Source organism: Amycolatopsis sp. SID8362, assembly GCF_010550475.1.
GTDB classification, from domain to species: Bacteria; Actinomycetota; Actinomycetes; order Mycobacteriales; family Pseudonocardiaceae; genus Amycolatopsis; species Amycolatopsis eburnea.
In genome coordinates this window covers 1-57,671 of record NZ_JAAGNB010000530.1, presented here as the reverse complement: position 1 = coordinate 57,671, position 57,671 = coordinate 1, and the positions used below count along the sequence as shown (strand labels likewise).

The following is a 57,671-nucleotide window of genomic DNA, read 5'->3' as shown; positions in this document are numbered from 1 at the left end:
CACCGTACGGCCACGACTCGTTCCTCATCGAGTCCGGTCAGATCGCGTCCCTGGTGAAGGCACTGCTGGGGTAGTCACGCGTTCTCCCAGGCGCACCAACGTGTCCGCGACCCGCCGGGACGTCTGGGCCGCGTAGTCGCCGAGCCGTTCCGCGGCGCGGTCGGACAGCTTCGCCACCCGCCAGGCGACGTCGTCCGCGCGGTCGCCTGCCTCGTCGCCCGCGGTGGCGATGCGGTCGGCGAGCCTGCCGGTGCCGGCGGCGAGCAAGTCCTTGAGCGCCATGGCTTTCCCTTCGTCTAGAGCATCCCGGCGCGGCGCCACAGCACCGCGCTCGGGCCGCCGATCAGGTCGTTCTCCTTGAGGAACCGGACGAGCTTCCGGGCCCCGAAGGCCAGCGTTTCCCGCCGGTGCGGGCTCGTCCGCGCGGCGGGCACCGCGACGCCGGGGTCGATCCCCGCGCGCAGGTACTGCCGCGGGCGCGACAGCAGCCGTGACATCAGCAGCGCGCCGATCGCGACCACCACCCGGGCGAACTCCTTGCGCCACCAGGGTGCCGCGGCCAGCGAGCGGACCAGGTCGTCCCGCGCGTACCGGACGTGCCGGGCCTCTTCCGTCACGTGGATCCGCATCACCGCGCGCACCACCGGCTGCACCGTTTCGTCGTCGAGGTGCTCGCGCTGCAGCGCGTCGAAGATCTCTTCCCCGATCAGCGTCGCCACCCACATCGCGGGCCCGTGCAGGATCGACGGCAGCGCCTGCGCGGACCGCTGCAGCCAGCGGTTGTTGCGGTACGGCCGCCCGTCGACGTGCTCGATCAGCCGGGCGAACATCGTGGAGTGCCGGCATTCGTCGGCGACCTCGGTCAGCGCGTAGTGCACGTGCCGGGTCGTCGGGTCCTGGTGGTAGGACGCGCGCAGCAGCATCTGCATGAGGATCAGCTCGAACCAGATCCCGACGCTGACGGTGTTCACCAGTTCCTGGCGCGACAGCTCGATCCGCTGCTCGCGGCTCAGCGTGTCCCAGACCGGCGTGCCGTACAGCGAGACGAGCTTTTCGGGGATGAAGAACCGGTCTTCGTCGAGCGGCGCGTCCCAGTGGACGTCGACGTCCGGGTCGTAGGAGAGCCGGGCGCTCGAGCGGAGCAGCCGTTCGGCGGTGGCTTCGCGGTCACCCATGCTGGCCTCCCTGTGTCGTGTAACACTAGAACGCATGAAACAATCTCCGTCAAGATGTAAAGTCGGGGCATGCGCGACCTCCTGAAGCACGCGCTCGAAGCCGACCTCCCCGGCGACGAGACCTCCGAACGGATCATGGGCGCGGCGCTCACCCAGGCCGAGGACTTCGGGCTGCGCCGGTTCACCGTCGACGACGTCGCGCGCCGCGTGGGGCTGTCGCGGGTGACGATCTACCGGTACTTCCCGAAGAAGGACCAGCTGCTCAACGCGCTGATCCTGCGGGAGATGAAGCGGTTCCTGACGAAGGTCGACGCCGTCGTCGAGGCGCAGGCCACCCCGGAGGAGAAGCTCATCGAGGGGTTGAGCTTCTCCCTGGGGTACCTGCGCGGCCACCGGCTGCTGAACCGCCTGCTGCGCACCGAGCCGGAGCTGATCCTGCCGCAGCTGACGGTCCAGGCCGGCGGCCTGTTCGCGGCCGCGCGCGCCCGGATCGCGGCGCACTTCCACGCGGAGATCGCCGCCGGGCGGCTCAGCCTGCCCGCCGAGGACATCGACGGGATGGCCGAGCTGCTGATCCGCATCGTGGTGTCGCTGGTGCTGACGCCGGACACGGTTCTGCCGGTCGACGACGACGTGCAGCGCCGCCGGCTCGCCGAGCTGTACCTCGCCCCGATCGTGCGGTCGCTGCGCCCGGCGTAGGGGCCCCTAGTCCGACACCGCTTCCGAGATCCAGGGCGCCACCGGCAGGTCGCGGTCCAGGCACTCCACCGACAGCCGGATCGTCCAGCGCAGCGCCTGCAGCACCAGGCTGTCGACCTCGTCCGGCGCCGCGTTGGCCAGTGCGATCTCCACCTGCTCCTGCGCCGCCTCGGTGTTGCCGTGCACCTCCGCGAGCAGCGTCCGCACGGCCGTCCGGACCGGCGGGTCGGCCTGGTCGATCGAGACCTCTTCGCCGTCCTCGTCGAAGACCTGGACCTTGACCGGCGCGCTGCCGCCGTCGCCGAGGGTGGCGACCATCGTGCTGCACTCGCCGAACAGCAGCAGCATCAGCGCCTTGGTCTCGTCCGCGCGGGCCTGCGGCTCGGCGGCCGTCGGCGCGACCTCGACGAGGGCTTCCGCGTCGTCGCCGAGGCTCAGCGCGGTCAGTGCGCGCTGTGCCTTCTCGACGAGCTTTTGCTCGTTCCAGTCCGCTTCCACGTGCCCCATCAAACACCAGCCGCGCCGGTTGTGGGGATACCTTGATCCGGGACTGTCATCCCACCGCACGAAGGGCACCCAGCGCGAGCCGCGCGAGCAGTTCGGCGAGTTCGCTGTCACCGAGATGGCGGTTGTACGGGGTCGAGTTGATCAAGCCGAACACGGCGTGTGCCGCCGAGCGCGCCTGTCGTTCTCCCAGCGCAGGCATGGCTTCCCGGATCGCGCGGACCCACACCTCGACGTACTGGCGCTGCAGCGCGCGCACCTGCTTGCGGTCGGCGTCGGTGAGGTTCGCGAGGTTGCGCTCCTGCACGGTGATCAGCGCCGGGTGCGTGAGCGCGAAACCGACGTGGAACGCCACGAGCCCGGCCAGCGTGTCGTCCGGCGTGCCAGGCCGGGCCGCCCACTTCGTGCCGCCGTCGAGCAGGTAGCGGCTGATCGAGTGCAGCATCTCGCCGAGGATCGCGTCCTTGCTGCGGAAGTGCCGGTAGAGCGCCGGGCCGGAGATGCCGACCGCGGCCCCGATGTCGTCGATGCCCACGCCGTGGAAGCCGTGGTGGGCGAACAGCTCGGCGGCCGCGGACATGATCTGTTCGCGCCTGTTCGCCTTTTCGCCGTTCACGAGCGGAGTGGAGTTGGCCGGCATCTGGCCATATTAAGGCCCGAGGTTAGCGACCGCTAACACCCGTTCCATCCTTCCGACGTGGGCCGAGTGGGTTACCTACGGGTAACTAGGGGTTCCTTGTGGGGCCTCCACCTGCTGTCCTATTCGGGCTGGCCCTGTCACAAAGGAGTGACCCATGGCTGTTCCCACCCGTAAGTTACGGCGATCCCTTCTACGGTTGAGCACGGCCCTGGGGGCCGTTGTCCTTGCTTCTCTCGGCGTGACGGGCCTCGCCCAGGCCGCCGGGACCGTGTACGCCGCGGTCGGCGACTCCTACTCCTCGGGAGTCGGAGCCGGCAGCTACGGCACTTCCGGGAGCTGTTACCGCAGCTCGAAGGCGTACCCGCAGCTGTGGGCCAACGCCCACAGCGGCACCTCGTTCACGTTCCTGGCCTGCTCCGGCGCCAAGACCGGCGACGTGATCAACCAGGCGAACTCCATCCCGTCCAACGCGACCCTGGTCACCGTCACCGTCGGCGGCAACGACGCCGGCTTCAGCGACGTGATCCAGACCTGCACGCTCGGCAGCGACTCGGACTGCACGAACCGCGTCAACACAGCGAAGACGTACGTCAACAACACGCTGCCGGCGTTGCTGACCAACACCTACAACGCGATCAAGGCCAAGGCGCCGGGTGCCAAGCTCGTCGTCCTGTCCTACCCGCGCTTCTACACCGTGCCCGGCTCCTGCTGGGTCGGGCTGAGCGACACCAAGCGCACGGCGATCAACTCCGGCGCCGACACGCTGGCGTCGGTCATCCAGTCGCGCGCGTCCTCGGCGGGGGCGACCTTCGTCGACGTCCGGCCGTCGTTCGTCGGGCACAACATCTGCTCGTCGGCCGACGACTACCTGCACAGCCTGACCTGGCCGGTGATCGAGTCGTACCACCCGACCGTCGCCGGGCAGTCCGGCGGCTACTACACGCCGCTGCGCGCCGCGATCGGCTGATCTCACCGCGAGTTCGTGAAGGCCATCTTGCGGAAGCACAACTTCCGCAAGGTGGCCTTCACGGCATTCCGGCGACTGGACACCCACGTTAGCGGTCGCTAACATCGGAGCGGAGGTTAACGCCTGCTAACTTCGAGGGAGCCCATGGACACGCCGGCACTGGGGACGTCTGCTGCCCCGGACAGCGAGGCCTACGCCCGCAACGCGACATCGCACGCGGAGCTGGTCGAGGACCTCCGCAAACGTTTGGGGAGCGCCCGGCTGGGCGGTCCGGAGAAGGCGCGCACCCGGCACGTCGAGCGCGGCAAGCTGCTGCCCCGCGACCGCGTCGACACGCTGCTCGACCCGGGATCGCCGTTCCTCGAACTGTCGCCGCTGGCGGCGAACGGACTGTACGACGACGAAGCGCCGTCCGCCGGGATCATCACCGGGGTCGGGCGCGTCTCGGGGCGCGAGTGCGTGGTCGTCGCCAACGACGCCACCGTCAAGGGCGGCACGTACTACCCGATGACGGTCAAGAAGCACCTGCGCGCCCAGGAGGTCGCCCTCCACAACAACCTGCCGTGCGTCTACCTGGTGGACTCCGGCGGCGCGTTCCTGCCGAGGCAGGACGAGGTCTTCCCGGATCGTGAGCACTTCGGCCGGATCTTCTACAACCAGGCGACGATGTCCGCGCGCGGCATCCCGCAGATCGCCGCGGTGCTCGGCTCGTGCACCGCGGGCGGCGCGTACGTCCCGGCGATGAGCGACGAGGCCGTGATCGTCCGGAACCAGGGCACGATCTTCCTCGGCGGCCCGCCGCTGGTGAAGGCCGCGACCGGCGAGGTCGTCACGGCCGAGGAGCTCGGCGGCGGCGACGTCCACTCCCGCCAGTCCGGCGTCACCGACCACCTGGCCGACGACGACGCGCACGCGCTGCGGATCGTCCGGTCCATCGTGTCGACGCTCGGGCCGCGCGCGCCGCGGCCGTGGGACGTCCTGCCGACCGAAGAGCCGGCGGTCGACCCGGCCGAGCTGTACGGCGTGGTCCCGACCGACCCGCGCACCCCTTACGACGTAAGGGAGGTGATCGCGCGGATCGTCGACGGCAGCCGGTTCGGCGAGTTCAAGAAGGAGTACGGGGCCACCCTGGTCACCGGGTTCGCCCGGATCCACGGCCACCCGGTCGGGATCGTCGCGAACAACGGCGTGCTGTTCGCCGAGTCCGCGATGAAGGGCGCGCACTTCATCGAGCTGTGCGACAAGCGCTCGATCCCGCTGCTGTTCCTGCAGAACATCACCGGCTTCATGGTCGGGCGCGCGTACGAGGCCGGCGGCATCGCCAAGCACGGCGCGAAGATGGTCACCGCGGTGGCCTGCGCGCGGGTGCCGAAGTTAACGGTCGTTATCGGCGGGTCGTTCGGCGCCGGGAACTACTCGATGTGCGGCCGGGCGTACTCGCCGCGGTTCCTGTGGATGTGGCCGAACGCACGGATCTCGGTGATGGGCGGCGAGCAGGCGGCGTCGGTGCTCTCGACGGTCCGCCGCGACTCGATCGAGGCGCGCGGTGGTGAGTGGTCCGCCGAGGACGAAGAAGCGTTCAAGGACCCGATCCGCGAGCAGTACGAAGCACAGGGCAGCCCGTACTACTCCACCGCGCGGCTGTGGGACGACGGCGTCATCGACCCGGCGGACACCCGCACGGTGCTCGGGCTCGCGCTCTCGACCGCGGCCAACGCACCCCTTTCCGATGTCAACTACGGCGTCTTCCGGATGTGATGATGTTCGACTCAGTACTGGTCGCGAACCGGGGCGAGATCGCGGTCCGCGTCATCCGCACGCTGCGGGACCTCGGCATCCGCGCGGTCGCGGTGTACAGCGACGCGGACGCCGAGGCCCGGCACGTCCGCGAGGCGCACACCGCGGTCCGCATCGGGCCCGCCGAAGCGTCGAAGAGCTACCTGTCCATCCCGGCCATCGTGGCCGCCGCCGTGTCGTCGGGCGCGCAGGCCGTGCACCCGGGGTACGGCTTCCTGGCGGAGAACGCCGAGTTCGCGCGTGCCTGCGAGGCGGCCGGGCTGGTGTTCATCGGACCGCCGGTCGAGGCGATCGACGCCATGGGCGACAAGATCCGCGCCAAGGCGACGGTGTCGAAGGCCGGCGTACCGGTCGTGCCCGGCGCGTCCGATGTGGACATCCCCGAGGGCGGGTTCGCGGAAGCCGCGGCTCGCGTCGGCTACCCGTTGCTGCTCAAGCCGTCGGCCGGTGGTGGCGGCAAGGGGATGCGGCTGGTGCACGCGCCCGAGGAGCTGGACGCGGCGATCGAGTCCGCGCGGCGCGAGGCCAAGGGTTCGTTCGGCGACGACACCCTGCTGATGGAGCGGTTCGTCACCACGCCGCGGCACATCGAGATCCAGGTCATGGCCGACCGGCACGGCAACGTCATCCACCTCGGCGAGCGCGAGTGCAGCCTGCAGCGGCGGCACCAGAAGATCATCGAGGAAGCGCCGTCGGTGCTGCTCGACGAGGCCACCCGCGAGAAGATGGGCTCGGCCGCGGCCGAGGCCGCGCGGTCGGTCGGGTACGTCGGGGCCGGCACGGTCGAGTTCATCATGTCGGCGCACAACCCGGACGAGTTCTTCTTCATGGAGATGAACACCCGGCTGCAGGTGGAGCACCCGGTGACCGAGCTGGTCACCGGCCTCGACCTGGTCGAGTGGCAGGTCCGGGTCGCGGCGGGGGAACACCTGACCGTCAAGCAGGAAGACGTCGTCCTCAATGGACACGCCGTCGAAGCGCGGGTGTACGCCGAGGACCCGGCGCGCGGGTTCATCCCGACCGGCGGAACGGTGCTGGCGGTGCACGAACCGGCCGGCGACGGCGTCCGCGTCGACTCGTGGATGACGCGCGGCGCGGTGATCGGCTCGAACTACGACCCGATGCTGGCCAAGGTCATCGCGTGGGGCCCGGACCGCGCGGCGGCGCTGCACCGGCTCGACCTGGCGCTGGCGGACACGGCGCTGCTGGGCGTCGGCACGAACACGGCGTTCCTGCGCGGGCTGCTGGCGGACGCCGACGTCCGCGCGGGCAAGCTCGACACCGAGCTCGTCGACCGTCGGCTGTCCACTTTGGTCTCTTCGGACGTGCCGGCGGAGTTCTTCGTCGCGGCCGCCTTGGACCGGTTCCTGGAACTGCAGCCCAGCGGGTCCATCGTGGACCCGTGGGACGTGCCGGACGGCTGGCGGATGGGCGGCTCCGGCGGGGTGACGTTCCGGCTGAAGTCCGGCGCCGCCCGCGCGGTGGTCCGCGTGCAGGGCACGCCGGCCGCGGCGACGGTGTTCGTCGACGACGCGGCGCCGGTCGAGGTCTCGGCCCGGCGCGACGGCGACGTGCTGGAGATCCGGCACGACGGCGGGTTCCACCGCTACCGCCAGGCCTGCGCCCCCGACCGGACCGTCTGGCTGGCCCGCGACGGCCTGAGCTTTCCCTTCGGGGAACAGGAGTTCGTGCTGTCGTCGCGCGGCGAAGCGGCCGGCGCGGGGCCGGTCACCAGCCCGATGCCGGGCACCGTGCTCGTCGTGAAGGTCGCCGCGGGCGACGTCGTGAAGGCCGGGACGCCGTTGCTGGTGGTCGAAGCCATGAAGATGGAGCACACGGTCACCGCGCCGGTCGACGGCGTGGTCAGCGAGCTCCCCGTCCGGGCCGGCCAACAGGTCGCGCTGGACGAAACCCTTGCCGTAGTGACGCCCCAAGAGGAGCAGCAGTGATCGACTTCCGCCTGGACGAGGAGTACGAAGCCCTCCGCAAGACGGTGGAGGACTTCGCGCACGCCGAAGTCGCGCCGGTCATCGGTGAGCTGTACGAGAAGGAAGAGTTCCCGTACGCGATCGTCGCGAAGATGGCCGAGATGGGCCTGTTCGGCCTGCCGTTCCCCGAGGAGTTCGGCGGCATGGGCGGGGACTACTTCGCGCTGTGCCTGGCTTTGGAGGAGCTGGCGAGGGTCGACTCGTCGGTCGCGATCACCCTGGAGGCCGGGGTGTCGCTCGGCGCGATGCCGATCTTCCGGTTCGGTACCCAGGAGCAGAAGGAGAAGTGGCTCCCCGACCTCTGCGCCGGCACGGCGCTGGGCGGCTTCGGCCTGACCGAGCCGGGCGGCGGTTCGGACGCGGGCGCGACCCGCACCCGCGCCACCGCGGACGGCGACGAGTGGGTCATCAACGGCAGCAAGGCGTTCATCACGAACTCGGGCACGGACATCACGCGGCTGGTGACGGTCACGGCGGTCACGGACGTGATGGAGAACGGCCGCAAGGAGATCTCGGCGATCATCGTCCCGTCGGGCACGCCGGGCTTCGAGGTGGCGCCGAAGTATTCGAAGGTCGGCTGGAACTGCTCCGACACGCACGAACTGTCCTTTTCGGACGTCCGGGTGCCGGTCGAGAACCTGGTCGGCACGCGGGGCCGCGGGTACGCGCAGTTCCTGTCCATCTTGGACGAAGGCCGCGTCGCGATCGCCGCGCTGTCCGTCGGTCTGGCGCAGGGCTGCGTCGACGAGTGCCTGAAGTACGTGAAGGACCGCGTCGCGTTCGGCAAGCGGATCGGGGAGTACCAGGCGATCCAGTTCAAGATCGCGGACATGGAGGTCCGCACGCACACCGCGCGCCTGGCGTACTACCAGGCGGCGTCGAAGATGCTGCGCGGCGAGCCGTTCAAGAAGGAGGCGTCGATCGCGAAGCTGGTCGCGTCGAACGCGGCGATGGACAACGCGCGCGACGCGACCCAGATCTTCGGTGGCTACGGCTTCATGAACGAGTTCCCGGTCAGCCGCTTCTACCGCGACGCCAAGATCCTCGAGATCGGCGAGGGGACCAGCGAGGTGCAGAAGATGCTGATCTCCCGGCACCTCGGCGTCGCCTGACGTAACGCCCGGGCCGTCGCCGGCGAAGTCCCCCACGGGAGCGAGGGGGTCCGGTGAAACGATTCGCGGTGATCGCGGCGGTGCTGTGCCTGGCGGCGGGGTGCTCGCCCGCCGCTCCGGTCGACGACGGCTCGGAGTTCGACGAGCCGTCGCCACCGGTCAGCACGGTCACCGTGCCCACGCCCAGTCCCACACCGACGACGTTCCCGGCCGGCTACCCGAAGGTCGTGGCCGTGGCGTCGCTCCCGCCGCGGCTGCGGGTCAAGTACCGGGCCGGCGGCGCCACCGAAGCCGTCCAGGTCGCGCCCGGTGTGTGGACGCCGGTGCAGGCCGCCGCGGCGTTCGTCGAACCCCGGGTGCTCGACGGCTACTGCGCGTCGGTCAAGGCGTTCGAACAGCGGTACCGGGGCGGCCGCGAGTACCCCGGCACCTGCTGGTGACCGCTACTGCTGCGGCTGTTGTTGCTGCTGCTTCTTGTCTTCCTCGGCCCACGCGGCTTCCGCCTGCATCTGGATGTCGGTGAGGCCGCGGTCGACCTGGACGATGTCCTTACCCGCCCAGCCGACGAAGTTCTTCGAGCTCTTGGCGTCGGAGAGGGCTTTCAGCATCGGGTAGTAGTCCGGGTGCTTGGCCTTCAGCCAGTCGTCGACGAACTTCATCTTCTGGTAGCTGTCACCGAACTTGGTCTTCAGCCAGTCCTCGTGCTTCTTGATGGTCGAGATGTCGTGGTCGCTCAGGTGCGACTTCGGCGGCGTCGGCTTCGGCGGCTCGGGCGGCTTCGGCAGCGGCCGTGAGAAGTTCGGCGTGGTGCCGTCGCCGGGCGGCCGCGTGCTCGGGGTGGCGCCGCCGCCGGGACCGTCGTGCGTGACCGCCGTGCCCGGCGGGGGCAGCGGCCGCGAGAAGTTGGGGGTCGTGCCGTCGCCCGGCGGCCGCGTGCTGGGGGTGGCGCCGCCACCCGGACGGTCGTGGGTGATCGCGGTGCCCGGCGGCGGCACCGGCGTCAGCTCGTGGCCCGCGCTCGAGGAGGAGCCCGGCTTCCCCTTGACCAGCTTCGACAGCCCGGTGAGCCGGGCCAGCGTGCGGCCGGCGTAGGCGACGACCTTGGCGAGCTTCGCCATCATCGCCGCCACCTGCACCGAGACCGTCGCGACGCACTTGGTCACGCCGACGGCGATCGACGCGCCGAAGGTGGGGATCGCGAGCGCGAGCGCGATCAGCATCGTGGAGATGATGTCGCCGAGGATCGTCGTGATGATGTCGCGCAGCAGCGCGCGGACCGCGCCGATCAGCGCCCCGGTGGTCTCGACCATGTAGCCGGCGACGTCGGCGGCCTTGGCGTTGGCGTCGATCCAGCCCTTCCGGTCGTTGATCGACTTGAGGAAGCTGTCGTAGCCCTTGCCCGACCACTGGGTGATCGTCGACTTGAGCGTCTCGTCCAGTTCGGTGCCGGTGTTGCGCAGCGATTCGCCGATCTTGTGCAGCTCGTTGGCGACCTTCGTGACCTCGGACGGGTTGCCCGCGACCTGGTCGAGCGGCCACTTCAGGAACGAGACGTGCTCGATCAGCCAGCCGAGCCCCGCGGCGATCAGCTTGGCCAGCGGGTCCATCGCGAAGGCGACGGTGTCGAGCACGGCGCTGATGACGTTGATGCCCAGTTCGACGCTGACCGCCGCGAGGTCGCCGCCGTGCTCGGTCTGGACCTTGCCGATCGAGTCGCCGACCTGCTTCCAGCTGTCGAAGACACCGGCGCCCGTGGTGGAGTTCGCGGACGTGATGGGGACGGTCACTTGCCCAGCTCCGTTTCGAAGGTGCTCAAGCCCTGAGCCGTGTTCGTGTCGTGGGTCGCGTACGTCTCGGCGGCCTTCTTGACGTCGGCCGCGGACTTGCCGATGTCACCCACGAGGTTGTTGATCTCGCCGGTGATCACCGCCATCGTGACCCGCGACGGCACGGCGAGGACCTGGGCGAGCAGGATGCCGAACGCGGCGTTGTCGAACCCGTTGGCGGCCTGCATCCGGTTCGCGGCGTCCTGCACCGCCGGCTGCGTGGTGCCCGACAGGAACTGGCTGAACTTCTGCAGCTCGGCCGGGTCGACCGAGAAACCTTCTCCGGTAACCACCGGTTCTCCTCCGTACTACCAGGGGTTGCTTTCGCCGTCGTCCTCGTCCGGCGCGGGCCGGGGACGGCGCCGCGGCGGGCCTTGCTGGGGCGGCGGTGGCGGTGGCGGGCGGTGCGGGGGCCGCGCCGGGCGGTCGTCGGCCTCCTGCTCCGGCATGAACACGTCGCTCTTGTCCGGGCCGGGTCCCGCGTCCGGCTCGGGGGCGGGCAGGAACTCGTCCAGCAGTTCGCGGGCGGCCGAGCTCTCGCCGACCATGCCCTCGAACGCGCCGGCGACCTGCGCCGAGACCTTCTGCTGCGCCTTGCCGATCAGCTGCAGCACCAGGCCGGACAGGGCTTGCGGGGGCCGTTCGTACGCGCGGGGCCCGAACCGGAGGTCCTGCAGCACGCCGCTGGGGCCGACGGTCACCGAGACGGCGCCGTCCGGCGACTGCACGCTGGCGGTGGCGGACCGGAGCGTTTCCTGCGCGGCCGCGGCTTTTGCCCGGATTTCTTCGAGTTCGACGGTGAACGCGGCCAACGGATCGCCCGGGGGCACTGACTGAGTCAATTCGTCCTCGTCGCGGGAGAGGTGGGGAACGGCGAAAGTCAATCAGCGCTCTTTGAAGCTCGGATGACGCGAACCGAGCCACCGGCTTAACGAGGTGTGGATCGCCGAAGTCGGCCCGTGCGTACCCGGTGTGCGGTAAACAGGGGCATGGACAACACCGTCATCCGATCGGGCGATTCCGGGGACGCCGACATCCTCCTGGGCTTCTTCGACGAGGCCGTCGAATGGCTGGTCGCGCGAGGCAGCTCGAAGCAGTGGGGGACCGAGCCGTGGAGCCGCGTCCCGAAGCGCGTCGAACGCGTCAAGGGCATGGCCGCGGACCCGGGCCTGCGCATCGCGATGGTCGACGGCGAAGCGGCCGGCGCGCTGATCGTTTCCGAGGAGCACGACCCGCACGTGCCGCCGGTTGACGAGCGTGAACTTTACGTCCGGCTGCTGATCACGTCGCGGCGGTTCACCGGGCGGCGCGTCGGCGGGCGGCTCATCGAGTACGCGCTCGACGAGGCGCGGCGGCGCGGCATCGACCTCGTGCGCGTCGACTGCTGGGCCGGCGGCGACGGCGACCTGCAGCGCTACTACGAGAGCCAGGGCTTCAAGCCGACCGTGCGGTTCCACGTCGACGACTGGGTCGGGCAGGTCCTGGAGCAGCGCGTGGGGTAGCGCGATCGCGGGCCAGGGGTGACACTGTTGACACGGTGCCAACAGACGAAGGAGTCGCCATGGCCGAGGAGCTCGCGGGCAAGGTCGTCGTCATCACCGGCGGCGGGCAGGGGATCGGCGCGGCGACCGCGTCGGCGCTGTCCCGGCTGGGCGCGAAGGTCGTGATCGGCGACCTCGACCAGGTCAGGGCTGAGAAGACGGCAGGCGAGCTGGACGCCGAGGCGCTCCCGCTGGACGTCACCGACATCCGCGGCTTCACCGAGTTCCTCGACGAGGTCGAACGCCGCCACGGGCGCATCGACGTGCTGGTCAACAACGCCGGGATCATGCCGCTGGCCCGCCTGGAAGAGGAGAGCGACGCGACGACCCGGCGGCAGCTCGAGATCAACCTGCACGCGGTCATCCACGGCACGCGCGAAGCGGTGAAGCGGATGCGGCCGCGGCGGTCCGGGCACATCGTCAACGTCGCCTCCTTCGCGGGCAAGGCGGGTTTCCCGGGCGCGGCGACGTACTGCGCGACGAAGCACGCCGTCGTCGGGCTGTCCGAGGCGGTGCACCTGGAGCTGCACGGGTCCGGCGTGCATGTGTCGTGCGTGCTGCCCGCGATCGTGCGGACGGAACTCGCGAGCGGCCTCGGCGAGGCGAAGCTGTTCAAGTCCTCGCGGCCGGAAGATGTGGCCGACGCCATCGTATCCACGCTGCGCAAGCCTCGTTTCGAGGTCTTCGTACCCCGGTCCGTGGGAACTATGGGCAAGCTCACCCGGCTGCTTCCGCGGCGGGCCGGCGAAGCGCTGGCGCGTGTTCTCAAGGCGGACCAGCTTTTGGCTTCAGCGGCCCATTCCCCGGCCCGCGCGGAGTACGAGGCGCGCGCCGCCGAGAGCGCGCCCGGAGCGTCCCAGGAGTAACTCGGACGGCCTAGCGACTGTCCGATTTGGACGTGGGCGGTGTTGAGTCCACCGGCCTGACCCGGCAAGATTGGCCGGAAGTGCCCGGGGGACGTCGCAGGAGGCTTTCGAAATGGTTTCACCGCCCGCACGACTGGCCGCCGCCGCGTCGAACGTGGTCGGCAAGGTGCTGCACGGCGGTGTCGCCGACCTGCGCCCGATGCCGCGGGTGCTGGTCGACCAGGGCCCCAACCGCTCGCTGTACCGGATGACGCACAGCAGCCGCCCGGTGTCCGGGCCGCCGGTCCTGCTGGTGCCGCCGCTGGCCGCGCCGGCGATCTGCTTCGACCTGCGCCGCGGCTGCAGCCTGATCGAGCACCTGGTCGAGCGCGGCCGCAACGCCTACCTCGTCGACTACGGCATGGTGGCGTTTTCGGACCGCCGGCTGGGCATCGAGCACTGGATCGACGAGGTGCTGCCGCGCGCGATCCGGAAGGTGAGCCAGGATTCGGGCGGTCAGGACGTCCACCTGGTGTCGTGGTCGCTCGGCGGCATCTTCTCGCTGCTGGTGAACGCCGACCAGCCGGACCTCCCGATCGCGTCGATCACCGCGATCGGCTCCCCGGTGGACTTCACGGCGATCCCGATCGTGGCGCCGTTCCGCCCGCTGGTCGACCTGACGAACGGCCACCTGCTGACCCCGATCTACCGCGCGTTCGGCGGCGCACCGTCCTATTTGGTCAGCCGCGTGTTCCGCGCGACGGGCATCAGCAAGGAGATCACGAAGCCGATCGCGATCCTGAAGAACCTCGACGACCGCGACTACCTCGCGCAGATCGAGGCGGTCGACCACTTCATGAGCAACATGTACGCCTACCCCGGGCGCACGTTCGGCCAGCTGTACCACCGGCTGTTCCGCACCAACGACCTGGCCGAGGGCAAGGTCGACCTCAACGGGCGCATCATCTCGCTGTCGTCGGTGCGCGTCCCGACGCTGGTGGTGGCGGGCGAGAACGACACGATCGCGCCGCGCCCGTCGGTGGAGCGGGTGGTGGAGCTGCTGGACAACGCCCCGGAGGTCCGCTTCAAGACCGCGCCGGGCGGCCACCTGGGCGTCCTGACCGGCCGCAAGGCGCGCGGCACGACGTGGCGCTACCTGGACGAGTTCCTCGACGACCAGGCCTCAGCCGACTAGGTCGATCTCGAACGGCTCGGCCGCGCTGTACCGGACGTCCGCCCACACCGCGCCGGGCACGCCGTAGCGCCGGTGCGAGGTCAGCTTCGGGTCGTAGCCCGGCAGCTGCCGCGGGTTGTGGCCGACGCCCGTCCGGTCGGAGCCCCACGCGAAGATGTCGGGCACCCACAAGGGTTTCGCGGAACCGTCGCCCGCCAGCCGCGGCCGGACGACGATCGCCGCGCCCGCGCTGCCGGACAGGAAGACGCGCACGGTGTGCTCGCCGTCGTCGGGCGGGCTGACGGTGATGCGTTCGAGGATCTCGACTTCCGCGCCGAGCGGCCCGGCGCCGGCGGGGTCGGCGGCGCGCTCGCGCAGCCACTCGCTGTCGATGCCGACGGGATCGATCTTGCGCCCGGCGGGCAGGCAGACGTCCTTGTGCCCGGCGTACCGCTCGACCCCGCGCGACATGTACCGCAACAGCGCGGCGACGAGCTTCGGGTAGGCGTCCCGCTGCGCGTCCGTCCAGCCACCGGCACCGGCGGACTCCGCTTCGATGCCGAGGAATTCGTCGTTGACGTCGAGGAACCCGAGCCACCGCGACGCCCCGGCGTGGTAAGCGCACCCGGCGGCGACGACGTAGACCGTCCCGCCGCGCCCGAGCCCGAGGTTGCAGAGCGGCCCGGCGAGATCGGCGCGCCCGTTGGTGACGAGGTCGAGCGAGGGGTAGTCCCCGGGCGCGGAATCGGCGGTGGCGGTGTGGTGCCCGACGACGCCTTCGACGACGCGCATGCCACCGTGCCCCCGCGTCTGCCACCCGGGCACCTCGACCACGGGATACCCGGTGCTGCGAGCGGCGTCGACGAGCCAGGGAACGTACACGGCTCAGCCCTCCGCGACGTCGTCGTAGGCCCCGGACTCCGCTTCGGTGTCGGGCGCGCGCGGATCGGCGATCCGTTCGGCGAGCGCGGTCCGGGCTTCGCCGAGGTCCTTGGGTCCCCGCCGATCGGCGTCCCAGCCTTCGGCATCCCATTCCCGGGGCGACTTGATCGGGCTGTCATCCCCGGGCCCGTGCACGACGGCGCCGGCGAGGAGCGTGGTCTCGATGTGTTCGGTCACGATCGGCCTCCGGCACCCGAGGGTACCGGAGACCGACCGCGTCACGACCTACTTCAGCTCTGCTGACGACTTCCCGAGGATCCGGCGAGCCACGATCAACTGCTGGATCTGTTGCGTACCCTCGAAAATGTCCAGGATTTTGGCGTCCCGGGCCCACTTTTCGAGCAAAGACTCTTCGTCGTACGCACCGGTCAGCTCGACGCACTTCAGCGCGATCTCCACCACCGAACGCCCGGCTTTCGCCTTCGCCATCGAGGCCTGCAGCGAATTCGGCTTCCGGTTGTCCGCCATCCACGCGGATTCCAGCGTCAAGAGGTACGCGGACTCGTAATCCGCTTCCAGGCGGAGGAATTCCGCCGCCGCGGCGTGCTGGGTGTTCGCCGGGCGGTCGTAGTCGATCGGAACGCCGGCGGCGGTGAGGATCTCGCGCGTCTCGTCCAGGGCCGCGCGGGCCACCCCGATCGCCATCGCCGCGACCAGGGGGCGGGTGTTGTCGAACGTCTGCATGACGCCCGCGAAGCCTTTGGCCGTGTCGATTTCCGGAGTGCCCAGCAGGTTTTCCGCCGGGACGCGGCAGTTCTCGAAGCGCAGCACCGCGGTGTCGGACGCGCGGATGCCGAGCTTGTGCTCGACGCGCACCACCTCGAAGCCCGGCGTGCCCTTCTCCACCACGAACGACTTGATCGCCCCGCGGCCCTTGGACTTGTCGAGCGTCGCCCACACGACCACGGCGTCCGCGCGCTCGCCCGACGTCACGAAGATCTTCTCGCCGTTGAGGACGTAGTGGTCGCCGTCGAGGCGGGCCGTCGTGCTGACCGCCGCGGAGTCCGAGCCGAACGCCGGCTCGGTGATCGCCATCGCCGCCCACATGCCGGAGAAGCGCTCCAGCTGCTCGTCCGTCGCGACCGAGCCGATCGCCGCGTTGCCGAGGCCCTGGCGGGGCATCGACAGCAGCAGGCCGACGTCGCCCCAGCACATCTCGATCGTGCCGAGGACCACGTTCAGGTTGGCGCCGTTGCGGTTGCCCTTCTCCTCCTTGTCGGAGCCGGAACGGCGGACGCCCGCCGCGCCCGCGCCGCCTTCGCCTGAGGAGTTGAGACCGTCCAGCAGCGCCGCGAACATGTCCAGCTCGGCCGGGTAGGTGTGCTCCGCGCGGTCGTACTTGCGCGAGATCGGCCGGAAAACCTCGGCCGCGGCCTGGTACGCCTGGTTGATCAGGGCGCCGGCCTTCTTGGGAGCTTCCAAGTTGATCATGAGTCAAAGCCCTTTCTAAAGAAGGACGGCGCCTTCCATGACGCCGATGGCACGCAGGTCGCGGTACCAGCGCTCGACCGGGTGCTCCTTGACGAAGCCGTGCCCGCCGAGCAGCTGCACGCCCGCGTTGCCGATCTGCATGCCCTTGTCCACCGCCAGCTTCCGGGCCAGCGCGACCTCCCGCGCGTACGGCTTGCCCTGTTCGGCGCGGGCGGCGGCGCGCAGCGTCACCAGGCGCAGGCCCTCCAGCTCGATCGCGATGTCGGCGACCGAGAACGCCACCGCCTGCCGGTGGCTGATCGGCTCGCCGAACGCCACCCGCTCGTTGACGTAGGGGACGACGTAGTCGAGGACGGCCTTCGAGGTGCCTGCCGCCAGCGCTGCCCAGCCCAGCCGCGAAAGCCGGACGAGGTCGGTGAAGACGTCGAGCTTGCCGCCGCCGAGCAGCGCGCCCGCCGGGAGGGACACCTTCTCCAGGTGCAGCTTGCCGGTCGCGGCGCCGCGCAGGCCCATCGCCGGCTCGGCCTCGATGGTGACCCCGGCGCTCGACGACTCGACCAGGAACAGCGCCGGGCCGCGGCCTTCGAGGTCGGCCGACACGATGAACAGCTCCGCCTGCGCCGCGCGCGGGACCAGCGACTTCACGCCGTCGAGCTGGTAGCCCTTCGGTGTGCGGCGCGCCTTCGTCGCGGGCTTGAACGGGTCGTAGAGCGCTTTCTGCTCCTGCAGCGCCAACGCCGCGGCGGGGACGTTCTCGCCGACGAACGCGGGCAGGTAGTCGGCCTGCTGCTGCTCGTCGCCCCAGCTGACGAGTGCGGTGCTGACGGCGGACGGCGCGAGCACGGCCACGGCCAGGCCGAGGTCGCCGTGCGCCAGCGCCTCCGCGACGAGCGCGTTGGTGACGACCGAGCGTTCGGTGCCGACGCCGCCGAGCTCCTCGGGGATGCCGACCAGGCTGATGCCCAGCTCGGCGGCCCGGCTCAGCAAGCCTTCCGGCGCCTCGAGCTTCGCGTCGGCGTCCGCGGCGGCCGGCCGCAGCTGCTCGGCGGCGAACTCCGTCACCGTTTCGACGATGAGCTGCTGGTCCTCACTCGGCGTGAGGTCGAACAGCCCCGTGTCGGCGGACGGCGCGAGCCGGGCGGGCTTGCCCAGCTTCTGCACCGACTTGAACGACCGGGTCGCCGCGCCGGCGACGCGGAAGCCGTTGCGGGTTCCCGCGGTGACCAGGTCCTCGAGGGGCTTGCGCAGCCCCGCTCGGTCGACGACCTTGCTCCCGGCCAGCCGGGTCAGCGCGGACAGGCCCCAGCCCATCGCGTCCCGTTTCCTTGGCGCAGCCATGTGGCCCTCCATCCCGTTACCTACTCGCCAGTAGGTTAACCCGGGAGGCGGCGCGGCGCCAGTGCGGGGCGTACCTTACGACGTAAGCCTAGCTGAGATCTCCCACAACTCCCGCGCGCCGGCGTGCGCCTTACGCTGTACGAGGCGAGGCTGCTCGCCGTTCCGCCCGCCCGGACCGACGAAGGCGTTGCCGGGGACGTCCTCGGTCGCGGCGAACAGGATCGGCAGCGCGCCGTACTCGGGCTTCTTCTGGGTGATCAGCGGGTAGAGCGTTTTCAGCGCGACGGCCTGCAGGCCCCCGAAGTGCCGGTCGATCCCGGTGCGCGCGACGCCGGGGTGGGCGGCGACGGCCCGGACGGCGCTCCCGGACTCGGTCAGCCGCCGCTGCAGCTCCTGCGTGAACAGCAGGTTCGCCAGCTTCGACTGGTTGTACGCGCCCAGCGCGGAGTAGCGGCGGCGCTCCCAGTTCAGGTCGTCGAGACGGAGCCGTCCCATCCGCGCGAGGTTGGACGAGACGGTGACGACCCGGCCGGTCAGGTGCGGCAGGAGCAGGTTCGTCAACAGGAACGGGCCGAAGTGGTTGACGCCCAGGTGCGTCTCGAAGCCGTCCGCGGTCTTCGCGTACGGCACGGCCATCACGCCCGCGTTGTTGACCAGGACGTCGAGTTCGCCGGACCAGCCGTCGGCGAACGCCCGCACCGACGTCAGGTCGGCGAGGTCGAGGCGCCGGACTTCGGTGTCGCCTGGCGGCGGCGTGACGCGCGCGGGGTCGCGGACGGCGAGGACGACGCGGTTTCCCCGGGCGGCGAGTTCGCGGGCGACGATGGCGCCGAGACCGCCGCCGGCGCCGGTGATCAGATAAGTGGTCATGGCGTCAGCGTCGCCGCGCCCGCGACGGCGCGGCAGAGCGCGCCGATCGGGGGATCGGCGATCCCTGGGTACGCGTGGCCGGAACACCGATAATCGGCCGGGTGAACCGCGCCGAGCTCGCCGATTTCCTGCGCCGCCGCCGGGAGGCCCTGCGCCCGGACGACGTCGGGCTGCCGCCCGGGCAACGCCGCCGGACCGCCGGGCTGCGCCGCGAGGAGGTCGCGACGCTCTCGGGGATGTCCACCGACTACTACACGCGGCTGGAGCAGCAGCGCGGACCGCGGCCGTCGGAGCAGATGCTCGCCGCGATCGCTCGCGGCCTGCGCCTGACGCTCGACGAGCGCGACCACCTGTTCCGGCTGGCCGGGCACACCGCGCCGAGCCGCGTGTCGCGCGCCGACCACGTCAGCCCGGCGCTGATGCGCGTGCTGGACCGGCTGCACGACACGCCCGCGCAGGTGATGTCGCACCTCGGCGAAACGCTCGTGCAGAACGCGCCGGCCCGGGCGCTGCTCGGCGACGAGACCAGCCACTCCGGGCCCGCGCGCAGTGCGGGTTATCGATGGTTCACCGACCCCGCGGAGCAGCTGCTCTACCCGCCGGCGGACCGCGCGCGCCACGGCCGGTTCCTGGTCGCGAGCCTGCGGGCGGCCAGCGCGAGCGACCCCCGGGCGGCCGATCTCGCGCGGCTGCTCGCGGCGAAGAGCGAGGACTTCGCGCGGCTCTGGGAAGCGCACGAAGTCGCGGTGCCGTTCGAACGCCGCAAGACGCTGGTGCACCCGGCCCTCGGCGAGATCGCGCTCGACTGCCAGCTCCTCCTCACCGACGACCTCGCGCAGCTGCTGCTGGTCTTCACCGCCACGCCCGGCACCGAAGACGCCGAGAAGCTGCGGCTGCTGTCCGTCGTCGGCCCGGAGCTACTGTGAATGCGCGGCGTGCACCTGCTTGCGCCACTCGGCGAACCGCAGGCGCTCGAACGCGATGAGCCCGAGCACGACCGCGGCGACGATCAGCAGCAGCACGGCGGCGGGGACGTGCTCCAGCAGCGGCGTCGCCGCGACCAGCAGCACCCCGAGGACCAGCCGCTCGTGGTTCCAGCTGCCGAGGTTGCGCTTGCGCAGCGCGCTCAGCGCGACCAGGTAGAGCCCGAGCCCGCCGGTCAGCGTCCAGATCGGCACCCCGTGCAGCGCTTCGCCTGGCGAGTGGTGCTCGGTGTCGGCGAGGTAGAGGAACGCCTTCTTCAAGCCGAGCGCGACGAGCACGATCCCGGCGATCAGCGGCAGGTGCAGGAACGTGTACGAGTCGGTGGCGAGTTTCGTGCGCTCGGTGCCGGTGGCCTGGGTGAGCCGGTGCTCGGACACGCGCGCGACGACGTCGAAGTAGGTCCACCACATCCCCGCGGCGAGCGCCAGCCCGCACACGGCCCCGCCGGCCACCAGCCACGACATCGGCAGCGACCCGATCCCGATGCCGATCGCGACGATCGACTCGCCGAGCGCGATGATCACGATCAGCCCGAACCGCTCGGCGAAGTGCGCGGGCGCGTTCAGCCGCCACCCCTCGGGCCCGGCGAGGTAGACGTTCAGGTAGTCGGCCAGCAGCGCGGCGGCCCACAGCCCCAGCTGCCAGGGCCCGCTCGTGAAGGCGGCGACGGCGAGCAGCCCGACGGAGGGCAGCAGGCCGACGAACATCTTGAGCAGGACCTTCCGCAGCCCGGGGTCGTGCTTCGCGGCGCCGAGGTAGGCGACGAGGTGCAGCAGCCGCACCAGCGCGTAGCAGACGACGAACAGCACGGGCGCGTACAACCCACCGGGGAAGTCGACAAACGCCTCGGGGATGGTCAGCGAAACGAGGAACATCACGGCCATCGCCCCGAACATCGCGAGCCGCGCGATGCCGTGGTCGACGTGGATGGTGTTCCCGAGCCAGGCGTAGCTGCACCAGCACCACCACAGGACGGCGAGCATGGCCAGCCCTGCCCGACCCCCACCGGGCTCAGGTGGTCGGCCATCAGCTGGGTGGTCTGCGTGATGGCGTAGACGAAGACCAGGTCGAAGAAGAGCTCGATGGTGGAGACGCGGTGGTCCTCATCCGCGCTCACCAGGTGCAGGCGTCTCGTGGGCACGCCGAATTATGAACGGCCGGACCCCGGGCGCGTCGCGTTTCGGGGTAACGCTCTGCGCGAACGTGGCCGAGCGTGCACACGTCTGGGACAATGAGCGAGGGACGCGGGGAGGTGGGTCGTGCATTCCTATGGGGCAGCGCTGCACCGGACGATCATGGCCGTGGACATCGCGGGGTACAACAACCCGAACCGCACCCTGGCCCACCTGCGCGAAGTGCACGACGGCCTCTGGCAGGTCCTGCGCACGACGTTCGCCGAAACGGGCATCCCGTGGGACTCCTGCTATGTGGAGAACACCGGCGACGGCGCGATGTTCCTGCTGCCCCCGGACATCGCCAAGGCGGACCTGGTCGCCCAGTTCCCGGCCCGCATGCGGGACGAGCTCCGCCGCTACAACCACGTCCACGCGGAGGAAGCCCAGATCCGCCTCCGCCTGGCCCTCCACGCGGGCGAAGTGGCGGAGGGCAGCCACGGCCGTGTCAGCAAGGCGGCGAGCTTCACCTTCCGCATCCTCGACGCCCCGGAAGCGAAGGCGGCGCAGAAGGCGGCGGAAGCCGACCTGGTCCTGATCACGTCGCAACTGTTGTACGAGGACGTCGTCGTCCAGGACGCGGCCGCCGATCCGGGGGCGTTCCGGCGGATCCGGGTGAAGGTCAAGGCGGGGGAGAACCCCGCTTGGGCGTGGCTGCGCGTGTTCGGCCGGGTGAACGGCGTGGTGGTCGCCGCACCGAAGGCGTCGACCCGGGGAACGTTCCCGGCGTTGATCGACGCGCTGCTCGCGGTGCCCTGCGTGCGCAAGCCCGAAAGCCGACGGCTGCTGCTGGAAGTGTTCCCCCGCCGGGAGATCGCCGACGTCGTGCCGTACCACGCCGAGGACCGGCTGCACGTGATCGCGCTGGCCCGCACGTGCCAGCGCTTCGACGGCGGCCTGGCCGACCTGCTCGACGCGGTCCGGACCATCGAGCCGGAATCCCCGCAGGTCACCGCGCTGGCCGCGATCATCGGCGACTGGCCGGAACAGCAAGCGCTGTAGTGCTTGTCCAGCTTTTGCCCCTTTTTCCCCCGGATCCGGTCGGTAAACTCACGTTCCCGGGCCACGCGCACGCACGCCGGGGGAGGTGGTTCGTCACGTGTCGGCCGGTGAACGGGTTTACGGGCCCGGACGCGAGTTCCGCTACCGGCCGGGCACCACGGTCTCGGTCCGGGAAGCGATCGTCAACGTCCTCGCCGGAGCGGGCCTGGCCGTCGATCCCGCCGGTCGCGCGCTGCTGCTGGAGCTGATCCACGACAACCTCGGCTTCCCGTTGACCGTCCCGGATCAGGTGACCGGCCGCGACCACCTGATCGAAGTCGTCAACGCCTGCGCGAAAACCGAAGGCGGGATGATCGCCCTCGCCGACGCCGTCCGGATGATGCGGCCGGAATCGCGGGAGTCGGATCAGGTGCGGCGGCTCGTGCACCAGCCGCGGATGCACGACCTGCTGCCCGAGCCGGAACTGTGGTGGCTGCGCGCGCGATTGACCGGCGTGGTTCCGCCGCGGTTGTCCGCGTTGCTCCGGAAAGCGGCCGGGCCGGCGGATCCGCCGGCCGGCGTTCGCGACGCGTGGGACGCTTTTTGCGCGCTTTCGGACTTCAACACCACGCCGAACGGCTTGCCGCCCGCGCTCGCGTTCGTCGAGTTCGTGGCCGCGAAATGCGCGGCGGGCCTCGCCGGCGAACTGCGGCATTGGAACACCGAACAAGCACGGCGCCTGCAGGCCGAAGCGGGTTTGGAAGCGTTGCGCGCGGAGCGTGAGCCGGATTCGCCCGAGCCTGCGCGGCTGCACCTCATGATCGTCGTCCAGCCCGACGGCATCGACCCGGGACGGCACCTCGTTTCCTATTGGCGGCAGGACGATCCGGAAGAATGGCCGCCCGCGCGCGGCGGTCTCGACACGGTGACCGGGGACCAGCTCGAGCACCACGTCGACATGCTCGTCGTCGAAGCGGAAAACGCGTGGGCGGAGTACCGCGGTGAAGTCCGCCTCGAGTTCGTCCTGCCGAGGTCGTTGCTGAACCTGCCGGTGCACCTGTGGTGCAAAGAACACGAAACCGGCGACCCGCGGCCGTTGTTCCTCGATTACCCGATTGTCGTGCGGTCGCTGGAACGGATGCGGTCCCGGCATTGGCACCGGGCCTGGCGGCTGCGGTGGGAAGCGATGATGACCGATCCCTCGGCCGAACGGGTGTATTTCTGCACTGCCGAAGACACCGGGGAACGGCATCGGCTCGACGCGATACTCAGCGAAGACCAATGGGTGGTCATGGTTCTCGCAGCCGCTCCGGCATCGCGGCCGAGACCGGGGGAAGACGAACTCGCGGCGGGATTGCGGTCGGGGCTCCCCGCACTACTATGGCATCCCGAGGCGTCGCTGGATCTCTTGCGAGAGGTGGTCACGTGGCTGGTCGACGGCGGTGCTCTCGGAGACCTTCCCGCCCGGGTGCAGAAATCGCGGTGCGCCGCATTCCGGAAAATCACCATTCCGGTGGACCTGAGCGTCGTCCGGAATCTGGTCGTCCTCTGGGACGACCCGGCACGCGTGGTATTCCTCGACAGCCCGCCGTTCCGGCCGGGCCCGCCACCCGGGAGCGCCGATGAGCGAGGACGAGCTTCCTGAGCCGCGGCCGGGCTGGTGGGTCTACTCCGGCACCGGGGTTCCCGTGCGCGGGAAGGAAAAGCCGCTCCCGCCACCGCCGCCGTGGCGGGAGTTCGACGGCGGGCCGTTGCTCGACGACGTCCTGGTACCGCCCGAAGACGGGGAGATGAAACGGCGGCTCGGCGCGGCCAGCACCGAATCGGTGCCGCGAGCCGACGTGCACGAGGTCGACATGGTCAACGCGGCGATCTACCTGCGCCGTCCCCTGCTCGTCACCGGCAGGCCGGGAAGCGGGAAATCCAGTCTCGCCTTCCGGATCGCCCGGGAACTCGGCCTCGGGCGGGTCCTCCAGTGGCCGATCACTTCGCACACCACGCTGAAGACGGGGACGTACGGCTACGACGCCATCGGCCGGGCGCAGGCCGCCGGTTCGCGGTCGGCGGCCGCCGGCAACGGGACCGCGGAGGTGGCGGAACCCCCGATCGGCGAGTTCGTGCGGCTCGGCGAGCTGGGCACCGCGTTCCTGCCCCGGCGGCGGCCGCGGGTGCTGCTCATCGACGAGCTGGACAAGTCCGAAGCCGACCTGCCCAACGACTTGCTGAGCCTGTTCGAGGATGGCGAATTCGAAATCCCCGAGCTGGTCCGGATGGCCCGCCGGACGCCGGTCGTCGAGGTCTTCACCGCGGATCCCGACGCGACGGCGGAGATCGTCGGCGGCCGGGTCCGGTGCCACGCGTTCCCCATCGTCGTGATCACCAGCAACGGCGAACGGGATTTCCCGCCCGCGTTCCTGCGTCGCTGCCTGCGCTACGAAACCAAGGACCCGGACGTCGACCAGCTGGCCGCGATGGTCACCGCGCACATGCTCGACCCGTCCGACGACCACCGCTCGCGCATCATCGCGGAGTTCGTCAGCCGGAGCGAAGCGTTCGGCGGGTTGCCGGTCGACAAGCTGCTCGAAGCCGTGTACCTAGCGACTTCCGGTGCCTATCGCGAAAACGACACCTCCTGGGCGAGGCTGGTGGACGCGCTGTGGCGGCAACTGAACTCGCTGGTCCCCTGAGGTGGTCCAAGAGCCGCACGACGTTCCGGCCGTCTCCGGGCTGAGCTGGAGCGAGGTCGGCGACGCGGTGTGGCTCGCGATGGCGATCGGGGACTCCGCGCCGCGCGCGCACCCGGAGTTCGAAACACCCGAAGCCGCGGTCTACGACGACGAGCAAGCCCACGGTTTCCCGGAGCCGCCGGAAGAACCGGCCGGCCCGGTGGCGCCGCCGTTCGGCAGCGCACCCGACCGGATCGTCACCGCGCTGGCCAAGAGCGCGGAGCTCCTGGGGGCGTCCGGCGCGGCCGTGCTCGGCCCGTCCCGGTACCTGCCGGAGGCCGCCGCGATCGTCCGCGCGCTCCGGCCGCTCAAGCAGACACGCCCTTCGGCGCACGAGGAAGACGTCGTCCTCGACGAGGAGGTGACGGCGGAAGACGCGGTGCAGGACCACCTTTGGCTGCCGAGGACGAAACCGGCGATGGTCCGCGGGCTGGACCTGACCGTCGTCGTCGATTCGAGCCCTTCGATGGCGCTGTGGCAGCCGACCGTCGCCGCTTTCCTCACCCTGCTCCGGCAGCTCGGCGCGTTCGGCTCGATCCAGGTGCGCTTGCTCGAAACCGACAAGCGCGGCGGCGACGGGGTGCCCGGCCCGGTGTTGCGGGGCGGCACGCCCGGTGCGCCCGAACGGCAGCCCGCCGAACTGCTCGACCCGTCGGGCCGTCGCCTCTTGATCGTGCTGACGGACGGGATGGGCGAGGCCTGGCACCAGGACTCGGTCTCGCCGCTGCTGGCCCAGTGGGGTCGGGCCATGCCGGTCGCGATCGTCCAGCTGCTCCCGCAGCGGCTCTGGGGCCGGGCCGGGCCGCAGCTGCACCACGCCAGGCTGACGACGCCGGGCCCGTTCCGGCCGAACCGGCGCTACGGCCTCGAACTGCCCGACGCCTGGCTGACCGGTGAAGACCCGGAGACGGCGGGCGCGGGCGCGGTGCCGATCCCGGTCGTCGAACTGGATCCGCGGTGGCTCGGCTGGTGGGCGCGGACGATCGGCCGGGCGCAGCCGGACCCGGTGCAGGCGGTCGTGCTGCTCGCCCGGACGCAGCCGCAGCCCGCCGAGCCGTGGGACGGGCCCGTGCTGTCGGCGCAGGACCAGGTCAAGCACTTCCACGGCGTGGCGTCGCCGCCCGCGTTCCGGCTGGCGACGTTGCTGGCCGCGGTCCCGGTCAGCCTGCCGATCGCCCGGTTCGTCCAAGCCGAAATGGTCCCCGAAGCGGACACCGCCGACCTCGCGGAAGTGCTGAGCAGCGGACTCCTCGACGTGCCGTCGAACGTCGAAGCGGACGAGATCGTCTATGAATTCCCGCTCGCGGTGCGGGAAGCGCTGCTGGCCGCCGGCCGCCGGTCCGACACGGTCCAGGTCGTCCGCGCCACCGGCGGGCGGTTCGGCGACCGGCACCCGGTGCTGCTGCGGGTCACCGAGGCACTGGACGACCCCGAACGCGCGCCGCTGCCGGCCGCCGACACCAGCCTGGCGGACGGCGTCGCGCTCGAACGCGCCGTGATGCGAGCCCTGTCGGGACCGTACGCGGGACGCGCGGAACGCTTGCGGCACTGGGAATCCGCGGTGGGTGCGCCGGGCCCGGCGGAGGAACCGAGCGGTTCGACGACCGAGAACCTGGTCGCCGACGTCCACGAAGAGGCGGCGGACTCCCGCCAGCGGGTCCGCCAGCTGACCACCGACGCACCGACGGTCTGGGGAGCGGTCCCGGCCCGCAACCCGGACTTCACCGGCCGCCACCGGCTGTTGGCCGCACTGGCCACCGACCTCCACGACGGCGGCCGCGCCGTGCTCCACGGCATGGGCGGCCTCGGCAAGACCCAGATCGCGACCGAGTACGTCTACCGCCACCTCGACCGCTACGACCTGGTGTGGTGGGTGAGCGCGGCGCAGGAGACGCAGATCCGCGCGTCCCTCACGGAACTTGCGCGGCAACTCGGGTTGCCCGGCGCCGCGGAGACGGTCACGGCGGTACCGGAGGTCCTCGAAGCACTGGGCGAAGGCGAGCCCTACCGCCGGTGGCTGCTCGTGTTCGATTCGGCGGACAACCCGGAAACGGCGTTGCCGTTCCTCCCGGCCGAAGGACCGGGCGAAATCCTGGTGACGACGAGGAACCCGGGGTGGCCGGACGTCTTCCCCAGCCCCATCGAGGTGGGCTCCTTCACCCGCGAGGAAAGCGTGGAGCTGCTGAGCCTCCACGATCCGCGGCTCGACGCGGACCAGGCCGACCGGATGGCCGGGCGGCTCGCCGATCTGCCGCTCGCGCTCGCCCAGGCGGCCGCGCTGCGAACGGAAATCGCCCTGCCGGTCGACGAATACCTGCGCCGGTTCGACGAAAAGACCGCGGAAATCCTCGAATCCGCGACACCGACCGAGTACGAGGTGCACGTCGCCGCCGCGTGGAACGTGTCGTTCGACGAGCTCGGCACGCGCAACCGCGCCGCGCACCAGCTGCTGCAGGTTTGCGCCTTCTTCGCTCCGGAGCCGATTTCCCGGAGTCTCTTCACCGGAGTCCGGCGGTTGTCGATCGCGCCGGAGCTCGACTCGGCGATGCGCGATCCCACCCTGCTCGACCAGGCCCTGCGCGACATCCACCGGTGGGGGCTGGCGAAGGTCGATCACCGGTCCGACACGATCCGGCTGCACTGGCTGGTCCAGCTCGTGCTGCGCAACCGGATGACCGAGCAGCACCGCCGTGACATCCGGCACGGCGCGCACCTGCTGCTCGCGAACCGGGACCCGGGTGATCCGGCCGAGGCCCGCCTCTGGCCGCAGTACCACTTGGCCCTCCCGCACATCGACGCCGCGGAGCTGATCGACTGCGGCGACGACGAGGTGCGCGCGCTCGTCATCAACCTGTTCAAGTTCCTCTACTTCTGGGGTGACCACACCGGCGCGACGATGCTCGCCCGGCGGGTGGTGGACGCGTGGACGGACCGGTTCGGCGAAGCGGACGCGTTGACGCTGGAGGCGTCGGAGCGGCTTGGCTTTTTCCTCTGGGCTTTGGGCCGCTACGAAGAAGCGGAGGTGATCAACAACCGCACGCTCCGCCTCTACCAGCGGAAGGAGACCACTGGGCGGCGGTCGGAACAGACCCTGAACGCCCAGGTGGCGGTGGCCGCGGTGCTGAAGGCCCGTGGCGACTTCGCCGCCGCGCGCGAGCTCAACCTGGCGACCTACCACGAGGCCGCCGCCGTTCTGGGCGGGAACGAACCGAAGACCTTGACCGCCGCCCACGACCTGGTCGTGTGCCTGCTGCTGACCGGCGAGTACGACGAAGCCCGGCGAATCGGCGAGGACACCTACGCGCGTCGCGCGGAGATCTTGGGGCCGGACAACGCCGCCACCATCAGCACGCTGAACATCCTGGCGATCTGCCGCCGGGAGATCGGTGACTACACCCTCGCGCGGCTCGAGCAGCAGAAGATCGTCGAGCGGGTCCGCCGCCTGGTGCGGGACGAGAACGCCAGCGTGGTCCGGCGGGAGCACCACCTCGCCGTGGCGCTGCGGAAGGACGGGCAGTACGAGGCCGCGCTGGCCCTGTCGGGAAGCACGTTGGAACGCTTTCGGTCCCGCTACGGCCTCGGCAACCCGAACACCCTGCCGTGCGTTCTGGCGCATTCGATCGACCTCCGCTGCGTCGGGGACCTCGAAGCGGCGAGGAACCTCGGGCAGCAGGCGGTCGACCTCTACCGGGCCAGCCTCGGCGACCGGCATCCGCACACCCTCGTCGCGCAGATCGATCTCGGCGTGACGCTCCGGTTGCTGGGCGCCGTGTCGGCGGCGCGGGACCGGGACCGGGCTGCCTTCGGCGAACTGCGGAAGGCACTCGGCGCCGACCACCCGCACACGATCGCCGCGGCCATCGACCTCGCGAACGACCACGCCGCCGTCGGCTCGCCGAAGTCGTCGGCCGCGCGGCTGCTGGCCACCGGCACCGAATGCCTGGCGCGTGCCCGGCGGGTCCTCGGCGAAGACCACCCGGTCACCCTGGCGGCCCAGCTCAACCGGGCGCTCGACCTGCGCGCGGCCGGTCGGAGCCGGGAAGCCGCGCTGCAGCAGCAGGACGCCGTGGCCCGCTACCGCCGGGTGCTCCGCGCGGACCACCCGGTGACGGTGGCCGCCGAGCACGGGGTGCGTGCCGTGTGCGACATCGACCCGACACCGCTCTGACCGGTCAGCGGGCCTCGGCGAGCCAGTGCGCGACTTCTTCGGGAGCGGGTTCCGGCGCCGTCCGCCGCCGGATGCCGCGGAGGACCGCGCGGACGACTTCGGGCCGGTCGAGCAGGACGGCCGCCGCCGGGTCCCCGGTCGTCCACAGGGCGAGGCCCAGTCCGATCAACGCCGCCGGTGCGTCCGGGTCGCCGAGCAAGGCGGTCCGGTACGCCTCGAGGGCGTCCTGGCCACGGCCGTCCACGAGGGCGAAATCCGCCTCGGACGCGCCGGGCACTTCCCGCCAGAGGGCCGTCGCGCGGCGGGCACCGTCCTCGCCGAGGCGGACCCGCAGCAGGTCGGCGCGTGCGTTGGTCCAGTCGCCGTCCGGCTCGGTGACCAGTGTCGTGCCCACCCCGTCGGCACCGGGAACGGGCGTTCCGCGCAGCCAGCTGTCGACGATCAGCTCGATCGCTTCCGGCTCCGGCCGGAGGTGGCGGAGCCGCCAGCCCGCGCGGTGGTCGGCGGCCACCAGGTCCGCCCGGCGCGCCGCGGTCGCGAGGACCTCGTCTTCCTGCCATATCGCGGCGCGCTCGGAGACGAGCGCGAGGAACCGCCGTCCCGGGTCGGTCAGCGCCTCGTCCGTGCGGACCGTTTCGAGGGTCCGCGCGACCTGGTGCCGCCAGTGGGCGTACTCGAACGCCGCCAGTTCGTCGTCCGGGTGCTGGGCGCTGAAAGCCCGGTAGAACTCCGTGACCGCGAAGAAGGCGTAGATGCCGTGGACGACCCCGCCGAGCGGACGGGGATCGTCACGCCACGGGGCGTAGAGCCGCTCGGTCCGGTCGTCGGTGTGGAGCCGCACGAACTGCAGCAGACCGCCGAGCCGGATGTGCTGGAACTCGTGCACCAGCGCCGCGGCCAGCGTTACGGGGTCTTCGGGCCGGCAGATGAGCGCGCTGCCGAACGCTTCACCGCTGGACGCGCTCGGCAGCCGGAACGGGAACCGCGGTCTGGGCACGATCGTGTCGAGACCGGCGGGCAGGGCGTCCGCGAAGTCCGGGAGCAGCCGGACGATCAAATCCCAGGCCTGGGCGAGGAGGCCGCGCCAAGCGGTCAGGTCCGCCGGGTCCAGCCGGTCGGGCGCCGAGGGGCCGAAGAGCCCGCGGTACGGGTCGACGTCGTCGAGCCGCACCGAGAACCGCCGCCGCCCGCTGCCCAGTTCCGCGGTGCGGATCCCGCGCCAGCCGGGCGCGTCGGCGGAGGGGTCGGCGGGGACCACGACGACCCGGTCACCGGTCACGATCTCGATCCGGCCGCCCGCGGACTTCAGCTCCGCCGTCTCGGCCTCCGGAGCATCGCCCAGCTGCGCGAGGCCGAGGGTGGGCAGCGCGACGTCACCGCGCCACACCGGCACCCGCACCTGGAAGGTGCCGACCCTGGCCCGCACCGCGGCGGCCGCGGCCAGGGCGTGGACGTGTCCGATGTGGACCCACAACGGCCGGGGGTCGGTGGTCAGCTGCCGGAGCAGGCGGGTGGTGTGCCCCGCCCAGCTGCCGGTGTAGGGGTGGGCGAGCACCTCGTCGAGCGCGGCCGGGTCGGTTTCCTGGGCGAGCACGAGCAGGTCCCACGCCCGTTCGGGGGACGGCAGCGGACCGCGGAGGGCCGGCACCGCCGCGACCTTGTCGATGATGTCCCGCAGGAGGAGCAGCCGTCGGCTGCGATCCGCCGTGCGCAATCGCCGTACCAGGTCCGGGCCGCCTTCGGAACGCGCCAGAAGGTCGAACTCCGCCCAGGAGAAGGTGTGCATGACGGATTCGGGTGTGTTGCTTGTGGGGAGCACGGTCAGTCCTTCGGGAAGCGGCTTACTCGACCCGTTTCGCTTCACTCCCGCTCGCCGTTACCGGGATGTGCGCGGCTCGTTCGGCAGCGTGACGCACCGACTTGCGCAAGGCCGCGGAGTCGAGTTTCCGCAGCTGGGACAGCGGAACCGCACTGAGGTCGAGGAGTTCGGACTCGATCTCCGGTCGCCTGGTGCCGCCCGGTGATCGCATCGCGATTTCCCCTCTCTCGAGAACCCGCTTGGAGGCGCGCGTAAGCTAGCACGCCCCTTCGATCACCCTTGCGAGGTGGCTCGCGAACGCCACTTTACTCCGGACGGATCAGGGGTTCCGATCCTTTTCACGGGCCGGAACGCCGGGCTCGGGAATGACGCCAAGTGGGTGCTCGGAGGTTCCGGTTCCCCCGGGCGGGACTCCTGAAGCTCGCTCGTGTGGTGGTCAGGCACGCGCTGTGTCATGTTTTTGCCCTTTTCCGGTTAAGCCGAACAGGTAAACTCACGATCTTCGGTGCGCTTCTCGGGGGTGGGAGGTGGTGCGGCAGGTGGCGGCGAGGCAGGGGCAGCCCGGCCCGGGTATCGCGGTCCGCAGGGCGGTGGTGGACGTGCTGGTGGTGGCCGGTTTCGCCGATGACAAATCCATCCGCACCCTGATGGTCGGTGAACTGCGTGAGGCACTCGACCACCCGTTCACCTTTTCGGACCAGCTGACCGGCCGTGACCAGCTGATCGAAATCGTCTCCGCGTGCTGCCGCCTCCGCGAAGGGCTGAACGTGCTCGCCGGCGTGATCGAGTTCCTGCGTCCGGGGAGCAAAGAATGCGCCGAGGTGCGCGCGCTCGTCTCCTCGGTGCGGATGCACGAAGTCGTGCCGGTCGCCGAACAGGAGAAACTGCGCGAACGGCTCGCGGGTTTCGCGCCGCCCGGGCTCGCGAAGGCCGTGCGTCGTGCCGCCCGCTACGTCTCTCCGCCGCCGCGTTACGAAGACGCGTCGGCGGCCTTCTCCGGACTTGCCGACTTGAACGCGGGACCCGGGGAATTGCCGCCGTTGTTGATGTTCGTCGAACTGATCGCCGCCGAATGCGACCGCGCCCTCGCCGCGGAACTGCGCGCGTGGTCGGACGGGCAGGTCCGGCGGCTCCGCCTCCGGGACGCCCTCGACCAGCTGCGCGCGGAGCTGACGGCGCCCCGGCCGGCCGCGGGCCGGCTGCACCTCGTCGTGGTCGTGCGCCCGGATCCCCTCGAAGACGACCTGTACGAGCTGTCTTCGTGGCGGCAGGACGATCCGGCGGACTGGCCGCCCGCCCGGGGTGAAACGGTCCTGGTCCGGGAAAGCCAGCTGGAGCGCCACGTCGACGTGCTGGTCGGCGAAGCCGAAGAAGCCTGGTCCGAGGTGGCGGCCGACGTGGTGGTCGAGTTCGTGCTGCCACGTGAACTGCTGAACCTCCCCGTGCACGCGTGGGCGACGGAGCGTGCTTCCGGTGCGCCCAAGCCGTTGTACCTCAGTTACCCGACCGTGGTGCGTTCGCTGGAACGGATGAGCTCACCGCGCTGGCACCGCGTCTGGCGGCAGCGCTGGGAGGCGTGGAGCCGTGATCCTTCGTTCGAACGGGTGTATTTCTGCGGCGCGGGTGATGGTCCCGATCGACTCCGGCTCGAGGCTGTTTTGAGCAATCGGCAATGGGCGATGACGGTGCTCACCGAATCGCCGCCGGTCAGAGCGACATCGGGTGATGACGAGCTTTTGCCGGCGTTGCGCGCGGGGGTCCCGGTCATCGTCTGGCACCCGTCGGCCCCTTCGGAAGTCGTTCGCGAAGTGGTAGCCTGGCTAGCCGAAAGCCGTGGCGGATTGGGGGATTTGCCCGCGGTGGCGAGGGAGTCTCGACTGGACGCTCTTCGGAATCCGCCGTCGTCGGGCGATGGTGGTGTACTCACGGACCTGGTGGTGCTATGGGACGACCCGAATCGGTTGCTTCCCCTCGGCGAAACCGGGATCATCGGGCACCTCGAAGGAGGTGCCGATTCGCGTGACCGAGCTTCCTGACACCCGGATCGGAGCGTCGCAGCATCCGGACAGTCCGCCCGATTGGTGGATTTACCGTGGTACTGGCCGCCCGTTGCACGACATCAGGCTGGCCGACCGGTTGCCGGACCCGCCGCCGTGGCGCACCTTCCGCGGAGCCACGCTCCCCGAGCGGGACGTCTTCCCGCCCGACGACGGTGAAATCGAGCGCAAGCTCGGCACCGAACTCAGCTACTCCGCGCGGAACGTCGACGAGCACGAAGTCGAGATGGTCAACGCGGCGCTGTACCTCCGCCGTCCGTTGCTGGTCACCGGACGGCCGGGGAGCGGCAAGTCGAGCCTGGCCTACCGGATTTCCCGGGAACTGGGACTGGGCCGGGTGCTCCGCTGGCCGATCACCTCGCAGACCACGCTCAAGTCCGGCCTCTACGACTACGACGCGATCGGCCGGGTCCAGGCCGCCGCCGCGTGGAAGGAACTGGCCGCCTCCGGCGCGGGAACCACGGCGGAGGTCCCGATCGGCGAATTCGTCCGGCTGGGTGAACTGGGCACGGCGTTCCTCCCCCGGCGGCTGCCGCGGGTGCTGCTGATCGACGAGCTCGACAAGTCGGAATCGGACCTGCCGCACGATCTCCTCGGGCTGTTCGAGGACGGCGAATTCGCGGTCCCCGAGCTGGCCAGGGACGCGCGCCGCTCGGTGCGGGCCGAGGTGTTCACCGCGGATCCGGGGTACACCGCCGAAATCGAGCACGGCCGGGTCCGGTGCGCCGCGTTCCCCGTCGTCGTCATCACCAGCAACGGGGAACGTGAATTCCCGCCCGCGTTCCTCCGCCGCTGCCTCCGGCTGGAAACCCGGGATCCGGACGCCGGCCAGCTCGCGGCGATGGTCGCCGCGCACGCCATCGACCCGGACGGCAGCCGGGCCGCGCTGATCGAAGACTTCGTCACCCGCAGCGCGGGGGTGGGCGGGCTGCCGGCGGACAAGCTGCTCGACGCGATCTTCCTGGCCACCTCGGGCGCCTACCGGCCCGAGGACGACGCGTGGCCGCGCCTGGTCGATTCGCTGTGGCGCCAGCTCAATCCGCAGGGGCCCTGAGATGCCGGACCCCACCGCGGGCGAGCCCGACCTGACGTGGACCGAACTCGGCGACGGCCTGTGGCTCATGGCGGCGATCAACGGGACCGCGATCCCGGACCCCGCCCCCGCGGAGCGCCCGGCACGTCCGCCGGATCCGGTCGAGGACCGGCGGGAAAGCCCCGGACCGGTTTCCCGCGACAACGAAGAACCCGAGCTCGTACCGGCCGCCGGCGGTGGTGCTTCCGCCCCGGACCCACCGCCGGACGAACGGGAATGGCTCACCGAGCAGGCCGCCGGAAACGGCGGTCTGCTCGCACCCGAGCCGGGTGCCGGCCGCGCGGACGCGGAACTCGCCGGCGTGGCGACCGCGCCGGTCCTGCCCGGTGCGGCCCAGCTGGTCCGCGCGTTGCGGCCGTTCAAACGGAAAGTCCTGTCCAAGAACGACGCCGACGTCGAACTCGACGAAGAACGCACCGCGGAGGAAGCGGCGCAGAGCGGGATGTGGCTGCCCGTCACCCGCCGCCGCCGCGACCGCTGGCTCGACCTCACGCTCGTGATCGACTCGACGCCGTCGATGGCGCTCTGGACCCCCACGGTGAACGCGTTCATCCGCTTGGTCGAACGCGTCGGCGCCTTCCGGTCCGTCCGGGTGCGGCTGCTGGAAACCGGCAAGACCGGCCCCGCGGAAGGCGGTGCGGTGGTCGGTCCCACCCTGCGCGGCGGGACCGCCGACGCCCCGGCGAGGGGAGCGGGGGAGGTGATCGGCTCGGCCGGCCGGAGCCTGCTGCTGCTGGTGACCGACGGCGTCAGCGACGCGTGGCACCGGGACCTGGTGTCCCCCATGCTCGCCCGCTGGGGGCGGGCCATGCCGGTCGCGATCGTGCACCTGCTGCCGCACCGGCTCTGGTCGCGCGGCGGCATGGGCGTCTGCCAGACGGTGCTCACCCCGCCGGGACCGCTGCGGCCCAACGGAACCTACGACGTGCGGTCGGCCGACGTGCTGCTGGACCCGGAGGAAGCCGAAGGGCTCACCGCGGGCGCGGTGCCGGTGCCGGTGCTGGAGCTGCAGGACCGCTGGTTCGGCTGGTGGGCGTCACTGGTGACGGGAGTGGGCGGCGTAGCGCGGAAAGCCGCGGTCGTGCTCGCCCGCGACGAGCCGCGGCCGGCCGACGCCGACACCGAAGCACGGGTGGAACGGTCCGCACGGGAAAAGGTGCAGCAGTTCCACAGCTCCGCGTCGCCACCGGCGTTCCGGCTGGCGACGCTGCTCGCCGCGGTACCCGTGGACGTCGGCGTCGCCCGGACGCTGCAGGCGGAACTGGTCCCGGGCTCCGGGCCCGACCACCTCGCCGAGGTGTTCACGAGCGGGCTGCTCGAGCGCGCCCGCGACGGAACACCGTGGGACCGCGCCCAATGGGAGTTCGCCGGCCACGTGCGGCAGCTGCTCCTGCGCGGCGCGCGGCGCTCGGACACGGCGCACGCGGTGATCAGCGCGTCGCGGCGCTTCGGCGACCAGAAGCCGGTACTGGTGCGGCTGCAAGCCGCGCTGGCGGCCCCGGACGCCACCCCGGACCCCGCGCTCCCGGCGGCGACGCCCGCGGAGATAGCACTGGAACGTGACTTGATGCGTGCGTTGTCCGGTCCGTATTTGTCCCGGGCGGATCGGTTGGAGAGTAGAATCGCGGGCATTGGTCAACTCGGCGATCGAACGTCCACTAGCATCCCGGCGGTGAGTGACACGATGTCGCAGGAACTCAAGCCGATGGGTTCCTCGAGTGAACCTGAATCCGTTGTCCGCCCCGATGCCAGGACCGTGGACATATCCCCGTCGTCGAGCGAGGCGCCTCCGGCTCTGCGCACGAAGGTCGTCCGCGAAGTTGCCGACATGACCAGTCGAAGCGTACGCCGATCTGGTGATGAAGCACCACCCGTTTGGGGTGCTGTCCCACCGAAAAACCCCAATTTCACCGGGAGACGTGAACTACTCGATCAATTGGGTGAGCGGCTGGGCGCGGGCACCACCGCTGTCCTGCCTGCGGCGTTGCACGGAATGGGCGGTATTGGCAAGACGCAAATGGCGGTGGAATATATCTACCGGCACTTGCAAGACTACGACATCGTGTGGTGGATCCAAGCCACCCAGCCCACGCAGATCCGCAAGTCGCTCACCGAACTCGCCCAGCACCTGAGGCTGCCGGGCGCCGACGAAGCCATCACGGCGGTACCGGCGGTCCGCGAAGCCCTGCGTCTCGGCCGGCCTTACCGGCGCTGGCTGCTGGTCTTCGATTCGGCCGAAGACCCGGAGATGGTCCGGCCGTTCTTCCCGGTCGACGGGCCCGGCCAGATCCTGGTCACCTCCCGCAACCCCGGCTGGGCCGGGATCGCGCGGCCGCTTGAAGTTGCCGTCTTCCAGCGCGACGAAAGCAAGAACCTGCTCAGCCTCCGCCGCTCCGGGCTCGCGGACGAGGACTCCGATCTGATCGCGGAGAAGCTCGGAGACCTGCCGCTCGCCGTCGAGCAGGCGGCCGCGTGGCTCGCCGAAACCGGTATGCCGGCGGAGGAGTACCTGCGGTTGTTCGACGAGAAGGTCACTGAAATCCTCGACACTTCCGCTCCGAGCGACTACGAGGTGTCGGTCGCCGCCGCGTGGAACGTGTCCTTCGACGAGCTGAGTTCCCGCAGCCCGGCAGCTCACCAGCTGCTGCAGGTCTGTGCCTTCTTCGCGCCCGAGCCGATTTCCCGGAGCTTGTTCGCGGGGGTCCGCGGAATCTCCGTCGCTCCCGAACTCGACTCGGCCCTCAGGGACCCGATGCGGCTCGGCCGCGCGATCCGCGACATCAACCGCTACGGCCTGGCCAAGATCGACCACCGCAGCGACACGCTCCTGCTGCACCGGTTGGTCCAGCTAGTGCTGCGCAACCGGATGGGTGCCCAGGACCGCATGGAAATGCGCCACGGTGCGCACCTGCTGCTGGCGAACCTCGACCCCAATGACCCCGCGTCACCGCAGACGTGGTCGCGTTACCAGGAAATCCTGCCCCACATCTACGACACCGAACTGACCGAGTGCACCGATCCCTGGGTGCGGCAGCTGGTCATCAACCTCTGCAAGTTCCTCTACCACTGGGGTGACCACCAAGGAGCGCTCGCACTCGCCGAGAGGGCAGTAAAAGCGTGGGCGACGGATCGGGAGGCTCGGGTCGTCCGAGGCGAGGAACCCGCCGAAGACCCGCCCCTGCTTGAGCTCAGTGCGTCCGAGCGACTGGCGTTTTTCCAGTGGGTCGTCGGGCGCTACAACGATGCCGCCGAAGTCGCGAAGGAGACGCGACGGCGCTACGTCGAGGCAGTCGGCCCGGACCGTGAAGAGACCCTGAACGCGCAACTCACTTACGCGCTTATTCTGAAGGCACGCGGCGAATTCGCGGAGGCGCGGAACCGCAACAGGGAGATCTACGAGAAGGCTGTGGCCCTGTTCGGCGACGACGATCCGATCACGCTGGGTGCCGCACACGAATTAATCGTGGCACTGCTCCTGACCGGCGAATACGAAGCTGCACGCGACCTGGCCGAGGAGACTCACAGGCAACGTGCCGAAATCTTCGGTTTTGACAACGACAATACGATCGGCACCGAGGTGGTGTTCGTGCTCGCCCGGCGTGAACTAGGGCACTACCCGTGGGCCCGGATCGAAATGCAGCGCATCGCAGAGCGCGCCGAACAGCTTTACGGTGGCGACAGCGTCGGCACGCTCCGGCGGCGTTACTTCGAGTCGGTGGCTTGCCGCAAGGACGGCGACCACGTGGCGGCATTCGAGCTTTCCGGTGATGCGCTGAAGAAGTTCCGCGCTCGTTACGGCAACAACCACCCGAACGCGATGGCCTGTGCGCTCGGGCATTCCATCGACCTCCGGCACGCGCGGAGATTCGCCGATGCCCGCGCGCTGGGCGAAGAGGTTTACGACCTCTATCGAGAGAACCTCGGGGAAAAACACCCGCACACCTTGTCGGCTCAGCTCGACCTCGGCGTGACTCTCCGGCTCGGTGGCGACCCGGCCAGCGCCCGCGTGGTCGACGAGAAGGCGCTGGCGGGAATGCGGGAAACCCTCGGCGAGGACCACCCGAACACGATGGTCTGCGGGATCGACCTGGCGAGCGACCTGTTCGCACTGGATCGGGTTGGCGAGGCGGCGGCTCTGGACGCCGACCTGCTGGACCGTGCCCGTCGCGTCCTGGGCGAGGACCACCCGACCACCTTGGCCGTGCAGCTCAACCGTTCGCTGGACTTGCGGGCCCTGGGCGAAACGGCTGAGGCGGACGCGCTCTATGACGATGCGCTGACGCGGTACCGCTTGGTGCTCGGCGAAAACCACCCAGGTACGGAGTCGGCGTTGCGCAGTGTCCGCGCGGACTGCGACATCGACCCGATGCCGTTGTAGCTGGTCGCGTTTCGCGAGGTTGCCCGGCCGGTCGCTCAATGGGTGAACCGGCCCAGCCAGCCGGCGATCGCTTCGACGGACGGAGTCGATCCCGGTTCTTCGCGCAGGAGGCGATGCACCGCCCGGACCACTTCCGGGCGGTGCAGTAATGCTCGGGCCGCTGGTCCAGTACTCCTGGCTGCCAAAGCCAGTCCCAGCCCCGTCAGAGCCGCGGGGTCGTCCGGGTTGGCGGCCAGGAGCTGCCGGTATCCGGCCGCGGCTTCGTCCGCCCGCCCGGCCACGAACTGCAGATCGGCTTCCGTGGCACCAGGAACAGCGGACCCGTGTGCGGCGAACCGCGCGCGACCGTCGACGCCGAGGCGGAGCCGGATCAGGTCCGTGCGGGCGTCGTGCCAGTCACCGTCCGGCACCGGTGTCGGCGAGGGCTCCGACAAAGCCGCGGCGGCGGAATCCGGTCGTGCGATCCCGGCCCGCCAAGCAGCTGCCAATTCCGCCACCGTGCCGGGATCGGGCCGCAAATGCCTGGTTCGCCAAGCCGCGTAGTGATCGGCGGCTGCGAGACGCGCCCAAGTCCGAGGAGCACCGGATACCGATTCCTTCTGCCACGGAAGCAGCTTCTCGGCGACACCGTCCAAGAACCGGCGGCCGGCAGCAGTGAGACTCTCGTCCGTGCGGACCACAGTCAGCGTGCGCCAGACCTGTCCACGCCACAAGGCGAATTCGAACGCGGCGAGTTCGTTGTCCGGCTCCGCCGCGGCGAGGGCACGCCAGAACGACGTCACACCGAAAAAGGCGTAAATGCCGTGGAGTACACCTCCGACGGGGCGTGGGTCGTCCCGCCACGGTGCATACAACCGCTCTCTCGGGTCGTCGTGGTTCAGCCGCACGAGGTGGAGCAGGCCACCGAGCCGGATGTGCTGGAATTCGTGGACGAGCGCGGCGGCGAGCGGCGCGGGATCCTCGCCGTAGGAGATGATCGCGCTCCCGAAAGCCTCGCCGGTCGACGCGCTGGGCAGCCGGAACGGCACAGCGGGTTCGGGAACCAGCGAGTCGAGGCCGACGGGGAGAGCTTCCGCGACCGCGGGAAGATGCCTGGTGAGCAGCCGCCATGCGTCTGCGAGCACCGTTCGCCAGGATTCGATTTCGACGGGGCTCAATCGTTCCGGCTGGATCGGCTCGTACAGCCCGCGGTACGGATCCAGGTCGTCGATGCGCACGGGGAGCCGCCGGCCGTCGGACCACGCCACGGCTTCGCGTACGCCGAGCCAGCCCGGCGCGTCGGCGGACGTGTTCGCCGGCAGGCGGACTCGTGATCGCGAGTTGCTGATTTCCACGCGTCCGTGGCTTCCCCGGATGCGGGCGACCGAAAACGGCGCCTCGGTGCGCAGGTGCGCGAGACCGAGGGTCGGCAGGGCTGCCTTTCCCTGCCACACCGGTAGTTCCGCCTCGAACGGAATTCCGCCGCGCACCGCCGCCGCCGCGGCCAGGCAGTGCAGGTGACCGAGGTGCACCCAGAACGGGCAGACTCCGGTGATGTCCTGCCGGCAAAGCCGCGTGGTGTAGCCCGCCCACGTCCCGGTGTAGGGGTGGGCGAGGATCGTTTCGAGCGCGTGCGGCGCCGCTCGTTCGACTCGCGCCAGCAATTCCCACGCGATTTCGGGCGACGGCAGCGGCCGGTATGAGTCTTCGGACTTCGCCGACACCTCGACCAGGCTCCGCAAAAGCAGGAGGCGACGGCTCCGTTCGGCGGCACGCAGCTTGCGGACCGGTTCGGGGCCGCCTTCGCCGCGTGCCACGGCGTCGAAATCCGCCCAGGGCAATTGGTGACGAGACAAGCCGCCGGCGGACTCGATCGTTTCGTCGGCTGCCTCGCTGCGCCACATCAGTCGACCCGCTTGGCCTGACTGCCGCTCGCGGTGACTTGGATGTGCGAAGCCCGTTCCACCGCATGCCGCAATGACTTGCGCAGTTCGCCGCCGTCCAGGGTGCGCAGTCTGGTGAGGGAGACGCCGCCGAGGTCGAGGAGCTCGGATTCGATTCCGTCTTCTGCGCCGGAACGAGCTGCTTGCATCGCGCTTTTCCCCTTCCGCAGGGAGAGCGGACCCCGTCGGCCCGTTTCGATTGTCCCGCATTCCGGGCCGTTTCGACAGGGACGGACGCCGTGCGCCGATCAGGCTACGTCCAGCACCGTGTGCAGGAGGGTCGTCAGCTCCGCCGCGAAGTGGGGGCGGGCCGCCACCCGGCGGGTGCGTGCGAGGTCGTTTGCGATGGTCAGCGCCGCGTGCACGGTGATTTTCGCTTCCCGCGGCGGCAGCGAAGGACGTACTGCGGAAAGCAACGTGACCCACTGCGCGACGTAATCGCGTTGCACGCGCAACAGATCCGCTTTGTCGCGGTCGGGCATCGTGACGCGGTCCGCCGAGAACGACACGAGCAGTTCCGGCGTGTGCAGAATCGTGTGCACGTACGACTCCGCCAGGCGGCGCAGGGCGGTGTGTTCGTCCGGGGCCTGGAGCGCGCGCTCGGCCGCGAGCGCCAGCCGGTCCGCCGCGCGGTGGCCGATCGCCACCATGAGAGCCGCCTTGCTCGGGAAGTGGCGGTAGACGCTCGGGCCCGCGATGCCCGCCGCCGCGCCGATGTCCTCCATGCTGACGTCGTGGAAGCCGCGCTGGGCGAACAGCGCCGTCGCTTCCGCCAGGACCTGCTCGCGGCGGGACGGCGTGCCCAGGCTCAGTGCCGCGGGAACCGGCGGCGCGGACGGCGACGGGAGTGTGGCGTTCAGCACACCGAGCGCCAGTTCGACCAGTAACTGGGCGAAGCGGCGGCGTGCCACCGACGTGTGGTGCACCGAGACGCTGCCGAACACCGACAGCGCCGCCCAGCACAGCAGCTCCGCGTCCTCGCCGGGCAGGTCGGGGCGCCGCGCGAGCAGCGCCTTCGACCACGCCGTGAGCGCCAGCGCCGAGCGGCGCGCGATCTCCCGCTGGTCCTCCTTGGGCAGGTGGCGGCCCTCCCAGCGCCAGAGCGCCGCGATTTCCCGGCGCTCGACAGCCTGCGCCGCGAGCTGGCGGAGGAGGGATTCCAGCTGGTCGGAAGGCTCAACGGAGTCCGACAGCGCTTCCGCCGTCGCCGTCTCCAGGTCCTCGAAGCCACTGAGGACGACGTACGCCAGGATCGCCTGCTTGTCCGCGAAGTGGCGGTACAGCGCGGGGCCGGTGACGCCCGCCGCGTCCGCGATGTCCTTGATGCCGACCCCGGGGAAGCCGCGCGCGCGGAACAGCTCCGCCGCCACCGCGGCCAGCTGGGCCTTGCGGTCGCGGGGGCGCGCGGTGCGCTCGACGTCGGTCATGGTGAGTGAACGATAGCGGTTAACGGCACACCTGCAACCCATTGACACCATGGGGTTATCCGGCGATATGTTAATGGCCATTAGCCCTACTGGCCGGTATCATCGGTCACGGTACGAAGACGTCCCACACGCTCGCGAGGAGTTGTTCTGTGAGTAGCGAGGCCTACATCTACGAGGCGATCCGCACGCCTCGCGGCAAGAACAAGGGCGGTGCCCTGCACGGCACCAAGCCGGTCGACCTGGTGGTCGGCCTGATCGAAGAGCTCAAGGTCCGCCACCCGAACCTCGACCCCGCGGTGATCGACGACGTCGTACTCGGCGTCGTCTCCCCGGTCGGCGAGCAGGGCGCGGTCATCGCGCGCACCGCCGCGCTGAACGCCGGTCTCCCCGAGACCGTCGCCGGTGTGCAGCTCAACCGCTTCTGCGCCTCCGGCCTGGAAGCCACCAACACCGCCGCGCAGAAGATCCGCTCCGGCTGGGACAACCTGGTCATCGCCGGCGGCGTCGAGTCGATGTCGCGCGTGCCGATGGGCTCCGACGGCGGCGCGCTGTTCATGGACCCGGCCACCGCGTACGACAACTACATCGTCCCGCAGGGCACCGGCGCCGACCTGATCGCGACCATCGAGGGCTTCTCCCGCGAGGACGTCGACCGCTGGGCCGTCCGCTCGCAGGACCGCGCCGAGGCGGCCTGGTCCGGCGGCTACTTCGCCAAGTCCGTCGTCCCGGTCAAGGACATCAACGGCGTCACCGTGCTGGACCACGACGAGCACCGCCGTCCCGGCTCCACCGTCGAGGGCCTCGGCAAGCTCAAGCCGGCCTTCGCGGGCATCGGCGAGCTGGGCGGCTTCGACGCCGTCGCGCTGCAGAAGTACCACTCGGTCGAGAAGATCAACCACGTCCACACCGGCGGCAACTCCTCCGGCATCGTCGACGGCGCCGCGCTGGTGCTCGTCGGCTCCGAGCAGATCGGCAAGACCTTCGGGCTGACGCCGCGCGCCCGGATCGTGGCGACCGCGTCGATCGGCTCGGAACCGACGATCATGCTGACCGGCCCCACGCCGGCCACCGAGAAGGTCTTGAAGACCGCGGGCCTCAAGCCCGAGGACATCGACCTGTGGGAGCTCAACGAGGCGTTCGCGTCCGTCGTGCTCAAGTGGATCAAGGACCTGCACCTCGACGAGGACAAGGTCAACGTCAACGGCGGCGCGATCGCCATGGGCCACCCGCTCGGCGCCACCGGCGCGATGCTGGTCGGCACCGTGGTCGACGAGCTCGAACGGCGCCAGGCGCGCCGCGCACTGGTGACCCTGTGCATCGGCGGCGGCATGGGCGTCGCGACCATCATCGAGCGGGTGTGAGGACCACAATGGCCGAGAGCAAGACCATCCGCTGGGAGCAGGACTCCGACGGCATCGTCACCCTGACCCTGGACGACCCGAACCAGTCGGCGAACACGATGAACGCCGACTTCCGCGAGTCGCTCGGCGTGACCGTCGACCGCCTGGAGGCCGAGAAGGACTCCATCACCGGCGTCGTGATCACGTCCGCCAAGAAGACGTTCTTCGCCGGCGGCGACCTGAACGACCTCATCCAGGCCAAGCCGGAGAACGCGGTCGAGCTGACCGAGGGCAGCACCCTGATGAAGGGGCAGATGCGCCGCATCGAGCAGCTCGGCAAGCCGGTCGTCGCGGCGATCAACGGCGCCGCGCTCGGCGGCGGCCTCGAGATCGCGCTGGCGACGCACCACCGCATCGCCGCCGACGTCAAGGGCAGCCAGATCGGCCTGCCCGAGGTGACGCTGGGCCTGCTGCCCGGCGGCGGTGGCGTCGTGCGCACCGTGCGCCTGCTCGGCATCCAGAGCGCGCTGCTGAACGTCCTCCTGCAGGGCCAGCGCCACCGCCCGGCCAAGGCGCTCGAACTCGGCCTGGTGCACGAGCTCGTCGGCACGGTCGAGGAGCTCGTCCCCGCCGCGAAGGCGTGGATCAAGGCGAACCCCGAGGGCGGCGTCCAGCCGTGGGACGTCAAGGGCTACAAGATCCCGGGCGGCACCCCGTCGAACCCGAGCTTCGCGGCCAACCTGCCGGCGTTCCCGGCGAACCTGCGCAAGCAGATCAAGGGCGCGAACATGCCGGCGCCGCGGGCGATCCTGGCCGCCGCGATCGAGGGCGCGCAGGTCGACTTCGACACCGCGATCACGATCGAGACGCGCTACTTCATCCACCTCGCCACCGGCCAGGTCTCGAAGAACATGACGAAGGCGTTCTTCTTCGACCTGCAGACCATCAACTCCGGCGGCTCCCGCCCGGACGGCTTCGAGAAGTACACGGCCAAGAAGGTCGGCGTGCTCGGTGCCGGGATGATGGGCGCGGCGATCGCGTACGTGTCGGCGAAGGCCGGCATCGACGTCGTCCTCAAGGACGTCTCGCAGGAGGCGGCCGAGAAGGGCAAGGGCTACGCGGAGAAGCTGGAGCAGAAGGCGCTTTCGCGCGGCAAGACCACGCAGGAGAAGTCGGACGCGCTGCTGGCGAAGATCAAGCCGACCGCCGACCCGGCCGACTTCGCGGGCGTCGACTTCGTCATCGAGGCCGTGTTCGAGAGCGTCGAGCTGAAGCACAAGGTGTTCGGCGAGATCGAGAGCGTCGTCAACGCCGACGCGGTGCTGGGCTCCAACACCTCGACGCTGCCGATCACCACGCTCGCCGAAGGCGTGCAGCGGACCGAGGACTTCATCGGGATCCACTTCTTCTCGCCGGTGGACAAGATGCCGCTGGTCGAGATCATCTGCGGTGAGAAGACGTCGCCGGCGACGCTGGCCAAGGTCTTCGACTACACGCTGCAGATCAAGAAGACCCCGATCGTCGTCAACGACAGCCGCGGTTTCTTCACCTCGCGCGTGATCGGCACGTTCATCAACGAGGCCGTCGCCGCGCTGGGCGAGGGTGTCGAGCCGGCGTCGATCGAGCAGGCCGGTTCGCAGGCGGGCTACCCGGCGCCGCCGCTGCAGCTGATGGACGAGCTGACGCTGACCCTGCCGCGCAAGATCCGCAAGGAGACCCGCGAGGCGATCGAGGCCGCGGGCGGCACGTGGAAGGCGCACGCGTCCGAGGCCGTGATCGACCGGATGCTGGACGAGTACGACCGCAAGGGCCGCTCGACCGGCGCGGGCTTCTACGAGTACGACGCCGAGGGCAAGCGCGTGGGCCTGTGGCCGGGCCTGCGTGACGCGTTCAAGTCCGGCTCGACGGAAGTGCCGTTCGAGGACCTCAAGGAGCGGATGCTCTTCGCCGAGGCGCTCGAGACGGTGAAGTGCTTCGACGAAGGCGTGCTGACGTCGGTCGCGGACGCCAACATCGGCTCGATCTTCGGCATCGGCTTCCCGGCGTGGACCGGCGGTGTCATCCAGTACATCAACCAGTACGAGGGTGGCCTGCAGGGCTTCGTCGACCGGTCCCGCGAGCTCGCGGCCCGGTACGGCGACCACTTCGAGCCGCCGGCCTCGCTGGTCGAGAAGGCCGCCAAGGGCGAGATCTACGAATAAGGGCTGGACCGTCGAAGGCCGTCACTCCGGTGGCGGCCTTCGTCGTGTCCGCCAGTTTGTCCGCGCGCGTTCGCCCAACGGTCACTGAACGCGCGTTAACCTCCGCCCATGCGCAGTTCCCTGACGGTGGCGCTCGCCGCCGCCCTGTTCGCCTCCGCGTTGACAACGATGTCAGCAGCCGCCGATCTGAGTCCCGCCGACTTCGTCGACCCGCTGATCGGCTCGGCCGGGGACGGCAACACCTATCCCGGGGCGGTCGCGCCGTTCGGGATGCTCTCCTGGAGCCCGACCAGCACGCGCGGCGACCAGACGTCCACCGGCGCCGCCAACGGGTATCAGTACGACACCACCCGCGTCCGCGGCTTCGCGTTAACGCACGTTAACGGCGCCGGCTGCAATCCCGGCGCCGCCGGGGACGTGCCGATCCTGCCGTTCGCCGGCGACGTCACCTCCTCGCCGACCGCCGACACCACCGACGCGGTGTACGCGAGCAACTTCAGCCACGCGGACGAGAGCGCGTCGCCGGGACGGTACCGTCTCGGCCTGGCCAACGGCGTCACGACCGACGTCGCGGCGACCGAGCGCACCGCGATCGGCACGCTGGCCTACCCGGCGGGCAAGCCCGCGAGCCTGCTGTTCCGCACGTCGAACTCGCTCAACGGCAGCGAGGACGCCGAAACGCACCTCGACCCGGCGAACCGCCGGGTCACCGGGTCGGTGCTGACCGGCGCGTTCTGCGGGCGCCGCGCGAACGGCGGGGTCAACAACCGCAAGTCCTACTACCGCCTGTACTTCACCGCGCGGTTCGACCAGCCCTTCACCGGCACCGGGACGTGGAAGGACGCGACGCTGCAGCCCGGCGGTCTCGACCAGACCGGCGGCGAAGGTTACGCGACGGGCAAGGACCGCGCGGGACGCGGCTCGGGCGGTTACGTCACCTTCGCGCCCGGCAGCAAGGTCACCATGCGGATCGCGATCTCGTACGTCTCCCTCGACGGCGCCGAACGCAACCTGCGCGCGGAGCAGCCGCCGAAGTCCACCGTGGACAGCGTCGCCGGCGCGACGAAGCGGGCCTGGAACACCGAACTGAGCCGGATCGACGTCGGCGGCGGCACCGCCGGCCAGCGGATCGTCTTCACCACCGCGCTCTACCACGGCCTTCAGCAGCCCAACCTCGTCAGCGACGTCGACGGCCGGTACCTCGGGATGGACTGGCAGGTCCACCGCGTCGAACCGGGGCAGGACGCGCAGTACTCCAACTTCTCCGGCTGGGACCAGTACCGCGCCCAGATCCAGCTGTTGGCGCTGCTCGAACCGCGCGTCGCCGGGAACTTCGCGCAGTCGCTCTACAACTACGCGAAGCAGAACGACGGCGTCTGGGACCGCTGGGTGCACGTCAACGGCGCGACGCACGTGATGACCGGCGATCCGTCGGCGGCGACGCTCGCGACGTTCTACACGATGGGCGTCCGCAACTTCGACTACCGCGGCGCGTTCGAGTCGCTGTACCGGCAGGCGACCGTCCCGCGGCCCGAAGGCCTGCAGGACGGCGGTTGTCCGGGCCAGTGCGTCGGCCAGCGGCCGAACCTTACGCAGTACGTCACGTCGCACTACGCGCCGAACGACGTCTGCCATTGCTGGGGTGGCGCCGCCGAGACGCTCGAAGACGCGGTCGCGGACTCTGCAATCGGACATTGGGCGGAACAGCTCGGGCGGACCGGCGAAGCCGCGGAGCTGCGCGCACGCGGCGCGTACTGGCGGAACGTCTTCAACCCGGAGACCGGTTACGCGCAGGCGCGCAACCTCGACGGCAGCTGGGTGACGCCGTTCGACCCGGCGAGCGACCGCGGGTTCGCGCAGGGCAGTGCGGCGGCTTACACGTGGATGGTCCCGCAGGACGTCTCCGGTCTCGCCGACGCGATGGGCGACAAGGCGAACGCCGTCACCCGGCTCGACGGGTTCTTCCACGACGGAGCAGGCAACTGGCAGCTCAAGGGCGGCGGGCCGCTCAAGTACGACCCGACGAACGAGCCCGACATCCACGCGCCGTGGCTGTACAACGAGCTCGGGCAGCCAGCGAAGACGCAGGAGACCGTCCGGCAGCTGGTGAACTCCGTCTACACGACCGGCCCGGCCGGCCTGCCCGGCAACGACGACCTCGGCACGATGTCCGCCTGGTACGTCTTCGCGGCGCTCGGGATCTACCCGCGCACGCCGGGCACGGGCGAGCTGCTGCTGTCGAGCCCGCTGTTCGCGACCGCCGTCGTGCGGCCGGCGGGTGCGGCGCCGATCCGGATCACGACGTCCGGGAGCGGGAAGTACGTCGCCGACGTCCGGCGCGGCGGACGGCCGCAGCGCGACTGGAAACTCGACGCGTCATTCCTGCGCACCGGCGGCACGCTGGAATTCCGCTTGTCCGAGACGCCGACGGCCTGGGGGCGCTGATCACCCGATCGGGTTTACCGCCGTCGCGGGTACGGTCTGCGGGGTGGTTTCGCCCGTTCACAGAACGATCTTCTTGATCGACGTCGAAAAGTACGGCGCCGCGGAGAGAACGACACCCGACCTGCTCGCGTTGCGGAGCGGTCTGTACGAGGCATTGGAAAAGGCCTTTCTCGACTGCGGCCTGCCCTGGCAGGAGTCACGGCTCGACGACGCGGGGGACGGCGTGTTCGTCCTCGTGCCCGCCACCGTGCCCAAATCCGCTTTCGTGGAGCGGTTTCCGACCGCGCTCGCGGAGGCCGTACGCGCGCACAACGCCCGGCACCCGAAGCAGGCGCAGATCCGCGTTCGGGTCGCCCTGCACGCCGGGGAAATCGCCTACGACGAGCACGGAGTGGCGTCGCGGGCGATCATCAAGGCCTATCGGCTGCTCGACGCGAAGGTGCTGAAGAAAGCACTCGCCAAATCGGACGGCGTGCTGGCGCTCGTCATGTCCAAATGGTTTTTCGAAGAGGTGGTGAAACAGAGCGCGCACGCGAAGGCCGACACCTACCGGCGGGTCAAGGTGAAGGTCAAGGAGACCCGCGAAACCGCCTGGATCGCCCGGCCGGACGACCCCTACCCGCCACTGGCCCGCCGGACCTGGCTGCGGTGGCTGGGCGTGGCAACCGTGGCCGCGCTCATCTCCGCCGCCGCGGTCGTCCTGTGGCCCGGCGACGACAGCTTCCTCGGCGACCCGCGCACCGCCGACCCGTGCGCGCTGACCTACGCCGAAGCGCTGACCGCCTACGGGACGGTCGAGACGTTCGAGGACTACGGCAACTTCAACCGCTGCGACGCGCTCGTGTACCTGACGCGGGACCGCGAGCAGTTCGTCGACGTGCGCGTCGAGTTCGCGAAAGGCGGCTCGGACCCGAGCCTGCCGGTGCAGCGGGAAGGCACACTGGGGATCCAGCGCCCGCCCGCGCAGCCGGACAACTGCGTCCGGCTGGTGCTCCTGCCGGACGACGAACAGGTGATCTTCCAGGCTCGCGAGACCGGCGAGCGGCCGGTCGACCTGTGCGGGATGACCGAGACGGTCCTGGCGAGCGCTCTGCTGAAACTGCGGCAGGGCGAGATCGCCCGGCGCGAGCTGCCCGCCGGCTCGCTCGCGGGGAAGGACGCATGCGCGCTGGTAGACGCCGCCGCGGTGACGGCCGCCGTCGGCGCCGGGCCGCTGGAGCGGACGCCGGACTTCGCGAACTGGGGCTGCGACTGGGACTACACCGACCGGCCCGGGGTGGTGAAGGTGCTCTTCGACCGCACCGAAGCCGAGGGTCTCGACGGCACACCGGTCGAGCTGCCCGGCTTCGCGGCGCGGGTGTGGGCCGCGAAGCGCAGCGACACGAGCTGCACGGTCTCGATCGTCTACCGCCAGTACACCGACCCGAACCACGTGCTGACCGACGAGCTCGTGCTCGTCGACGTCGAGAAGAGCGACGAGCCGCCGGACCGGTTGTGCACCCCGGCCCGGCAGCTGGCGGACACCGTCGCGCGGCGCTTGCGGGCCTAAGGCTCGAGCGCGAGGTGCGGGAGCCGCCGGTCCAGCCACTTCGGCAACCACCAGGCCCGCTCGCCGAGCAACCGCATGATCGCCGGCACGACCAGGCAGCGGATCACCAGTGCGTCCAGCAGCACCGCGACCGCGAGGCCGAGACCGAACTGCGCCAGCATCCGCGACGGATCGAGCAGGAACGCGCCGAACACCAGCACCATGATCGCGCCGGCCGCGGTGATCACGCCGCCGGTCGCGGCGAGCCCTTCGCGCACCGCGAGCCGCGCGTCGCCGGTGCGCCGCCACTCCTCGTGCATCCGCGACACCAGGAACACCTCATAGTCCATGGACAGCCCGAACACGATCGCGAAGATCATCACCGGCACGAAGGCCTCGATCGGACCGGACTGCGCGCCGAGCCGGCCGTCGCCGAACACCAGCGTCATCACGCCGAGCGAAGCGCCGATGCTCAGCAGGTTCAGCAGCGCCGCCTTGAGCGGGATCAGCACCGACCGGAACACGACCATCAGCAGCAGCGCGGACAACCCGACGACGACCAGCACGAACAGCGGCAGCCGGGCGGCGACGGCGTCCGCGAAGTCCGTCGCGGCCGCGACCTGCCCGCCGACCAGGTAGTGCCCCGGGAGCGCCGGCAGGACCTCGGTCCGCAGCCGCGTCACCAGCTCGGCGGTCGCCGCGTCCTGCGGCGACGTCGTCGGGAAAGCGAGGACGGTCCGGCCCATCGGCGGCAGCGCGCGGGCGATCCCCGGCGTCGACGCCAGCCGTTGCTGCAGCGCGACGGCGTCGCCTTCTGCCGCGACGACCGCGAGCGGGCCGCTGAAGCCCGGGCCGAAGCCCTCCGCCAGCAGGTCGTACGCCTTGCGCGTGGTGGACCCGGCCGGGTCGGTGCTCGCGTCGGCGAACCCGAGCCGCATGCCCAGCGCCGGGATGGACAGTCCGACGAGGAGCAGCAGGCCGATCGCCAGCGGTGCCGCGGGCCGCCGCTGGACGCCGTCCGCGAGCCGGCGCCACGCCCGGCCGTGCTCGCGCTTCTCCGCGTGCCGCCGGATCCCGCGTTCGAGCCGCTTCCCGAACAGCGAAAGCAACGCCGGGAGCAGCGTCACCGACGCGAGCATCGTCATCAGGACGGTCAGCGCGACCGACAGCGCGACGCCGCGCAGCCCGCCGAGCCCCAGCGCGAGCAGGCCGAGCAGCGCGATGATCACCGTCGTCCCGGCGAACAGCACCGAGCGGCCGGCGGTGTCGAGCGCGCGTCTCGCCGCCGCTTCGCGGTCGAGGCCGTTCAGGATCTCCGTGCGGTAGCGGGAGAAGACGAGCAGCGCGTAGTCGACGCCAACCCCGAAGCCCACCAGCATCATCAGCGGCGAGGTGTAGCTCGCGATGTCGACGTAGTGCGAGACGACCGTGATCACGCCGAGCGTGCTGCCGACGGCGAACACCGCGGTGATGACCGGCAGCCCGGCCGCGAGCAGCGAGCGGAACAGGAACACGAGGATGACCAGCGCGGCGAGCAGTCCGACGCCTTCCGAGGGCCCGCCACCGCCGGAGATGCGCTTGATGGGCTCCCCGGCGAGCGCGGCCTCGACGGGACTGCGCTCGACGACGCCGGCGAACTTCACGATGTCGTCGTAGGGCAGGTCGGCCGAGGCCGCGTCGAACGTGACGGTCGCGTAGCCGATCCGGCCGTCGGCCGACAGCGTGTCGAACGGCCCGGTCACCGACCGGACGTGCGGCTGCAATCGGACATCGTCCAGAACAGCTTCGATCGCGCCGCGCCGCGTCTCGAGCCCGCTGTCGTCCCGGAACACGATCTGCGCGCTCGTGTCCGATTGCGCGGTGTTCCGCAGCAGGTCGACGACCTGCTGGGACTCGGTTCCGGGCAGCGAGTTGTCGTCGTGGAACGCGGCTCCGGTGAGCCGCGAGGTGAGCGTGACGCCGATGAGGAGCAGCGCCCAGAGCGCGACGGCGAGCCACCGGTGGCGCTGCGCCCAGCCGGCCAGCTTCGCCAGGCTTCCCCCGGTGGGGCGAGTGATGGTGTCCATGGCGGACAAGGATTCGCGTCCGGGGGCCTGCTCCGCGTCGAGCACGGGAGGACACTTGCGCTGCTCCCGGCGGAGTCCCTTAAGGCTCGTCCCGTACTCCCGGGGGAGTACGGATCAGGGGTTCACCCAGCGCGGCGTCACCGCGCCGGACTCGTAGGCGAGCACGACGAGCTGCGCCCGGTCGCGCGCGCCGGTCTTGGTCATGATGCGGCTGACGTGGGTCTTCGCCGTCGCCGGGCTGAGCGTGAGCTCGCGCGCGATCTCGTCGTTCGACAGGCCCGCCGCGACCAGGGACAGCACTTCGCGTTCGCGGTCGGTCAGCCGGTCCAGCGCCGGGGGCGGCGCCGGGCGGGTGCCGCGCGAGGCGAACTCCGAGATCAGCCGCCGGGTGATCGACGGCGCCAGCAGCGCGTCGCCGCGCGCGACCACGCGCACCGCGTGGATCAGCTCCTCGGGCTCGGTGTCCTTGACCAGGAACCCGCTCGCGCCCGCGCGCAGGGCGCCGTAGACGTCTTCGTCGAGGTCGAACGTCGTAAGAATGACGACCTTACTGTGTACGGCCGGGTCTTCGAGGAGGTGCCGCGTCGCGGCCAGGCCGTCGAGCACCGGCATGCGGATGTCCATCAGCACGACGTCCGGACTGTGCTCGTGCGCGGCCTGCAGCGCCTCACGGCCGTCCGCGGCTTCGGCCACGACGGTGATGTCGTCCTCGCCGTCCAAAATGGACCGGAAGCCGGCCCGCACCAGCCGCTGGTCGTCGACGAGCAGGACCCGGATCATCGGCCCATCATCGCACCGGCAGCCGCGCGCGCACCCGGTAACCGCCGCCTTCGCGCGGCGCGGCGGTCACTTCGCCGCCCAGCGCCCGGGCCCGTTCGGCCATTCCGCGGATCCCGTTCCCCGGCGGCGCGTCCCCGCCGCGGCCGTCGTCGTCGACCTGCACGGACAGCTCGTCGGCGCGGTACCCGAGCCGCACGACGACGGTCTTCGCGGCGGCGTGCTTGGCGACGTTGGTCAGCGCCTCCTGCACCACGCGGAACGCGGCGTGCTCGACGTCCGGCGGCAGGTCCCGGGCGACACCGTCGATCTCGGTGCGCACGGTCAGCCCGGACGCCCCGACCGACTCGGCCAGCTCCGCGACCCGGTCCAGCGCGGGGCGTGCGGTCCGGAGCATCCCGAGCGTCGCGCGCAACTCCTGGAGTGCGGTCTTGCTGGCGTCTTTGATCGCCCCGAGGGCTTCCTCGGCCTGCGCGGGGTCCCGGCGGTGCAGCGCGGCGCCGGCCTGGACGTTGATCAGCGCGAGGTGGTGGCCCAGGACGTCGTGCAGTTCGCGCGCGATCCGGAGCCGCTCGTCGGTGGCCCGCGCCCGCGCTTCGGCCTCCTTCGTCCGCTCGGCTTCGGCTCGGAAGTGCGCGACGGCGCCGCCCGCGACCAGCGCGACGAACCAGCCGGTCATGAGGAAGAACGCGAAGTTGTCGACGTGCCGCCCGGTCCGTGAGCTGATCTCCCCGACCGCGACTCCGGCCATCGCGGCGACGGCGAGCAGCGCGGCCCCGCGGATCCGCCCGGCCGCGGCGGCGGCGAAGAGCGCGTACGCGAAGGCGAGGAGAACGAGCCCGTCCGGGTCGGTCAGCGGGTAGTACAGCGCGCAGCAAACGAGCGTTAACCCGGCGACGCTCAGCGGGTACGTCCGGCGGAAGAACAGCGCGGCGCAGCAGAGGACGGTGAGCGCCCACCCGAGCGCGGCGTGGTGCGGGGGCTTGGCGCCGTCGTTCAGGACGGCGAAGAGCGAGCCGACGAGCACGGCGACGGTGACCGCGAGCTCGGCCGCGTAGCGCCGCAACCAGGACATGCGCCGAGTTTAGGCGGCGTAACAAACCCTCCCGGCCGAGCGACTCCGGCGGCATTGATTCGTGTTGCTAAGGAGTCATCGTGAGCAAGAAACTGGGGTTGATCCTGGCCGCCGGCCTGCTGGTGGCGGGCTGTGGCGTCGGCGCGGTGCCGCCGAAGGACGCGGGGCAGGTCGGGGTCCTCGACGCTCCGACGTCGTCGACCTACCAGACGCCGTCGACGTCGGTCCCGGTCACGACCGAAGCGCCGGTGACCACCTCCGAAGCGGCGGCCGTCACGACCACGCCGACCACCCCGCAAGCGGCCGTGCCGAAGCCCAAGACCGCCCCGAAAAGCATCCCGAAGACCACCGCGCAGGCCGCGCCGAAGCCCGCCGAGTGCGGCGCCGACTACTACCGGAACTCCGACGGCAACTGCGTCCACCGGCCCAGCGACAACCCGTCCGGCGCGACGGCGCTCTGCAAAGACGGGAGCTACAGCTACAGCCAGCACCGCTCCGGGACCTGCTCCGGGCACGGGGGAGTCCGCACCTGGCTGTGACGAAACCGCCACTCGGACGGAATCCCGCCACCCCGTGGGTACAGTGCATGAAGTTGCATGATGCGTACTAACTACACACCGTGGGGGTGTTGGTGTCCCGTCCCGAGCGGTCCGGCCGCGCGATCGTCGTCGTGCTCGCTTCGTGCGGGCTCGTCGCGTCGTTCATGCAGACGCTGGTCGTGCCGCTGATCCCGGTCTTCCCGCGGCTGCTGAACGCTTCGCCCGCCGACGCGTCCTGGGTGGTCACCGTGACGCTGCTGGCCGCCGCCGTCATCACCCCGGTCAGCGGGCGGCTCGGCGACCTCTACGGCAAGCGGCGGATGATCCTGGTCAGCCTCGCGCTGCTCATCGCCGGCTCGGTCGTGTCCGCGACGACGAGCGCGCTCGCGTTCCACATCATCGGGCGCGGGCTGCAGGGCTGCGCGATGGGCGTGATCCCGCTCGGCATCAGCATCATGCGCGACGAGCTCCCGCCCGAACGCGTCGGCGGCGCGATCTCGCTGATGAGCGCGACGCTCGGGGTGGGCGGCGCGATCGGGCTGCCGGTCGCGGCCGTCGTCGCCGAGAACGCCGACTGGCACGTGCTCTTCTGGATGGCCGCCGGCCTCGGGCTCTTCTTCGCGCTGTTGATCCTCAAGTTCGTGCCGGAGTCGCCGCTGCGCACACCCGCGCCGTTCGACTACTTCGGCGCCTTCGGGATCGCCGCGGGCCTGGTCTGCCTGCTGCTGCCGGTGGTGAAGGGAGCCACCTGGGGCTGGACCAGCACGCCGACGCTGGGGTTCGCCGCGGCCGCCGTCGTCGTGCTGCTCGCCTGGGGCACCTACCAGCTGCGCCGGCGCGACCCGCTCGTCGACCTGCGGGTGTCCGCGCGCCGCCCGGTGCTGTTCACGAACCTCGCGTCGATCATGGTCGGCTTCTCGATGTACGCCATGGCGTTGTCGTTCCCGCAGCTGCTGCAGGCGTCGTCGGCGACCGGGTACGGCCTGGGCCAAACGATGGTGGAGTCCGGGCTGTCCCTGGCGCCGAACGGTCTCGTGATGATGCTGCTGTCGCCCGTTTCGGCGCGGCTCATCACCCGCTTCGGCCCGCGCCCGACCCTGATGACCGGCGCGCTGGTGATCGCCGCCGGGTACGTCTTCGCGATCCTGCTGATGGGCAACGCCTTCGAGCTGATCACGGCGTCGGTGATCATCGGTGCCGGCGTCGGCATCGCGTACGCGGCGATGCCCGCGCTGATCATGGGCTCGGTGCCGGTCACCGAAACGGCGTCGGCGAACGGCCTGAACTCCCTGATGCGCTCGGTCGGCACGGCGGTCTCCAGCGCGGTGATGGCCGCGATGCTGGCCCAGCTGACGATCACCGTCGGCGGGCTCTCGGTGCCGTCGCTGTTCGGCTTCCGGGCCACGTTCGCGGTGGCCGCGCTCGCCGCGCTGACCGGCGTGCTGCTCGCCGGGCTGGTGCCGAAGACGCGCACCGCGCCGGAGCTGGTCCCCGCCTAGTTCTTGCGCGCGACCAGCGCCAGCCCGCCGCTCTCGGCCGGGTCGGCAGGCACGTCCGCGGGGTCGTCCGGCCGCCACTCGGGGATGAACACGACGCCCGGGTCGAGGATCTCGAAGCCGTCGACCAGCGCGCGCAGCTCGTCGGCCGAGCGCGGGGTCACGGGGTTCGCGCTCTTCCGGTACATCGCCACGGCGCGGGCCGTGCCGTCGCTCTGCTGCTCGTACGTCGCGGACGACAGCGCGAGGTAGCTGCCGGGCGCGAGCGCGTCGCGGTAGGCGGCGATCAGCCGGGCCGGGTCCCGTTCGTCCGGGATGAAGTGCACGAACAGCGCCATCACGACCATCACCGGCTGGTCCAGGTCCAGCATCGTCTCGGTGATGTCGTGTTCGAGGACGTCGTCGGGGAACTCGGCGTCGGCGTGCACCATCGCGGCGTTCTCGTTGTCCTCGAGGACGATCTCGCTGTGCGCGACGGCGATCGGTTCGTTGTCGACGTAGACGATCCGCGCGGTGGGGTCGACCGCGTGCGCCACCTCGTGCACGTGCCCGACGGTCGGCATGCCCGACCCGATGTCGAGGAACTGCCGGATGCCCTGGTCCATCCCGAACCGGATGACCCGGCGCAGCCACTGCCGGTTCAGCCGCGCCCGCTCCCGCGCGTTCGGCTGCGCGGTCAGCACCTGCTCGGCGAACATCCGGTCGACGGCGTAGTTCAGCTGGCCGCCGAGGATGTAGTCGTACACCCGCGCGGGGTTCGGCTTGTCGAGGTCGATACCCCGTCTGGCGTACTCGTCTTCGCTCACTGCGGCTCCCGTGATCAGGGTGTGCGGCCGAGGATAACCGGACCGCGCCGCCTAGATCTTCCGCGCCACCAGCGCCAGCCCGCCCGAGCGCGCCGGCGGGTCCTCGAGCGGCTCGTCCGGGCGCCACTCCGGCGTGAACACCACGCCCGGCGGCAGGATCTCGAAGCCCTTCACGAGCGCGCTCAGCTCGTCGGGGGAGCGCAGCGTCAACGGCGTCCCGCTCTTCTCGTACAGCGAAACCGACCGCTGCGTCTCCTCGCCTTGTCCTTCCCAGGTCCCCGACGACAGCGCCAGGTAGCTGCCCGGCGCGAGCACGTCCCGGTAGCGGCCGATCAGCCCGGCCGGATCGCGGGAGTCCGGGATGAAGTGCACGAACGCGGCCATGATGACCATCACCGGCTCGCTGAAGTCGATCATCGCCTCGGTGGTCGGGTGCTCCAGCACCTCGTCCGGGTACTCGGCGTCGGCCTGGACCATCGCCGCGTTGTCGTTGTTCTCGAGGACGATTTCGCTGTGCGCGACGGCGATCGGTTCGTTGTCGACGTACACCACCCGCGACTCCGGGGCGACCGCCTGGACGACCTCGTGCACGTGCCCGACGGTCGGCATGCCCGACCCGATGTCGAGGAACTGCCGGATCCCCTGTTCCGCGCCGAACCGCGCGGCGCGGCGCAGCCACGCCCGGTTGGTCAGCGCCATGTGCTGCGCGTTCGGCAGCACCCCGAGGATCTGGTCGGCGAACATCCGGTCGACGGCGTAGTTGAGCCTCCCGCCGATCATGTAGTCGTACACGCGTGCCGCGTTCGGTCTTTCGAGGTCGATGCCCCGCTTCGCGTGTTCGTCTTCGCTCATCCGCCGCTCCCGGGCTCTGGGTGTGACGGGAGAATAGTCCGGTTCTACAGCAGCGGCGGTACCGCGGCGTCGATGAGGTGCGGACCGGGTTCGGCGAAGGCGCGCTGCAACTGCTCGGCGAGCTCCTCGGCGGTGGTCGCCCGCGTCGCGGGAACGCCCATGCCCTCCGCGATCTTCACGAAGTCCATGTCCGGGCGCGAAAGGTCGAGCAGCTCGTTCGCCTTCGGGCCGCCCGACGCCGCGCCGACGCGCTGCAGCTCCAGCCGCAGGATCGCGTACGCGCGGTTGTTGAGCACCACCGTCGTGACGTTGAGGTTCTCCCGCGCCTGCGTCCAGAGCGCCGAGATCGTGTACAACGCGCTGCCGTCCGATTGCAGGTTCAGGACGGGACGGTCCCGTCCCGCCACCGCCGCGCCGGTCGCGACCGGCATGCCGTAGCCGATCGCGCCGCCGGTGAGGGTCAGGACGTCGTGACGCGGCGCGCCCGCGGTCGCCGCCGGCAGCATCAGGCCGGACGTGTTGGCTTCGTCGGCGATGATCGCGTTCTCGGGCAGCAGCGCGCCGATGACGTCGACCCAGTTCTGCGGGGTCAGCGGCCCGGTCGGCAGCGCGGGCCGGGACGGCTGCTGCAGCACCGGCTCGGTGTCCGCGGCGACGAGCTCCGCGACCTCGTTCAGCGCGCGCGTGACGTCCTGGCCGACGGACGCGAGCGTGTGCACCTGCGCACCTTCCGGCGTAAGGTCGCTTGCCTTACCCGGGTAGGCGAAGAACGACACCGGCGCCTTCGTGCCCGCGACGACGAGGTGCTTGATCCCGTCGAGCTGGTACGCGACCTGTTCGGCGAGGTAGCCCAGACGCTCGATGTTCGGCAGGCCCGCACCGCGCTCCAGACGAGACGGGAACGTCTCGACGAAAGTCTTCGCACCGGTCGCGGCGGCGATGCGGCTCGCCGCGCGCAGCCCCTCCTCGC

Annotated in this window: 45 protein-coding genes and 1 pseudogene (1 of these 46 running past the window's edge); 24 read left to right on the top strand and 22 right to left on the bottom strand. The window is 70.6% G+C overall.

All coding sequences use genetic code 11. From position 1 onward, the window contains the following. Positions 1–74, top strand: the end of a protein-coding gene (locus G3I65_RS16560; RefSeq protein WP_160696900.1) for a homoserine O-acetyltransferase. The gene continues 1,042 nt to the left of window position 1, outside the view; 74 of the gene's 1,116 nt are visible here — the last part of the coding sequence; its start codon lies off the left edge, out of view; the stop codon is at positions 72–74. On the opposite strand, the gene G3I65_RS16555 is transcribed toward G3I65_RS16560, so the two are convergent. Both G3I65_RS16555 and G3I65_RS16550 read right to left on the bottom strand, forming a co-directional pair. Beyond that, positions 25–282 (bottom strand): hypothetical protein, encoded by a 258-nt coding sequence (locus tag G3I65_RS16555; RefSeq protein ID WP_160696899.1) that lies wholly within the window; start codon positions 280–282, stop codon positions 25–27. The two genes, G3I65_RS16560 and G3I65_RS16555, sit on opposite strands and share 50 nt — an antisense overlap. Positions 283–296: 14 nt before the next feature. Beyond that, positions 297–1,175, bottom strand: coding sequence for a diiron oxygenase (locus tag G3I65_RS16550; protein ID WP_160696898.1), 879 nt, complete (start codon positions 1,173–1,175; stop codon positions 297–299). 69 nt (positions 1,176–1,244) lie between these two features. Here G3I65_RS16550 and G3I65_RS16545 point away from each other — a divergent pair, with 69 nt between their 5' ends. Next, on the top strand, positions 1,245–1,874 hold the full coding sequence (locus tag G3I65_RS16545; RefSeq protein ID WP_160696897.1) for a TetR/AcrR family transcriptional regulator: 630 nt from the start codon (positions 1,245–1,247) through the stop codon (positions 1,872–1,874). A 6-nt stretch (positions 1,875–1,880) separates the two neighbouring features. Here the strand turns inward: G3I65_RS16545 and G3I65_RS16540 are convergent, their stop codons facing one another. Together G3I65_RS16540 and G3I65_RS16535 are read right to left on the bottom strand one after the other, a co-directional pair. Next, a complete protein-coding gene (locus tag G3I65_RS16540; RefSeq protein ID WP_086862767.1) occupies positions 1,881–2,381 on the bottom strand; it encodes a hypothetical protein in 501 nt (166 codons plus the stop codon). Between the two features lie 46 nt (positions 2,382–2,427). Further along, positions 2,428–3,018, bottom strand: a complete 591-nt coding sequence (locus G3I65_RS16535) for a TetR/AcrR family transcriptional regulator (RefSeq protein ID WP_163046699.1) — start codon at positions 3,016–3,018, stop codon at positions 2,428–2,430. A 196-nt stretch (positions 3,019–3,214) separates the two neighbouring features. On the opposite strand from G3I65_RS16535, the gene G3I65_RS16530 reads away from it, so the two are divergent. The 5 genes from G3I65_RS16530 (at position 3,215) to G3I65_RS16510 (ending at position 9,322) form a co-directional block, all read left to right on the top strand. Then, on the top strand, positions 3,215–3,985 hold the full coding sequence (locus G3I65_RS16530; RefSeq protein WP_160696896.1) for an SGNH/GDSL hydrolase family protein: 771 nt from the start codon (positions 3,215–3,217) through the stop codon (positions 3,983–3,985). Positions 3,986–4,129: 144 nt separating this feature from the next. Continuing rightward, the gene (locus G3I65_RS16525; protein ID WP_160696895.1) at positions 4,130–5,743 is read left to right on the top strand and encodes a carboxyl transferase domain-containing protein; all 1,614 of its coding nucleotides are present in this window, start codon (positions 4,130–4,132) and stop codon (positions 5,741–5,743) included. A 2-nt stretch (positions 5,744–5,745) separates the two neighbouring features. Then, entirely contained in the window at positions 5,746–7,731 is a 1,986-nt protein-coding gene (locus tag G3I65_RS16520; RefSeq protein WP_160696894.1) for an acetyl-CoA carboxylase biotin carboxylase subunit, read from the top strand. Continuing rightward, positions 7,728–8,882 carry an acyl-CoA dehydrogenase family protein gene (locus G3I65_RS16515; RefSeq protein ID WP_160696893.1) on the top strand — a complete coding sequence of 385 codons (1,155 nt, stop codon included), beginning with the start codon at positions 7,728–7,730 and terminating at the stop codon, positions 8,880–8,882. The genes G3I65_RS16520 and G3I65_RS16515 overlap by 4 nt, the downstream gene beginning before the upstream one ends. Positions 8,883–8,935: 53 nt before the next feature. Next, the gene (locus tag G3I65_RS16510) at positions 8,936–9,322 is read left to right on the top strand and encodes a hypothetical protein (RefSeq protein WP_160696892.1); all 387 of its coding nucleotides are present in this window, start codon (positions 8,936–8,938) and stop codon (positions 9,320–9,322) included. Positions 9,323–9,325: 3 nt separating this feature from the next. Here the strand turns inward: G3I65_RS16510 and G3I65_RS16505 are convergent, their stop codons facing one another. From G3I65_RS16505 to G3I65_RS16495, 3 genes are read right to left on the bottom strand one after another with little or no spacing between them, the layout of a single operon-like run. Continuing rightward, positions 9,326–10,669: a hypothetical protein gene (locus G3I65_RS16505; RefSeq protein ID WP_160696891.1), complete on the bottom strand. Its 1,344-nt coding sequence runs from the start codon at positions 10,667–10,669 to the stop codon at positions 9,326–9,328. Further along, a complete protein-coding gene (locus G3I65_RS16500; protein WP_160696890.1) occupies positions 10,666–11,001 on the bottom strand; it encodes a hypothetical protein in 336 nt (111 codons plus the stop codon). The genes G3I65_RS16505 and G3I65_RS16500 overlap by 4 nt, the downstream gene beginning before the upstream one ends. A 15-nt stretch (positions 11,002–11,016) precedes the next feature. Next, on the bottom strand, positions 11,017–11,550 hold the full coding sequence (locus G3I65_RS16495) for a YbaB/EbfC family nucleoid-associated protein (protein ID WP_166640178.1): 534 nt from the start codon (positions 11,548–11,550) through the stop codon (positions 11,017–11,019). Between the two features lie 147 nt (positions 11,551–11,697). On the opposite strand from G3I65_RS16495, the gene G3I65_RS16490 reads away from it, so the two are divergent. The 3 genes from G3I65_RS16490 (at position 11,698) to G3I65_RS16480 (ending at position 14,289) form a co-directional block, all read left to right on the top strand. Beyond that, complete coding sequence (locus G3I65_RS16490) at positions 11,698–12,210, top strand: GNAT family N-acetyltransferase (protein WP_125312768.1); 513 nt, start codon at positions 11,698–11,700, stop codon at positions 12,208–12,210. A 59-nt stretch (positions 12,211–12,269) separates the two neighbouring features. Then, the gene (locus tag G3I65_RS16485) at positions 12,270–13,115 is read left to right on the top strand and encodes an SDR family oxidoreductase (RefSeq protein WP_160696889.1); all 846 of its coding nucleotides are present in this window, start codon (positions 12,270–12,272) and stop codon (positions 13,113–13,115) included. Between the two features lie 112 nt (positions 13,116–13,227). After that, positions 13,228–14,289: an alpha/beta fold hydrolase gene (locus G3I65_RS16480; RefSeq protein ID WP_160696888.1), complete on the top strand. Its 1,062-nt coding sequence runs from the start codon at positions 13,228–13,230 to the stop codon at positions 14,287–14,289. On the opposite strand, the gene G3I65_RS16475 is transcribed toward G3I65_RS16480, so the two are convergent. The 5 genes from G3I65_RS16475 to G3I65_RS16455 all read right to left on the bottom strand — a co-directional run bounded on the left by G3I65_RS16475 (position 14,278) and on the right by G3I65_RS16455 (position 18,849). Further along, on the bottom strand, positions 14,278–15,150 hold the full coding sequence (locus G3I65_RS16475) for an N-acetylmuramoyl-L-alanine amidase (RefSeq protein WP_160696887.1): 873 nt from the start codon (positions 15,148–15,150) through the stop codon (positions 14,278–14,280). The genes G3I65_RS16480 and G3I65_RS16475 overlap by 12 nt on opposite strands. Before the next feature lie 3 nt (positions 15,151–15,153). Next, positions 15,154–15,387 carry a hypothetical protein gene (locus tag G3I65_RS16470; RefSeq protein WP_160696886.1) on the bottom strand — a complete coding sequence of 78 codons (234 nt, stop codon included), beginning with the start codon at positions 15,385–15,387 and terminating at the stop codon, positions 15,154–15,156. 48 nt (positions 15,388–15,435) lie between these two features. After that, positions 15,436–16,641 carry an acyl-CoA dehydrogenase family protein gene (locus G3I65_RS16465; protein WP_160696885.1) on the bottom strand — a complete coding sequence of 402 codons (1,206 nt, stop codon included), beginning with the start codon at positions 16,639–16,641 and terminating at the stop codon, positions 15,436–15,438. 15 nt (positions 16,642–16,656) lie between these two features. Then, a complete protein-coding gene (locus tag G3I65_RS16460) occupies positions 16,657–17,952 on the bottom strand; it encodes an acyl-CoA dehydrogenase family protein (protein ID WP_160696911.1) in 1,296 nt (431 codons plus the stop codon). 102 nt (positions 17,953–18,054) lie between these two features. Continuing rightward, positions 18,055–18,849, bottom strand: coding sequence for an SDR family NAD(P)-dependent oxidoreductase (locus G3I65_RS16455; protein WP_160696884.1), 795 nt, complete (start codon positions 18,847–18,849; stop codon positions 18,055–18,057). A gap of 101 nt (positions 18,850–18,950) precedes the next feature. Here G3I65_RS16455 and G3I65_RS16450 point away from each other — a divergent pair, with 101 nt between their 5' ends. Continuing rightward, positions 18,951–19,775 (top strand): helix-turn-helix transcriptional regulator, encoded by an 825-nt coding sequence (locus tag G3I65_RS16450; protein ID WP_160696883.1) that lies wholly within the window; start codon positions 18,951–18,953, stop codon positions 19,773–19,775. Here G3I65_RS16450 and G3I65_RS16445 read toward each other — a convergent pair. Then, positions 19,767–20,974, bottom strand: a pseudogene (locus G3I65_RS16445) (low temperature requirement protein A). The gene G3I65_RS16450 and the pseudogene G3I65_RS16445 overlap by 9 nt on opposite strands. A gap of 118 nt (positions 20,975–21,092) precedes the next feature. Between G3I65_RS16445 and G3I65_RS16440 the strand changes: the two are divergent. The 4 genes from G3I65_RS16440 to fxsT (G3I65_RS16425) all read left to right on the top strand — a co-directional run bounded on the left by G3I65_RS16440 (position 21,093) and on the right by fxsT (G3I65_RS16425) (position 28,880). Next, a complete protein-coding gene (locus G3I65_RS16440; protein ID WP_160696882.1) occupies positions 21,093–22,007 on the top strand; it encodes a hypothetical protein in 915 nt (304 codons plus the stop codon). 97 nt (positions 22,008–22,104) lie between these two features. After that, positions 22,105–23,631 carry a hypothetical protein gene (locus tag G3I65_RS16435; RefSeq protein WP_309235501.1) on the top strand — a complete coding sequence of 509 codons (1,527 nt, stop codon included), beginning with the start codon at positions 22,105–22,107 and terminating at the stop codon, positions 23,629–23,631. Next, the gene (locus G3I65_RS16430; protein ID WP_160696881.1) at positions 23,609–24,673 is read left to right on the top strand and encodes a MoxR family ATPase; all 1,065 of its coding nucleotides are present in this window, start codon (positions 23,609–23,611) and stop codon (positions 24,671–24,673) included. Before G3I65_RS16435 ends, G3I65_RS16430 begins: the two co-directional genes overlap by 23 nt. A gap of 1 nt (position 24,674) precedes the next feature. Beyond that, positions 24,675–28,880 (top strand): FxSxx-COOH system tetratricopeptide repeat protein, encoded by a 4,206-nt coding sequence (gene fxsT, locus G3I65_RS16425; protein ID WP_309235500.1) that lies wholly within the window; start codon positions 24,675–24,677, stop codon positions 28,878–28,880. A 4-nt stretch (positions 28,881–28,884) separates the two neighbouring features. Here the strand turns inward: fxsT (G3I65_RS16425) and G3I65_RS16420 are convergent, their stop codons facing one another. After that, positions 28,885–30,699: an HEXXH motif domain-containing protein gene (locus tag G3I65_RS16420; RefSeq protein WP_309235499.1), complete on the bottom strand. Its 1,815-nt coding sequence runs from the start codon at positions 30,697–30,699 to the stop codon at positions 28,885–28,887. A gap of 593 nt (positions 30,700–31,292) precedes the next feature. Here G3I65_RS16420 and G3I65_RS57335 point away from each other — a divergent pair. Genes G3I65_RS57335 through fxsT (G3I65_RS16410) form a run of 3 tightly spaced genes read left to right on the top strand, consistent with a single transcriptional unit; the run spans position 31,293 to position 38,227 of the window. Continuing rightward, positions 31,293–32,735 (top strand): hypothetical protein, encoded by a 1,443-nt coding sequence (locus G3I65_RS57335; RefSeq protein WP_309235498.1) that lies wholly within the window; start codon positions 31,293–31,295, stop codon positions 32,733–32,735. Next, positions 32,617–33,810, top strand: coding sequence for an AAA family ATPase (locus G3I65_RS16415; protein WP_375336687.1), 1,194 nt, complete (start codon positions 32,617–32,619; stop codon positions 33,808–33,810). The genes G3I65_RS57335 and G3I65_RS16415 overlap by 119 nt, the downstream gene beginning before the upstream one ends. Before the next feature lies 1 nt (position 33,811). Continuing rightward, positions 33,812–38,227, top strand: coding sequence for an FxSxx-COOH system tetratricopeptide repeat protein (gene fxsT, locus G3I65_RS16410; protein ID WP_239071244.1), 4,416 nt, complete (start codon positions 33,812–33,814; stop codon positions 38,225–38,227). Between the two features lie 35 nt (positions 38,228–38,262). Here the strand turns inward: fxsT (G3I65_RS16410) and G3I65_RS16405 are convergent, their stop codons facing one another. Together G3I65_RS16405 and G3I65_RS16400 are read right to left on the bottom strand one after the other, a co-directional pair. Then, complete coding sequence (locus tag G3I65_RS16405; protein ID WP_239071242.1) at positions 38,263–40,359, bottom strand: HEXXH motif domain-containing protein; 2,097 nt, start codon at positions 40,357–40,359, stop codon at positions 38,263–38,265. Positions 40,360–40,397: 38 nt separating this feature from the next. Continuing rightward, on the bottom strand, positions 40,398–41,576 hold the full coding sequence (locus G3I65_RS16400) for a TetR/AcrR family transcriptional regulator (RefSeq protein WP_160696879.1): 1,179 nt from the start codon (positions 41,574–41,576) through the stop codon (positions 40,398–40,400). 149 nt (positions 41,577–41,725) lie between these two features. On the opposite strand from G3I65_RS16400, the gene G3I65_RS16395 reads away from it, so the two are divergent. The 4 genes from G3I65_RS16395 (at position 41,726) to G3I65_RS16380 (ending at position 49,111) form a co-directional block, all read left to right on the top strand. Continuing rightward, complete coding sequence (locus G3I65_RS16395) at positions 41,726–42,937, top strand: acetyl-CoA C-acetyltransferase (RefSeq protein WP_160696878.1); 1,212 nt, start codon at positions 41,726–41,728, stop codon at positions 42,935–42,937. Between the two features lie 8 nt (positions 42,938–42,945). Next, positions 42,946–45,117, top strand: a complete 2,172-nt coding sequence (locus G3I65_RS16390) for a 3-hydroxyacyl-CoA dehydrogenase NAD-binding domain-containing protein (protein WP_160696877.1) — start codon at positions 42,946–42,948, stop codon at positions 45,115–45,117. A gap of 108 nt (positions 45,118–45,225) precedes the next feature. Next, a complete protein-coding gene (locus G3I65_RS16385; protein ID WP_160696876.1) occupies positions 45,226–47,562 on the top strand; it encodes a GH92 family glycosyl hydrolase in 2,337 nt (778 codons plus the stop codon). 73 nt (positions 47,563–47,635) lie between these two features. Continuing rightward, positions 47,636–49,111 (top strand): hypothetical protein, encoded by a 1,476-nt coding sequence (locus G3I65_RS16380; RefSeq protein WP_160696875.1) that lies wholly within the window; start codon positions 47,636–47,638, stop codon positions 49,109–49,111. On the opposite strand, the gene G3I65_RS16375 is transcribed toward G3I65_RS16380, so the two are convergent. From G3I65_RS16375 to G3I65_RS16365, 3 genes are all read right to left on the bottom strand, one after another. Continuing rightward, positions 49,108–51,156: an MMPL family transporter gene (locus G3I65_RS16375; protein ID WP_160696874.1), complete on the bottom strand. Its 2,049-nt coding sequence runs from the start codon at positions 51,154–51,156 to the stop codon at positions 49,108–49,110. The genes G3I65_RS16380 and G3I65_RS16375 overlap by 4 nt on opposite strands. Positions 51,157–51,270: 114 nt before the next feature. Beyond that, positions 51,271–51,936, bottom strand: a complete 666-nt coding sequence (locus tag G3I65_RS16370) for a response regulator transcription factor (RefSeq protein ID WP_160696873.1) — start codon at positions 51,934–51,936, stop codon at positions 51,271–51,273. 7 nt (positions 51,937–51,943) lie between these two features. Further along, a complete protein-coding gene (locus G3I65_RS16365; RefSeq protein ID WP_160696872.1) occupies positions 51,944–53,008 on the bottom strand; it encodes a sensor histidine kinase in 1,065 nt (354 codons plus the stop codon). 80 nt (positions 53,009–53,088) lie between these two features. Here G3I65_RS16365 and G3I65_RS16360 point away from each other — a divergent pair, with 80 nt between their 5' ends. Both G3I65_RS16360 and G3I65_RS16355 read left to right on the top strand, forming a co-directional pair. Beyond that, positions 53,089–53,547 carry a DUF3761 domain-containing protein gene (locus tag G3I65_RS16360; protein ID WP_160696871.1) on the top strand — a complete coding sequence of 153 codons (459 nt, stop codon included), beginning with the start codon at positions 53,089–53,091 and terminating at the stop codon, positions 53,545–53,547. An 86-nt stretch (positions 53,548–53,633) separates the two neighbouring features. Continuing rightward, complete coding sequence (locus G3I65_RS16355) at positions 53,634–55,046, top strand: MFS transporter (protein ID WP_160696905.1); 1,413 nt, start codon at positions 53,634–53,636, stop codon at positions 55,044–55,046. Here the strand turns inward: G3I65_RS16355 and G3I65_RS16350 are convergent. The 3 genes from G3I65_RS16350 to G3I65_RS16340 form a co-directional block, all read right to left on the bottom strand. Next, the gene (locus G3I65_RS16350) at positions 55,043–55,849 is read right to left on the bottom strand and encodes an SAM-dependent methyltransferase (protein ID WP_160696870.1); all 807 of its coding nucleotides are present in this window, start codon (positions 55,847–55,849) and stop codon (positions 55,043–55,045) included. The genes G3I65_RS16355 and G3I65_RS16350 overlap by 4 nt on opposite strands. A 51-nt stretch (positions 55,850–55,900) precedes the next feature. After that, a complete protein-coding gene (locus G3I65_RS16345) occupies positions 55,901–56,701 on the bottom strand; it encodes an SAM-dependent methyltransferase (RefSeq protein WP_160696869.1) in 801 nt (266 codons plus the stop codon). Positions 56,702–56,745: 44 nt separating this feature from the next. Continuing rightward, positions 56,746–57,671, bottom strand: a 926-nt coding sequence (locus G3I65_RS16340) for an acetolactate synthase large subunit (RefSeq protein ID WP_160696868.1), incomplete at its 5' end; no start/stop codon positions are given.

Excerpts from the sequence above, each read along its gene's own strand:
- G3I65_RS16555 (WP_160696899.1), bottom strand. The coding sequence starts at position 282 with ATGGCGCTCAAGGACTTGCTCGCCGCCGGCACCGGCAGGCTCGCCGAC.
- G3I65_RS16550 (WP_160696898.1), bottom strand. The coding sequence starts at position 1,175 with ATGGGTGACCGCGAAGCCACCGCCGAACGGCTGCTCCGCTCGAGCGCC.
- G3I65_RS16545 (WP_160696897.1), top strand. The coding sequence starts at position 1,245 with ATGCGCGACCTCCTGAAGCACGCGCTCGAAGCCGACCTCCCCGGCGAC.
- G3I65_RS16540 (WP_086862767.1), bottom strand. The coding sequence starts at position 2,381 with ATGGGGCACGTGGAAGCGGACTGGAACGAGCAAAAGCTCGTCGAGAAG.
- G3I65_RS16535 (WP_163046699.1), bottom strand. The coding sequence starts at position 3,018 with ATGCCGGCCAACTCCACTCCGCTCGTGAACGGCGAAAAGGCGAACAGG.
- G3I65_RS16525 (WP_160696895.1), top strand. The coding sequence starts at position 4,130 with ATGGACACGCCGGCACTGGGGACGTCTGCTGCCCCGGACAGCGAGGCC.
- G3I65_RS16520 (WP_160696894.1), top strand. The coding sequence starts at position 5,746 with ATGTTCGACTCAGTACTGGTCGCGAACCGGGGCGAGATCGCGGTCCGC.
- G3I65_RS16490 (WP_125312768.1), top strand. The coding sequence starts at position 11,698 with ATGGACAACACCGTCATCCGATCGGGCGATTCCGGGGACGCCGACATC.
- G3I65_RS16485 (WP_160696889.1), top strand. The coding sequence starts at position 12,270 with ATGGCCGAGGAGCTCGCGGGCAAGGTCGTCGTCATCACCGGCGGCGGG.
- G3I65_RS16480 (WP_160696888.1), top strand. The coding sequence starts at position 13,228 with ATGGTTTCACCGCCCGCACGACTGGCCGCCGCCGCGTCGAACGTGGTC.
- G3I65_RS16465 (WP_160696885.1), bottom strand. The coding sequence starts at position 16,641 with ATGATCAACTTGGAAGCTCCCAAGAAGGCCGGCGCCCTGATCAACCAG.
- G3I65_RS16460 (WP_160696911.1), bottom strand. The coding sequence starts at position 17,952 with ATGGGCTGGGGCCTGTCCGCGCTGACCCGGCTGGCCGGGAGCAAGGTC.
- G3I65_RS16455 (WP_160696884.1), bottom strand. The coding sequence starts at position 18,849 with ATGACCACTTATCTGATCACCGGCGCCGGCGGCGGTCTCGGCGCCATC.
- G3I65_RS16430 (WP_160696881.1), top strand. The coding sequence starts at position 23,609 with ATGAGCGAGGACGAGCTTCCTGAGCCGCGGCCGGGCTGGTGGGTCTAC.
- fxsT (WP_239071244.1), top strand. The coding sequence starts at position 33,812 with ATGCCGGACCCCACCGCGGGCGAGCCCGACCTGACGTGGACCGAACTC.
- G3I65_RS16405 (WP_239071242.1), bottom strand. The coding sequence starts at position 40,359 with ATGCGGGACAATCGAAACGGGCCGACGGGGTCCGCTCTCCCTGCGGAA.
- G3I65_RS16400 (WP_160696879.1), bottom strand. The coding sequence starts at position 41,576 with ATGACCGACGTCGAGCGCACCGCGCGCCCCCGCGACCGCAAGGCCCAG.
- G3I65_RS16390 (WP_160696877.1), top strand. The coding sequence starts at position 42,946 with ATGGCCGAGAGCAAGACCATCCGCTGGGAGCAGGACTCCGACGGCATC.
- G3I65_RS16385 (WP_160696876.1), top strand. The coding sequence starts at position 45,226 with ATGCGCAGTTCCCTGACGGTGGCGCTCGCCGCCGCCCTGTTCGCCTCC.
- G3I65_RS16375 (WP_160696874.1), bottom strand. The coding sequence starts at position 51,156 with ATGGACACCATCACTCGCCCCACCGGGGGAAGCCTGGCGAAGCTGGCC.
- G3I65_RS16370 (WP_160696873.1), bottom strand. The coding sequence starts at position 51,936 with ATGATCCGGGTCCTGCTCGTCGACGACCAGCGGCTGGTGCGGGCCGGC.
- G3I65_RS16365 (WP_160696872.1), bottom strand. The coding sequence starts at position 53,008 with ATGTCCTGGTTGCGGCGCTACGCGGCCGAGCTCGCGGTCACCGTCGCC.
- G3I65_RS16345 (WP_160696869.1), bottom strand. The coding sequence starts at position 56,701 with ATGAGCGAAGACGAACACGCGAAGCGGGGCATCGACCTCGAAAGACCG.